51 protein-coding genes and 1 tRNA gene (2 of these 52 running past the window's edge) are annotated in these 57,451 nt (G+C 52.4%); 20 read left to right on the forward strand and 32 right to left on the reverse strand.

The genetic code is table 11. The features are described from left to right. Window positions 1–379: the 3' end of a pyridoxal-phosphate-dependent aminotransferase family protein gene (locus K3T83_RS21635; protein WP_220205014.1), read on the forward strand. 794 nt of this gene lie to the left of the window's left edge; only the last 379 of its 1,173 coding nucleotides appear in the window; its start codon lies off the left edge, out of view; its stop codon occupies window positions 377–379. A 49-nt stretch (window positions 380–428) separates the two neighbouring features. On the opposite strand, the gene K3T83_RS21640 is transcribed toward K3T83_RS21635, so the two are convergent. From K3T83_RS21640 to K3T83_RS21655, 4 genes are all read right to left on the reverse strand, one after another. Beyond that, entirely contained in the window at window positions 429–1,169 is a 741-nt protein-coding gene (locus K3T83_RS21640; protein WP_220205015.1) for a 16S rRNA (uracil(1498)-N(3))-methyltransferase, read from the reverse strand. A 6-nt stretch (window positions 1,170–1,175) separates the two neighbouring features. Continuing rightward, window positions 1,176–2,099: a 50S ribosomal protein L11 methyltransferase gene (gene prmA / locus K3T83_RS21645; protein ID WP_220205016.1), complete on the reverse strand. Its 924-nt coding sequence runs from the start codon at window positions 2,097–2,099 to the stop codon at window positions 1,176–1,178. 305 nt (window positions 2,100–2,404) lie between these two features. Next, window positions 2,405–3,304, reverse strand: a complete 900-nt coding sequence (locus K3T83_RS21650) for a GNAT family N-acetyltransferase (protein WP_220205017.1) — start codon at window positions 3,302–3,304, stop codon at window positions 2,405–2,407. 229 nt (window positions 3,305–3,533) lie between these two features. Then, a complete protein-coding gene (locus tag K3T83_RS21655) occupies window positions 3,534–5,267 on the reverse strand; it encodes an acyl-CoA mutase large subunit family protein (RefSeq protein WP_220205018.1) in 1,734 nt (577 codons plus the stop codon). 505 nt (window positions 5,268–5,772) lie between these two features. Between K3T83_RS21655 and K3T83_RS21660 the strand changes: the two genes are divergently transcribed. Further along, a complete protein-coding gene (locus tag K3T83_RS21660; RefSeq protein WP_220205019.1) occupies window positions 5,773–7,047 on the forward strand; it encodes an MFS transporter in 1,275 nt (424 codons plus the stop codon). Between the two features lie 20 nt (window positions 7,048–7,067). Here the strand turns inward: K3T83_RS21660 and K3T83_RS21665 are convergent, their stop codons facing one another. Further along, window positions 7,068–7,616, reverse strand: coding sequence for a hypothetical protein (locus tag K3T83_RS21665; protein ID WP_220205020.1), 549 nt, complete (start codon window positions 7,614–7,616; stop codon window positions 7,068–7,070). Between the two features lie 79 nt (window positions 7,617–7,695). After that, window positions 7,696–7,779 (reverse strand) — tRNA-Leu (locus K3T83_RS21670). A gap of 209 nt (window positions 7,780–7,988) precedes the next feature. Here K3T83_RS21670 and mnmG point away from each other — a divergent pair. From mnmG to K3T83_RS21685, 3 genes are all read left to right on the forward strand, one after another. Continuing rightward, entirely contained in the window at window positions 7,989–10,037 is a 2,049-nt protein-coding gene (gene mnmG, locus K3T83_RS21675) for a tRNA uridine-5-carboxymethylaminomethyl(34) synthesis enzyme MnmG (RefSeq protein ID WP_220205021.1), read from the forward strand. Between the two features lie 368 nt (window positions 10,038–10,405). Continuing rightward, the gene (locus K3T83_RS21680) at window positions 10,406–11,092 is read left to right on the forward strand and encodes a response regulator transcription factor (protein WP_220205022.1); all 687 of its coding nucleotides are present in this window, start codon (window positions 10,406–10,408) and stop codon (window positions 11,090–11,092) included. A gap of 7 nt (window positions 11,093–11,099) precedes the next feature. Further along, the gene (locus K3T83_RS21685; protein ID WP_220205023.1) at window positions 11,100–12,197 is read left to right on the forward strand and encodes an ATP-binding protein; all 1,098 of its coding nucleotides are present in this window, start codon (window positions 11,100–11,102) and stop codon (window positions 12,195–12,197) included. 50 nt (window positions 12,198–12,247) lie between these two features. On the opposite strand, the gene nfi is transcribed toward K3T83_RS21685, so the two are convergent. From nfi to K3T83_RS21700, 3 genes are all read right to left on the reverse strand, one after another. After that, complete coding sequence (nfi, locus tag K3T83_RS21690; protein ID WP_220205024.1) at window positions 12,248–12,973, reverse strand: deoxyribonuclease V; 726 nt, start codon at window positions 12,971–12,973, stop codon at window positions 12,248–12,250. Window positions 12,974–13,118: 145 nt separating this feature from the next. After that, the gene (locus tag K3T83_RS21695) at window positions 13,119–13,880 is read right to left on the reverse strand and encodes a class I SAM-dependent methyltransferase (protein ID WP_220205025.1); all 762 of its coding nucleotides are present in this window, start codon (window positions 13,878–13,880) and stop codon (window positions 13,119–13,121) included. A 15-nt stretch (window positions 13,881–13,895) separates the two neighbouring features. After that, complete coding sequence (locus tag K3T83_RS21700) at window positions 13,896–14,591, reverse strand: nuclear transport factor 2 family protein (RefSeq protein ID WP_220205026.1); 696 nt, start codon at window positions 14,589–14,591, stop codon at window positions 13,896–13,898. Window positions 14,592–15,045: 454 nt separating this feature from the next. On the opposite strand from K3T83_RS21700, the gene K3T83_RS21705 reads away from it, so the two are divergent. After that, complete coding sequence (locus K3T83_RS21705) at window positions 15,046–16,044, forward strand: MDR/zinc-dependent alcohol dehydrogenase-like family protein (protein WP_220205027.1); 999 nt, start codon at window positions 15,046–15,048, stop codon at window positions 16,042–16,044. Here K3T83_RS21705 and K3T83_RS21710 read toward each other — a convergent pair. Further along, window positions 16,039–16,719, reverse strand: a complete 681-nt coding sequence (locus K3T83_RS21710) for a TetR/AcrR family transcriptional regulator (protein WP_220205028.1) — start codon at window positions 16,717–16,719, stop codon at window positions 16,039–16,041. The two genes, K3T83_RS21705 and K3T83_RS21710, sit on opposite strands and share 6 nt — an antisense overlap. A gap of 138 nt (window positions 16,720–16,857) precedes the next feature. Further along, window positions 16,858–17,334, reverse strand: a complete 477-nt coding sequence (locus tag K3T83_RS21715; protein WP_220205029.1) for a DUF2231 domain-containing protein — start codon at window positions 17,332–17,334, stop codon at window positions 16,858–16,860. Window positions 17,335–17,580: 246 nt separating this feature from the next. On the opposite strand from K3T83_RS21715, the gene K3T83_RS21720 reads away from it, so the two are divergent. From K3T83_RS21720 to K3T83_RS21730, 3 genes are read left to right on the forward strand one after another with little or no spacing between them, the layout of a single operon-like run. Further along, window positions 17,581–18,060, forward strand: coding sequence for a MarR family winged helix-turn-helix transcriptional regulator (locus tag K3T83_RS21720; protein ID WP_220205030.1), 480 nt, complete (start codon window positions 17,581–17,583; stop codon window positions 18,058–18,060). After that, window positions 18,057–19,784 carry an ABC transporter ATP-binding protein gene (locus K3T83_RS21725; protein WP_220205031.1) on the forward strand — a complete coding sequence of 576 codons (1,728 nt, stop codon included), beginning with the start codon at window positions 18,057–18,059 and terminating at the stop codon, window positions 19,782–19,784. Before K3T83_RS21720 ends, K3T83_RS21725 begins: the two co-directional genes overlap by 4 nt. Further along, on the forward strand, window positions 19,781–21,691 hold the full coding sequence (locus tag K3T83_RS21730) for an ABC transporter ATP-binding protein (protein WP_236064953.1): 1,911 nt from the start codon (window positions 19,781–19,783) through the stop codon (window positions 21,689–21,691). The genes K3T83_RS21725 and K3T83_RS21730 overlap by 4 nt, the downstream gene beginning before the upstream one ends. Before the next feature lie 80 nt (window positions 21,692–21,771). On the opposite strand, the gene K3T83_RS21735 is transcribed toward K3T83_RS21730, so the two are convergent. Both K3T83_RS21735 and K3T83_RS21740 read right to left on the reverse strand, forming a co-directional pair. Then, window positions 21,772–22,674, reverse strand: coding sequence for an RpnC/YadD family protein (locus K3T83_RS21735; protein WP_220205032.1), 903 nt, complete (start codon window positions 22,672–22,674; stop codon window positions 21,772–21,774). A 129-nt stretch (window positions 22,675–22,803) separates the two neighbouring features. Further along, window positions 22,804–23,484, reverse strand: a complete 681-nt coding sequence (locus K3T83_RS21740) for a pentapeptide repeat-containing protein (protein ID WP_220205033.1) — start codon at window positions 23,482–23,484, stop codon at window positions 22,804–22,806. Between the two features lie 388 nt (window positions 23,485–23,872). Here K3T83_RS21740 and K3T83_RS21745 point away from each other — a divergent pair, with 388 nt between their 5' ends. Then, window positions 23,873–24,442, forward strand: a complete 570-nt coding sequence (locus K3T83_RS21745; RefSeq protein WP_220205034.1) for a peroxiredoxin family protein — start codon at window positions 23,873–23,875, stop codon at window positions 24,440–24,442. A gap of 157 nt (window positions 24,443–24,599) precedes the next feature. Here K3T83_RS21745 and K3T83_RS21750 read toward each other — a convergent pair whose 3' ends face one another. Beyond that, window positions 24,600–25,544 carry a zinc-binding dehydrogenase gene (locus K3T83_RS21750; protein WP_220205035.1) on the reverse strand — a complete coding sequence of 315 codons (945 nt, stop codon included), beginning with the start codon at window positions 25,542–25,544 and terminating at the stop codon, window positions 24,600–24,602. A 37-nt stretch (window positions 25,545–25,581) separates the two neighbouring features. Then, complete coding sequence (locus K3T83_RS21755; RefSeq protein WP_220205036.1) at window positions 25,582–26,592, reverse strand: Gfo/Idh/MocA family protein; 1,011 nt, start codon at window positions 26,590–26,592, stop codon at window positions 25,582–25,584. Window positions 26,593–26,735: 143 nt separating this feature from the next. On the opposite strand from K3T83_RS21755, the gene K3T83_RS21760 reads away from it, so the two are divergent. Further along, complete coding sequence (locus tag K3T83_RS21760; RefSeq protein WP_220205037.1) at window positions 26,736–27,302, forward strand: TetR family transcriptional regulator; 567 nt, start codon at window positions 26,736–26,738, stop codon at window positions 27,300–27,302. A 157-nt stretch (window positions 27,303–27,459) separates the two neighbouring features. On the opposite strand, the gene K3T83_RS21765 is transcribed toward K3T83_RS21760, so the two are convergent. Both K3T83_RS21765 and gyrA read right to left on the reverse strand, forming a co-directional pair. Further along, window positions 27,460–28,719 carry a DUF6585 family protein gene (locus K3T83_RS21765; protein ID WP_220205038.1) on the reverse strand — a complete coding sequence of 420 codons (1,260 nt, stop codon included), beginning with the start codon at window positions 28,717–28,719 and terminating at the stop codon, window positions 27,460–27,462. 218 nt (window positions 28,720–28,937) lie between these two features. After that, window positions 28,938–31,505, reverse strand: a complete 2,568-nt coding sequence (gene gyrA / locus K3T83_RS21770; RefSeq protein ID WP_220205039.1) for a DNA gyrase subunit A — start codon at window positions 31,503–31,505, stop codon at window positions 28,938–28,940. A gap of 499 nt (window positions 31,506–32,004) precedes the next feature. On the opposite strand from gyrA, the gene K3T83_RS21775 reads away from it, so the two are divergent. Together K3T83_RS21775 and K3T83_RS21780 are read left to right on the forward strand one after the other, a co-directional pair. Continuing rightward, window positions 32,005–32,571: a hypothetical protein gene (locus K3T83_RS21775; RefSeq protein ID WP_220205040.1), complete on the forward strand. Its 567-nt coding sequence runs from the start codon at window positions 32,005–32,007 to the stop codon at window positions 32,569–32,571. Between the two features lie 132 nt (window positions 32,572–32,703). After that, entirely contained in the window at window positions 32,704–34,284 is a 1,581-nt protein-coding gene (locus K3T83_RS21780) for a PH domain-containing protein (protein ID WP_220205041.1), read from the forward strand. A 129-nt stretch (window positions 34,285–34,413) separates the two neighbouring features. Here K3T83_RS21780 and rlmD read toward each other — a convergent pair whose 3' ends face one another. The 6 genes from rlmD to K3T83_RS21810 all read right to left on the reverse strand — a co-directional run bounded on the left by rlmD (window position 34,414) and on the right by K3T83_RS21810 (window position 41,449). Next, a complete protein-coding gene (rlmD, locus tag K3T83_RS21785) occupies window positions 34,414–35,775 on the reverse strand; it encodes a 23S rRNA (uracil(1939)-C(5))-methyltransferase RlmD (RefSeq protein WP_220205042.1) in 1,362 nt (453 codons plus the stop codon). Between the two features lie 194 nt (window positions 35,776–35,969). Then, window positions 35,970–36,938, reverse strand: a complete 969-nt coding sequence (locus tag K3T83_RS21790) for a bactofilin family protein (RefSeq protein WP_220205043.1) — start codon at window positions 36,936–36,938, stop codon at window positions 35,970–35,972. A 55-nt stretch (window positions 36,939–36,993) separates the two neighbouring features. Continuing rightward, on the reverse strand, window positions 36,994–37,554 hold the full coding sequence (locus K3T83_RS21795; protein ID WP_220205044.1) for a zf-HC2 domain-containing protein: 561 nt from the start codon (window positions 37,552–37,554) through the stop codon (window positions 36,994–36,996). Continuing rightward, the gene (locus tag K3T83_RS21800; protein WP_220205045.1) at window positions 37,535–38,290 is read right to left on the reverse strand and encodes an RNA polymerase sigma factor; all 756 of its coding nucleotides are present in this window, start codon (window positions 38,288–38,290) and stop codon (window positions 37,535–37,537) included. Before K3T83_RS21800 ends, K3T83_RS21795 begins: the two co-directional genes overlap by 20 nt. A gap of 472 nt (window positions 38,291–38,762) precedes the next feature. After that, complete coding sequence (locus K3T83_RS21805; protein ID WP_220205046.1) at window positions 38,763–39,563, reverse strand: ferritin-like domain-containing protein; 801 nt, start codon at window positions 39,561–39,563, stop codon at window positions 38,763–38,765. Window positions 39,564–40,267: 704 nt separating this feature from the next. Further along, window positions 40,268–41,449: an acetyl-CoA C-acetyltransferase gene (locus K3T83_RS21810; RefSeq protein WP_220205047.1), complete on the reverse strand. Its 1,182-nt coding sequence runs from the start codon at window positions 41,447–41,449 to the stop codon at window positions 40,268–40,270. 307 nt (window positions 41,450–41,756) lie between these two features. Between K3T83_RS21810 and K3T83_RS21815 the strand changes: the two genes are divergently transcribed. Continuing rightward, window positions 41,757–42,356: a general stress protein gene (locus K3T83_RS21815; RefSeq protein WP_220205048.1), complete on the forward strand. Its 600-nt coding sequence runs from the start codon at window positions 41,757–41,759 to the stop codon at window positions 42,354–42,356. A 62-nt stretch (window positions 42,357–42,418) separates the two neighbouring features. Here K3T83_RS21815 and K3T83_RS21820 read toward each other — a convergent pair whose 3' ends face one another. Both K3T83_RS21820 and K3T83_RS21825 read right to left on the reverse strand, forming a co-directional pair. Next, window positions 42,419–43,294: a carbohydrate ABC transporter permease gene (locus K3T83_RS21820; RefSeq protein WP_220205049.1), complete on the reverse strand. Its 876-nt coding sequence runs from the start codon at window positions 43,292–43,294 to the stop codon at window positions 42,419–42,421. Continuing rightward, on the reverse strand, window positions 43,291–44,190 hold the full coding sequence (locus K3T83_RS21825; RefSeq protein ID WP_220205050.1) for a carbohydrate ABC transporter permease: 900 nt from the start codon (window positions 44,188–44,190) through the stop codon (window positions 43,291–43,293). Before K3T83_RS21825 ends, K3T83_RS21820 begins: the two co-directional genes overlap by 4 nt. Window positions 44,191–44,325: 135 nt before the next feature. Here K3T83_RS21825 and K3T83_RS21830 point away from each other — a divergent pair, with 135 nt between their 5' ends. After that, window positions 44,326–45,753, forward strand: a complete 1,428-nt coding sequence (locus K3T83_RS21830) for a transposase (RefSeq protein WP_220201037.1) — start codon at window positions 44,326–44,328, stop codon at window positions 45,751–45,753. Window positions 45,754–45,827: 74 nt separating this feature from the next. Here the strand turns inward: K3T83_RS21830 and K3T83_RS21835 are convergent, their stop codons facing one another. Next, a complete protein-coding gene (locus tag K3T83_RS21835) occupies window positions 45,828–47,216 on the reverse strand; it encodes an ABC transporter substrate-binding protein (RefSeq protein ID WP_220205051.1) in 1,389 nt (462 codons plus the stop codon). Between the two features lie 57 nt (window positions 47,217–47,273). Further along, complete coding sequence (locus K3T83_RS21840) at window positions 47,274–49,385, reverse strand: ADP-ribosylglycohydrolase family protein (protein WP_220205052.1); 2,112 nt, start codon at window positions 49,383–49,385, stop codon at window positions 47,274–47,276. Between the two features lie 249 nt (window positions 49,386–49,634). Here K3T83_RS21840 and K3T83_RS21845 point away from each other — a divergent pair, with 249 nt between their 5' ends. After that, window positions 49,635–51,140, forward strand: a complete 1,506-nt coding sequence (locus K3T83_RS21845) for a helix-turn-helix domain-containing protein (RefSeq protein WP_220205053.1) — start codon at window positions 49,635–49,637, stop codon at window positions 51,138–51,140. A 12-nt stretch (window positions 51,141–51,152) separates the two neighbouring features. On the opposite strand, the gene K3T83_RS21850 is transcribed toward K3T83_RS21845, so the two are convergent. Together K3T83_RS21850 and K3T83_RS21855 are read right to left on the reverse strand one after the other, a co-directional pair. Beyond that, on the reverse strand, window positions 51,153–51,647 hold the full coding sequence (locus K3T83_RS21850; RefSeq protein ID WP_220205054.1) for a DUF3291 domain-containing protein: 495 nt from the start codon (window positions 51,645–51,647) through the stop codon (window positions 51,153–51,155). A 26-nt stretch (window positions 51,648–51,673) separates the two neighbouring features. Continuing rightward, on the reverse strand, window positions 51,674–52,249 hold the full coding sequence (locus K3T83_RS21855; RefSeq protein ID WP_220205055.1) for a Uma2 family endonuclease: 576 nt from the start codon (window positions 52,247–52,249) through the stop codon (window positions 51,674–51,676). Window positions 52,250–52,454: 205 nt separating this feature from the next. Between K3T83_RS21855 and K3T83_RS21860 the strand changes: the two genes are divergently transcribed. Continuing rightward, a complete protein-coding gene (locus K3T83_RS21860) occupies window positions 52,455–52,763 on the forward strand; it encodes a carboxymuconolactone decarboxylase family protein (protein WP_236065126.1) in 309 nt (102 codons plus the stop codon). Then, window positions 52,753–53,307 (forward strand): PadR family transcriptional regulator, encoded by a 555-nt coding sequence (locus K3T83_RS21865; RefSeq protein ID WP_220205057.1) that lies wholly within the window; start codon window positions 52,753–52,755, stop codon window positions 53,305–53,307. The genes K3T83_RS21860 and K3T83_RS21865 overlap by 11 nt, the downstream gene beginning before the upstream one ends. Window positions 53,308–53,314: 7 nt before the next feature. On the opposite strand, the gene K3T83_RS21870 is transcribed toward K3T83_RS21865, so the two are convergent. The 3 genes from K3T83_RS21870 to K3T83_RS21880 all read right to left on the reverse strand — a co-directional run bounded on the left by K3T83_RS21870 (window position 53,315) and on the right by K3T83_RS21880 (window position 55,734). Beyond that, window positions 53,315–54,829 (reverse strand): MDR family MFS transporter, encoded by a 1,515-nt coding sequence (locus K3T83_RS21870; protein ID WP_220205058.1) that lies wholly within the window; start codon window positions 54,827–54,829, stop codon window positions 53,315–53,317. Between the two features lie 33 nt (window positions 54,830–54,862). Next, on the reverse strand, window positions 54,863–55,009 hold the full coding sequence (locus K3T83_RS21875; RefSeq protein WP_220205059.1) for a hypothetical protein: 147 nt from the start codon (window positions 55,007–55,009) through the stop codon (window positions 54,863–54,865). Between the two features lie 89 nt (window positions 55,010–55,098). Beyond that, window positions 55,099–55,734: a TetR/AcrR family transcriptional regulator gene (locus K3T83_RS21880; protein WP_220205060.1), complete on the reverse strand. Its 636-nt coding sequence runs from the start codon at window positions 55,732–55,734 to the stop codon at window positions 55,099–55,101. A 345-nt stretch (window positions 55,735–56,079) separates the two neighbouring features. Between K3T83_RS21880 and K3T83_RS21885 the strand changes: the two genes are divergently transcribed. Further along, window positions 56,080–56,811 carry an RNA polymerase sigma factor gene (locus K3T83_RS21885; RefSeq protein ID WP_220205061.1) on the forward strand — a complete coding sequence of 244 codons (732 nt, stop codon included), beginning with the start codon at window positions 56,080–56,082 and terminating at the stop codon, window positions 56,809–56,811. Then, window positions 56,808–57,451, forward strand: partial view of a zf-HC2 domain-containing protein gene (locus K3T83_RS21890; RefSeq protein ID WP_220205062.1) — the 5' portion only. 325 nt of this gene lie beyond the right edge of the window; the window shows 644 of its 969 coding nt (coding positions 1–644); the start codon lies at window positions 56,808–56,810; its stop codon lies off the right edge, out of view. The genes K3T83_RS21885 and K3T83_RS21890 overlap by 4 nt, the downstream gene beginning before the upstream one ends.

The following is a 57,451-nucleotide window of genomic DNA, read 5'->3' on the forward strand; positions in this document are numbered from 1 at the left end:
GCAGGAGCGGCATCGCTTGATGGGCGAGATGGCTCGTGCAGGAGCACAGGCGACTGGATTAGAGCTGCTGTGTCAGGATGAGGGCTTTGCCTCGAACACCGTAACGGCAGTCAAAATTCCCCAGGGCGTGGAGGCCTCAACATTCCGCAAAGCAGCACAGAAGAGCTTCGGCGTGGTGCTAGCCGGTGGGCAGGGCAAGATCATGAAGGATATGATCTTCCGCATCGGGCATATGGGCTATGTGACGCCAAACGACGTCCTGGTCGCGCTAGCAGCTGTGGAGAACAGCCTCGCTCTGCTGGGTTATCCCGTACAGGTGGGTAACGCAGTTGCCGCAGCCCAGCGAGTATGGCTGCTCCAGGTCAGCGCCAATAAATAGTTGTTTGTTTCAATCTCTCAGCGTTACAGGAGGCGAGCGCAGGTCTCTTTCAGGCTTCTAGCTCGTACATGACATTGGCGATGGCGGCGATGGCGGCGGTTTCGGCTCGCAGAATGCGCGGTCCCAGGCTCACGCTCTGGACACCGTGCCGTTTTGCCAGCGCGACCTCTTCCGCCATCAAGCCGCCTTCCGGTCCGATAAATAGCACAATAGTTTGCGGCTTCGGAGACTGCTCTTGCAAGGTTGTACGCAAATTGACGCCATGCTCTTCTTCCCAGGGCATCAGTGCCAGCGCATCAGATGGAATATCGTTTAGCGTGTGCATCAGCGGACGAATAGGTGATAAGGTTGGGACACGTGAGCGCCCACACTGCTCGGTGGCCTCTTGCAGAATGCGTTGCCAGCGCTGCAATTTTGATGGTCCAGCATCTTCCAGCCCCGCCATTGAGCGACGACAGAGCGTAGGCACAAAAGCTGTAACGCCCAGCTCTGTTCCCTTCTCCAAAATCAACTCAAAGCGTGCCGATTTCAATAGCCCCTGACACAGAATGATCTGAACCGCCGATTCGCGCTGACCTGCTCTCCTCTCTTGAATGGTCACTTCAACGCCCGCTCGACTGCTTTTCATAACAGAACAGATGATCTCGTCCCCGCTATTGTCGAGCAAGATCAGAGCCTCGCCAATTGCCAGGCGCAGCACATCGCGCACCTGATGAGCCAGCTTATCAGGCAGGGTGAGCGTTTCGCTCGGTTGTAGGGAATGCGATGGTGGTATGAAAAAGCGATGCATCGTCTCTTACGACCGCCGTTTCCGCAAGACCAGCACCATCCAGTCTTCGATCATGCGCTGTTCGACCAGTTCCAATCCCGCCTCTAACAGTGGAGCTTCGGCATCCTGACGGCGTGCTTCGATGATGCCACTGGCGATCAGCAGGCCATCGGGTGCCAGCACTTGCGCGAGTTGAGGGGCGATAGAGCCGATGATATGGGCGATGATATTGGCAAGAACCAGGTCGTACTGACCGGCCATGCGCTGTGCTGTCTCTTCGTCAAGCGTTCCCAGCACAACCTCGATGCGCTCGCTCTGCCCATTGAGAGCCGCGTTTTCCGTCGCACTCTCGACCGCCACGCTGCTATTATCGATGGCATAGACATGCTCTGCCCCCAACTTGGCGGCAGCAAGCGCCAGGATGCCTGAACCGGTGCCTACATCCAGCACATGCATGCCGGGGCGTGTGTGCTGTTCGACTTGTTCCAGACAGAGGCGCGTGGTGGGGTGCAGACCGGTACCAAAGGCCATGCCAGGATCAAGCGTGATGACGACCTCTTCATCTTTGGGCGTATACTCGCGCCACGATGGACGGATGATGATGCGCTTGCCGATCTGGGTGACGTGGAAGTGCTCTTTCCAGGCGTTGGCCCAATCTTCCTCGTTGACCGATTTTGTTTCCAGATTGCCGACAAAGTGAGCGCCGATGCTGGCAAAGTGCCATAGCCCTTCGCTGATCCGCTGACGGGCTTCTTCTTCGGTGCCATCCATCGGCACATAGGCGTGGACCGTGACAGGCTCGCCCTCGCGCACACGATAGGCCTGTCCATCCTCGATCAATTCGATAGGTTCTTCAATGACCACCCCTTCGCTGCTGTAGCGGCTCATCAGTTCGCTAACCGATTCCACCGCATCGGGATGGACCTTTACCGTTAGTTCTAACCAGTGCATTCTCTACGATTCCAATCTATATGAATGATAGATGCATCTGGCAATTGAAGGGAAAATTTGAGGATACAGAGGATCTTGGGTCACACGTAGCGACAAGGGGTGTTTGGGGGTCTTGGTGGGGGCCTTGCGCTTGTCGCCCTCCCCAGGCTGTTTCACCTCTCGTGCTTGTCCAACGACAAGCGCAAGGCCCCCGCATCCTCTCCTCGCCGCCCCTTGTCGCTACGTGTGGTGGGAACCTTCCTCCTCTCCCCTCCTTCTTTCCCAGATGCACCAATGATGAGATTTCACAAAATAACCCGATGTCTTTATGCAAGGGCAATACTGCAATAATCATAGGTTGTTTTGATGTCAAAGCCGCACGAGCGATACAGCTGAAAGGCGCGCTCGTTGGTGACATCTACATCGAGCATAATTGTTTTCTGACTCTGCTCTGCTCGAACCGCGTAAATTGCTTCTTCAAGTATCTGGCGACCGTAGCCGCGACCCTGATAATCGGGGATGACGGCAAAACTGTAGATGCCGATCTCATCATGCATCTCGTTCAGCCTCAGCATGCCAACAGGTTCGTGACAACCAACCTCGTTGTCGCCAAAGATCGCGATATAATAGTGATTCACCGGATCTTGTATTCGTTGTTGGATGACTGGCTCTTCAACCTCTACCAGCGTGCCTTCGGTGGCGGACATAATAGTTGCCAGTGCTGCGATGTCATCGCTGTCGGCTGGACGAAAGGCAAGGCGATCATCGAACCGGTTGCGCGGCTGAAAATTGGTAAGGATCATCTCATGTTCGGAGAAGGCATGGTGAGCACCGACCGACTCAACAAAGGCTTTGCCAGAGGAGGAACGCTGCTCGCAAATCAGCAACAACTCGTGAACGCCATGCCCAGTATATTCTTCCCGGGCTGTCTGCAATAACGTGCGTGCGATGCCCTGACGCCTCTGTGCCGGATGCACCATGCCAGTTAGTTCGCGCTCATCGTTGCCGAAGCCATAGGCCATGAGATATCCGACCAGCTCATCATTTTGGTAATAGAGAAAATCGCTAACCTCAGCGCCAGAGCGGTTTGCAAGCAGATTCCAGTCGAGCCGCATATATAACTCGTCATGACGGTTACAAAGTTCAGTAAGTTGTTGAATGGCGACCAATTCTTCGGTCGTCAGTGTCCGCTTTTTCACCAGATTGTGTTGTCGGGCTTCAGTCATGATGTGGCTCTCTTTGCTGGCACTATGCGTACGTCTTTTGCTCTTTAGTAAAGATGTTGCTATTCTACCATGCGAGAGCAACGCAAAGAAGACTGATTAATGAAATGTTCCTTTCAAAAGCGGGACGGTAGTTCGTAGTCGAGCGATTTATCACGTTGGGGGAGCCGCTTGTGAAGCCGAACCAACGTGATAAATCGCTCGACTACGAACTACCTTATTCTTAGATTGTTTAGAAGACGGCAGGCTCCATGTAGTCGCCGAAGGCAGAGCGGAAGACCTCTGTGATCTCGCCGAGCGTGGCATAGGCTTTGGCCGCCTCGATAATGGCTGGCATAGTATTTTCGGTTCCGTCACACACGCGTTTAAGTTGATCCAATGCTCTTCTCACAGCCGTTTGGTTGCGCTCCTGGCGCACACGCTTGAGCCGTGCCAGATGCACTTTTTCGCCCTCGTAGTCCACATAGAGTGTTGGCACCTTGATGGCTTCGTCCAGCACATAGTCGTTGACACCAACGATCGTACGTTGATGCTGCTCGATCTCTTGCTGATAGCGATAGGCGGATTCGGCGATTTCGCGCTGGAAAAAGCCGTTCTGGATGCAGGCCAGGACGCCGCCCAACGACTCGATACGGTTGATATAGTCTAATGCAGCCTGTTCGGTCTGGTCGGTCAGGTTCTCGATAAAGTAGGAGCCGCCAAGAGGATCGACCGTGTTAGTAGCTCCGCTCTCGCAGGCGATGATCTGTTGTGTGCGCAGGGCGATCAGGGCGGCTTTCTCGGTCGGAAGTGCCAGTGCCTCGTCGAGCGAATTGGTGTGGAGTGATTGTGTACCGCCAAGCACCGCTGACAATGCTTGAATAGTGGTGCGGACGATATTGTTTTCGGGCTGCTGTGCTGTGAGCGAGACACCAGCGGTCTGAGCGTGGCAGCGCATCATCCACGAGCGCGGATCTTGCGCGCCGTAGCGTTCGCGCATCAATCGTGCCCACAGGCGGCGTCCGGCGCGAAACTTGGCGATCTCTTCAAAGAAATCGTTATGGACATCGAAGAAGAAGGAGAGGCGCGGCGCGAACTCGTCGATCTTGAGTCCCCGCTTGAGGGTAGATTCCACATAGGCCAGTCCATCTGCCAGCGTGAAGGCGAGTTCCTGTACAGCGGTGGCTCCGGCTTCGCGAATGTGATAGCCGCTGATGCTGATAGTGTTCCAGCGTGGCATGAAGCGCGTACCAAACTCGATGGTATCGACCACCAGGCGCATCGATGGCTCAGGTGGGAAGAGAAACTCTTTTTGCGCGATATACTCTTTCAAAATATCGTTTTGCAGCGTGCCGCCCAGCTTTGCGCGAGGGAAGCCGCGCTTTTCGGCATTAACGATATACATGGCCCAGATAGCCGAAGCGGGACTATTGATGGTCATAGAGGTAGTGATTTTGTCTAGAGGCAGATCGGCGAAGAGCAGTTCCATATCGGCCAGGGAAGAGATAGCGACGCCGCACTTGCCAAACTCGCCTGCTGCTAGAGGATGATCGGTATCGTAGCCATACAGAGTTGCCATGTCGAAAGCGGTCGAGAGGCCGGTCTGTCCTTGCTTGAGTAGATATTTGAAGCGCGCGTTGGTATCTTCAGCAGTCCCAAAGCCTGCGAACATGCGCATTGTCCAGGGTTTTGCGCGATACATGGTTGGTTGGACGCCGCGCGTATAGGGATAGGTGCCGGGGAAGCCCAGGTCGCGACTATAGTCGAGCGAGGCGTTGTCGAGAGGAGTATAGAGGCGCTCTATGGGAACGCTGGAGGTCGTCATAAGATCTGGGCGCTCGGGAATGCGTTCGCTGGCCTGTTTGAGTGTGGTCGCCTCCCAGGTGTTGCGTTGAAAGGTAAGTTGTTCTAATGTCTCCTGATCGAACAGGGAATGTTGTTGTATTGCAGGCTGCTCTGACGGCGTTGTCGATTGCGGCTCAATCATGGTGTAAGGCTCCTCTATGAGTTACAAGGCGAGTGATCGCGGCAAATTCTGCTATGCTACCGCTTATGCTTATTGTACCATACCCCCTCTCAGGTTCTCTGGAACATAATAGCAGAGTCTATTGACGTTGATCTTTTCGTCGTGTTATCATCACTTTTATGAACAGTAAAGTGTTGCGCCAGATCAAAGAGGACACCACCTCTCACTGGCATACCTACTACAACCCCTATCGGCGACACATCTCACACAATGTGGCCGCATAAGCCTGGCGCTTTTGCTTATGCGGCGAAAGTAGCGCCGACGAATCGACTCTAGCTCACCTTTTGTGCGTGAGCCAGGGCTGATTCCGTGTACTATAACGCGCTACTCTAGCTCTTCCCTTCCCTGTATATAACTTACCGTTGCTCAGCGCTGCTCTTCTCTGCATGGCGACACGTCAGGTACTTTCACCCCTCTTTCCCTTATTGTGTCTATTGCACACTGTCTAAAGGAGTACCTGTATCCCATGAACGAGACCTCTCTCGATATGTCTGTGACGACCGGCCAATTGCAGGCACCTGTCGTACCCTGGCGGCGCTGGCTGTTGGCTTTTGATGCCTATAATGCCACCACCAATCTCGCTTTTACCAGTGCGATCTGGGTCATTTACCTGGCGGCACATGGCTATAGCCCCCTGGCAATCGGGCTGTTTGAGACGCTGTTCCACGTTGCCAAATTTGTTGCTGAGATTCCAACAGGGGTCTTCGCCGATCTATTGGGCAGGCGCAAGAGCCTGATCGTCTATTGTTTGATCTGTATTGTTGAAACTCTGCTTTTGCTTGTGCCGACGCTGCCCCTGCTGATTCTCAGCTTCATGCTGGCTGGTATCGCGTTTGCATTTCGCGGTGGTGCTGATAACGCTCTGTTGTGGACACTGGCTGGCTATGCCGATCCTGAGCGACAGGAGACACGCTATAGCAAGCTGGTCAGTCGCATGTTTTTGATCAGTCTGGTAGGGGAAGTGGTCGGCACATCTTGTGGCGGCTATCTGGGAAGCATCTTGCAAGTTCTGCCGTTTGTCTGTCGTGCCAGTATGATGGCGCTTGCAATCGTGCCTCTGTTGTTTTTGCCCGAACAGAAAGCGGGGCCAACACAGGAGAAACATATAACACGTCCACGTCCTATACAACACCTTTTGCAAGGGGTGCGTGCAGTCTGGAGCAGCCCGGCTTTGTTGGGCCTGTTATTGATCTCAGGGTTGACTGAAGGGTGCTGGCAAACGATCTACTTCTATTATCAGCTCTACCTGCATGGCCTGGGTTTTGCGCTCAGCAGCATCGGCCTGATTGTCGCGGTCAGCATGGGCTGTAATTTCCTGTTTACAGCGCTTGCTCCCTGGATTATGCGCTTGCTGCCTGAACGACGACTGGTGCCGCTCTGCGTGGGGATGCAGGTTGCTGGTTTGCTGCTCATGAGCTTGCCATTCTCGCCGCTACTGAGCGTGTTTGGCTATCTCGTGCCATTTCAGGCGGCGTTGGCAATTCTGGGATCAGCTATGAGTACCTATATCAATGTGCGTAGCCCCGAAGAGCAGCGAGCAACCGTCCTTTCGTTCCAGACGGGCGTGTTCAGCGCTGCTATGATCGTTCTCTTTCCACTGTTCGGTCTGGGCATCTCAAATGTTTCGTATAGTACGGTCTATCTCTGGACGCTGATCACGTTAAGCGTGGGCAGCATTGCGATAGGCGTGCTGGTCTGGAGGCTCAAAAAGACGAGGCGAAGTGGCGCTCAAGCCATGTGAGCGATAGCGCCAGGTTCGATTTATTGAGCGCGCGAGGGAGGAGGCTGCGGAACTGGATAGGATGCAGCGGCGGGAACTTTCGCCAGCTTTCTCCCCAGCAGGCCACCGAGGGCACCCATGCCAGCACCGAGCCCAATCGCAAAGAACAGACCGATTACGGAATTGACGATGATGCCAGCGAAAACGGCTTCGTTACTATACTGATAGCCGAGATTGAAGAGATCAGCTGCCTGTTGGGCGCGCTGGCGGGAGCTATCGAGGGCGAACTGAATAATGATCAGTTGCGCGATCAGGGATAGCACGCCGCCGATAGTAGCCGCGAAATAGCCTGCCATCGAGCCACGATTGACCTGTCCCGTTTGCCGTGAAGCCAGCATGCCAACCACAAAGAAGAGGACAAGCGAGAGGAGAAGGTTGAGAATTCCGGCGATGGTGCTTGCATAATCATGAGTATCGAAATCGTTGATCAGCACTGCAATAATTTGTAAACCGGTAAAGATCCCGGCCCAGATCAGGCCGTAGCGAAGGGCAACTGTTCCGGTATCCTGCTGATGTGTCTGTTGTTGCATCGTATGCTTCTCTCCATTCGGTTAAGGATGTAGTGATTATAGTAGACTGCAGAGGAGAGATCAATTATAGAAGAAGGGATAGGGCGAGAGGGACTCGAACCCTCACGACCTTGCGGTCAAGAGATTTTAAGTCTCTAGTGTCTACCGATTTCACCATCGCCCCAGAGTGACTCTCAAGATACTACCATGTTCTGGTGATTTCGTCAATCACTTTTCTCTATCATTTTTCCTCGTGCGGTTATTACCATCTAAGAAACGAAAAATACTACCTCTTATTCAAATTATTGACGCTGCTTGCAAGATAGGAGATAATAGGTGTCGTGCGGAAGTGAAAAATAGTTCATATAGAGGAATCAACCAGGTAAACGCCCTATGAGTAATGGTGTTAACAGCACAAATCTTTCCCCAGAGCAGGTTGTACGGGGAGTGTATGACGTGATTGTAGTTGGTGCCGGTCACGCCGGTTGTGAGGCCGCTCTTGCTAGCGCCCGCATGGGCCGCAAGACCTTGCTGCTCACGATGAATCTGGACAGTGTTGCGTTAATGCCTTGTAATCCTTCAATGGGCGGACCCGCCAAAGGCCATCTCATCAAAGAAATCGACGCCCTCGGCGGCGAGATCGGACGCAATACCGACCGCACCTTTATTCAGATCCGTTTGTTGAATACCAGCAAAGGACCGGCAGTGCAAGCGTTGCGCGCTCAATGCGATAAGCAAGCCTACCGCCTCGCTATGAAATTTGTGCTGGAGAGCCAGCCCGATCTCGAATTGAAACAGGCCACCATCGCACGCTTGCTCAGTCATACACGTGAAGATGGGCGACATGTCATTACTGGCGTCGTCACCAATAACGGTTGGAGCTACGAGGCGAAATCGGTTATTCTCACGACGGGCACCTTCATCAATGGTCGTCTGGTGGTTGGCGAGAAGACGCAGCCGGGCGGACGTGCCGGAGAAGGCCCAGCACTGGGCATCTCCGATTCGTTGCGTGCGCTGGGTCTGGAGATTCGTCGCTTCAAGACCGGTACACCGCCGCGTGTGGATGCGCGCACCATCGATTTTAGCAAGACCGAGCCACAGCCAGGTAGTCGTGTTCCTCTCTACTTCTCGAAAGATCCCACAGCACGCGAAGATGTACAGTTGCCCGGTGGACGCCCCAGCCCGATTTATCCCACAACAGACGAAGACCTCCACGGCTGGCGACCACAGTTGCCTTGCTATCTGGTTCGCACCACTGATAAGACCCATCAGATTATTCGCGACAACCTACATCGCTCGCCCCTCTATACCGGCCTGATCGAAGGTGTTGGCCCGCGCTACTGTCCCTCGATTGAAGACAAGATCGTGCGCTTCGCCGATAAGGTCTCACACCAGATTTTCCTGGAGCCGGAGGGTTGGCGTACGGGTGAGGTCTATGTGCAGGGCATGAATACCAGCCTGCCGGAAGATGTGCAGTTGGAGATGCTGCGCAGTATTCCTGCTCTGGAGAAGGCTGAGATTATGCGCGTCGGCTATGCGGTCGAGTATGACTATGTGCCTCCTGTACAGTTGTTGCCAACACTGGAAACCAAGCCGGTTGCTGGCCTCTTTCTAGCGGGACAGATCAATGGAACCTCGGGCTATGAGGAGGCGGCAGCTCAGGGCATTATGGCTGGCATCAATGGCGCATTGTATGCACGTGGCGAAGATGGCTTTGTGCTCGGACGCCACGAAGCCTATATCGGCGTGCTGATTGATGATCTGGTCACGCGACCCATGAGCGAACCTTATCGTCTGCATACATCTCGCGCTGAGCACAGATTGTTGCTGCGGCCAGATAGCGCTGATCTCCGCCTGAGCGATGTCGCCTATCGCCTGAGCTTGATCGATGAGCAGCGCTATATGCAGGTTGTAGAAAAACGTGCAGCTATTCAGCAAACGCTTTCTCAGCTCGATTCACTGGTGTTCACTTCCTCGCGATTGGTCGAGACATGCGCGCAAGAGGCCGGGATTGCTCCGTTGGGACAGATGCTTTCAGCGCGCGAACTGTTGCGGCGACCAGAGGTAAGTTACTCGCAGGTAGCACATATGTCGCAGCAAGTATATAGCAAGCGCGAAGAGCAGCGTTCTCGCATAGAAGCTCTGCCAGTTCTCTCTATAGAGGCAGCGGAGGAGATCGAACTACAGGTCAAATATGAGAGCTATGTACGCAAGCAGGAGCAACTGGTCCATCGCACGTTGAAGCTGGAAGAGATGCGTATTCCTGAGGCATTGAATTATCAGGATATCGCGCACCTGCGTACAGAAGCGCGCCAGAAGCTGGCTCGGACGATGCCGCGCACGGTTGGTCAGGCAGCGCGTGTAGAAGGAGTGACACCAGCAGACGTTGCAATTCTCATGATTTACCTGGAGAAGCAGCGGGCCACAAGAGCCTCCTCTTGACATATGTTGCAACAAACGTGTACCATACGCATGTTCGTAGAACTCAAAATGTATCAACCATTGTGCTGTCAGCAGGAGTGCGATTGGCAAGTCGTCTGTCATCATCGTATAAGAGGCTTGAAATGCCCGTTAGCTGCGCTGGCTGTCAGCTGAGCAGAAATGAAGATGGCCATCTGTGCCTCCCCCCTCAGATGGACTGAGTATCTGTTGCAGATACGGTATAGTGGCAGTAATATCGACCAGGGTATCATGCTTGGAGGATAATAATATCTCTATGTGCATCAACGAGAGAAGCCAGTAGTATGAGTACAGAGCGGTTCAGGCACGGATGCACGGTAATTTGAGATAGTTTTGAAGAGGGGAAGAATGTGTACATTCTAGTAGTTGACGATGATCGTTTTGCGAATGCATTGGTTCAGTTTGTGTTGAGCAAGGAAGGGTATGAGGTTGAAACTGCCGATAACCCTCGTGGGGCATGGCAGATGATCCTGAAACGAGAACCCGACCTGCTCATCCTGGATGTGACCATGCCATATCTGAATGGATTTGAGTTTTCGGCCAAGTTGCGAAGCGAAGGCTATGATATACCACTTATTTTTATGACTGCTCAAGATACCATCGAGGCGAAGTTGCAAGGGTTTAATATTGGAGCGGATGATTATATTTGTAAACCATACAATCATCAGGAATTGGTCGCACGCGTGCAGGCTGTCTTACGGCGTATTAAAAAAGATGGCAGTGTGAGTAGCAACCAGAGCATTCGAGGTGGGCAGATCGAACTATTTCCTGCGGAGTTGAAGGTGACGATTGCCGGACGCCCGGCAGTGACGCTCACTCCAACCGAGATGCAAGTATTGCGTGTGTTGATGACCAGTAATGGTCAGGTCGTAAATCGTGATCAGTTGTTGGAAGAGGTCTGGAATGAGAACGAAAATAATAGTAATATTGTGGATGTCTATATCCGTCGTTTGCGCGTGAAACTGGGCGAAGACGCGGATAAGCCACAATATATTATTTCTGTACGAGGTGTAGGCTATAAATTTGTTGGTAAATAGGGGGGTAATGTTGCGGAAGCGTGATTATCTAACAGGACTGCTTACCAGTACGCCCGATGCCATTATTGCCGTAGATGAGCATTTTCATCTTCTCGACCTCAACCCGGCCGCAACCCAGGTGCTGGGAGTGGAGGCCAATGAGGTCATCGGTCGTGAGTGTAGCGAGGTGCTGTGTTGTCAGAATCTCAATCGCATGAAGCTTTGCGGCACATCAAGCTGTCCATTGCAGCGTGTGTTGCAACAGAAAAATCCGCTGCCCAGTGAAGAGCTAATCCTGGGTAGGCAGGAGCAGCATATTCGGGAGGTCTCGGTCAGTGTGACGCCTGTACAGACCTCACATGGTGACTATGCGGTGTTTACGGCCCGCGACCTCTCCGCGCTCAAGGTGGCGAATCAGGTGCGCTCCAATTTTGTGTCGATGGTTTCCCACGAATTACGCACGCCGCTGAATTCAGTGCATGGCTTTATCGATCTGCTCTTACAGGGACATATGGGTGATTTGAATGAAGAGCAGCGCACTTATCTTGGTTATGCACAGGAGGGGGTGCAGCAGCTCATTTCGATTGTGCAGGATATCCTCTTCATGACGCGTTCGGACCTCGGCCAGTTTGAGATCAAACAACAGGAAGTGCCGCTACGCATCCTGGTGCGTCAGGTGGTGAGCGGTATGCAGCCACAGGCCAGCAAAGCCAGCGTGGTGTTGAATGCGGACATCCCCACTGATATACCGTTGCTCTATGTGGATCCTCAGCGCATCAAACAGGTCTTGAATAATCTCATCTCCAATGCGATCAAATATACACCGCCGGGAGGGACCATCACTATCAGTGCCAGCGCGATTAGCGAAGATTGGGTGATGATCTCGGTGATTGATACTGGCTATGGCATTTTGATGGAGGATCGCCCACATATCTTTGAGCGTTTCTATCAGTCCAATCAGCGTGAGCAATCGAGAATGGGCGGATACGGCCTGGGCCTCTCCATTGCACGGCTAATCGTCGAGCAGCATGGCGGAACGATTAGCTTTGAATCTGTGCTGGAAAAAGGAACCACCTTCTACTTTACCGCGCCAGTGTATCACGGTCAGGACAAAGAGATCGTCTAGAGGTGCATAGTGAGTGTATGGCGAGCTATTACCCTGCCATACACTCCTGTTTATTGCCAGAGCGAGGGCTGTTGCTCATGTTCGTCTGGCTCCTCCCAATTGTTGTCTTTCGACAGTTTATCTGCCTGACGTGTTGGCTCTGGCAGACGATAGCCCTTGCTACAGGCGAGGACGTAGCGGATGCTCGTTTCCAGGCTGATGAGATGCCCGACTGAGATAAACATCGGGTTGACCTTCGTACGGGTGCGCACCACCGCGCCGATGACCTCATGTTTATCGACCAGCGGCACCCATGAACCGGCCTCTTCCCCCAGTTCGTCTTTCTTGTAATGCCCGCTGAGAATAGATTTTGCGCAACCAATCGTGGGGATATTCAACCACAGACCGAGGTGAGCGCCGATCCCGATCCGGCGTGGATGGGCGATGCCCTGACCATCTACCATGATCAGATCAGGCTTTTGTCGCAGTTTCTTAAAGGCTCCCAACACGGGCGGAGCTTCGCGAAAAGAGAGGAGGCCAGGCACATAGGGCATTCGAATCGGCTCCTCATAGACATGTTTCTCGACGATCTCCATCTCTGGATAACTCAACAAGACAACGGCGGCGCGTGCCGCTTCGTGCTGCTCGTTGATCGCCATATCGACTCCTGCAACAAATCGTACTTCGCCGAGGCGATCCTCACGAATAATCTGGCTTGCCAGTGTGCGTTGGAGGGCAATAGCCGCTTCAGGTGTCAAGGTCCACTCATGGAGCGGCTGTTCTGGCTGGTTTGTCATATGTTGCTTCCCTTCTGCTTTCTACTTGTACCTGTTGCTTTCTCCCAATATGTCGTAGTTGCGCGATAAATCGCGCCGGTGGCACAATTTACGTATGTGATCCAAGCGCGATTTATCGCGCAACTACGACATACACATTTAATATCTATCTGGCTGCTTCGGCGATGCAAATCATGCGGGGACTTTCCAGGTGATAGGGGCTGAGGTCGTAGTCGCCATATACGTCTTTGACCAGGAAACCGGCCTGCTCTAGCAGGAGTTCCATCTCTGCTCGTTCAAACAGATAGAGGTGAGTGGTGACGACGCTACGCTGCACGGCCCCTCCCTGGCGATATTGCTCATAAAAATGGGTTAGTTCCAGCAGATGGCGTTCGGGTGAGGTCGCGGGAGAGAGGAAATGTGTGAGGTATGTGCCATCTTCGCGCTGCCAGGTGCCTTGATGGAGCATCTGTCCCCCCAGATCCTCTAGATAGCGCGCATCGGTATTGCTGGTATCCACGATAAAGGTGCCGCCTGGACTGAGATGAGCGCGTATGGCGGCCAGCGCGCGCTGTTGTTGTGTGCGAGTGGTGACGTGAGCAAAGGAGCCAAGTGCGATAAAGGCCAGTCGGAACTTCTGGTTCAGTTGCAGCGCACTCATATCCTGCTGAACAAGGGTACACTGAGCCATCAAGCCCTCTTCTTGCAGACGTTGACGGGCAATATCGAGCATGGCAGCTGAGGTATCGACGCCGGTGAGCGTGTAGCCCTCATGGGCCAGTGGCAATAAAACTCGTCCACTTCCACATGCCAGTTCCAGTATTTTGCCGCCACACGCTTCAGCGAAGTTGTGGTAGAGGTCCAGATCTTCGCTGAAATGTGCGTGTTCACGATCATAAAAGGGCGCAATTACGTCGTAATCGTTCATCGGGTTCGATACAATCTAGATGCCATCAGCATTAAGAATTTTCCATTTGTCATCAATCTTTGTCATGGTGAGATGGATAGCATATTGCTTGCCACCTCGCGTCACCGAGACATTCACATGATTCGTGTCTGATCCACTGCTGGTCTCATAATCAGTGAGCGCGCCCAGATCTTTGTCCAACGTTTGTGCGACCACGATATAGACCGTCGATGATGTGATGGGAATTTTTTTGCCGCTTTGCGGATCAGAAAAAGAGGCTCCTGGAGCGAGATATGTATAGGCGGTGGCGTAATCCTTACTCTGCACAGCTTTATAATAATCTTTGACGGTACCGTCAGGGCCGGAATTACTGGCGAAGAGGACCAGGCTGCCACAAATAGCGCAAAAGAGAACAAGAACCCCGGCAATAATGCTCAGCGTAATCCACAGCCCTTTCCTTGATTTCTGTGGCGCAGGCGCGGCATACCCTGGAGGGACGTTTGGCAGAGGAGGCACCCCTCCATAAGGTGGTTGTCCATAGGGAGGTTGTCCATAAGGTGGAGGCTGTGGTGGCTGACCGTAAGCGGGCGGCGGCTGATAGCCCGGAGGCTGTCCATAGGGAGGAGGTGCCGGTTGTCCGTACGGAGGTTGTGGCGCATATTGAGTTGGGGGCACATCACTCGGTTGTTGTGGTGGTTGCCCATATGGTGGTTGATTAGGATCGTTATACATAAAGATAACTCCTGAACCGGTGGTCTCTTTGTCTAAAACCACCTGTGATGAGATGTCATTAACACCTGTTGCCAATAAAACGTTGCATATCAAGCTTTTTGCCACACGACCTATTCCGCACCGCATCTCACACGCGCCACTAGTATATCTTTGTATTGTCTGGATTACAAGAGTATCTGTCTCCCCTTGCATAAAGCTGAGCGTGAAATATGCAGGATGGTAGATGTCGCTGGCCTCAGCCTGTATGAGATCGCATCATCGGACTGATGGACAGGCTATGTGCTGTCAGAGACGCAGTGATCAACGGGTGATACAATGGAAGAGCATATAGAGATACGGCGAGCATCGCCCGAGAGGTACGCGCCGATGATTTTATTGCCAAGCCGTTTGACCTGGATGCGTTATTGGAGAAAATAGAGCAATATATATAGCTCAAGATGAGGAGGGTTGTGTAATGCGTGCGCTGATCAGTCGTGGCAATGGGTTGAGCCTTGAACGCGATTATCCCGAGCCAACGCCTGTGCATGGGGAAGCGTTGATTCGCGTGCTTCAGGCGGGGATCTGCAACACAGATCTGGAAATTATTCGTGGTTATATGAGCTTTCATGGCGTGCTGGGTCATGAGTTTGTTGGCGTTGTCGAGGTGATTTACGGTGCAGAACCAGCGCAACAGTATCGTCATCTGCTCGGCAAGCGCGTGGTGGGCGATATCAATGCCGCCTGTCGCCGCCCGGATTGCTACTATTGTCAGCGCGGCATCTTCTCGCAGTGTCCTCGTCGCACCACGCTGGGTATTGTCAACCGCGACGGCGCATTTGCCGACCATGTGCTGCTACCAGTTGAGAATCTGCATCTGGTGCCGGATAATGTGAGCGACGAGGAGGCGGTTTTTGTCGAGCCGCTGGCTGCCAACTTTGAGATTATGGAACAGGTGCATATTCGCCCGACCGAGTGGGTGGTGGTGCTGGGAGATGGCAAAATGGGCCAATTAGCAGCCCGGGTATTGGCATTGAGCGGTTGCGAGGTCTCGATGGTGGGCAAGCACGAGGAGAAGTTGGCACTTGTTGAGCAGAGGGGCATCTCTACCTATCGGCTTGAGGAGGCGGAACAGATGGTCGAGGAGGGAACGCGGCGAGCTGATATAGTGGTCGAATGTACTGGCTCAGAACAGGGACTGGCGCTGGCCCTGCGCCTGGTGCGGCCCAGAGGGACCGTTGTGCTTAAAAGTACGGTCGCCGATAAAAGTATCCTGCACCTGGCCCCTATCGTTGTCGATGAGATTCGCGTGCAGGGGTCGCGCTGCGGCCCGTTCGAACCAGCACTCCGCGCCCTCAGCCAGAAATTGATCGATGTGCAACCGTTAATCAGCGCTCGCTATCCATTGGATGGGGGGCTGGAAGCATTTGAGCACGCCCAGCAAAGAGGTATCTTGAAGGTGCTGATGCGCTTATGATGAAGTAATCCATTCTTGCAGCATTTGTGCATCAATCAGATGCAGGGTGCCACTTGAGCAGCCCAGCACTCGTTCAAGTGCATCGAGATAGGCGGAGACTGCCCGTTCAATGCGTGGCAAATCTGGCTCAGGGGCCAGAAGCAGCGCAGCGAGGGTATCTGAAAGATCTTGCAGAAGAGACAGCATCACTTCGCCTGCCTCATCGGGATAGGAAGTCGTCAGAGAGCCTTCGTCGATGCCCTGATGGATAACAGGTGTAAGCAGCGGTGTGATCTGTTTGAGCATCATTGCGCGCATCTTCAGGCGCACAATAGCATTATCGTCGTTGTACCAGACGCGCAAGAGTGCAAACTGGAAGGTTTTTTGCGCAAATTTCCAGCGGTTGAGCGTGACCATGATCCGTTGCAATTTTGTCGGGGCAGACAACTCGGGATCATTGGTGATAGAGGTAATGATCCGTTCTACCTCCTCCAGCATATGCTCAATCAGCGCTTCTAGCAACTCCTGTTTAGAATCGAAGTAGTGATAGAAGGCTCCCTTAGACATTTGCAGTTCATTCAGAATATCCTGAATCGTCATCTGCTCATAGCCTTTTGTATAGATGAGTCGCTGGGCTACAGCAAGGATCTCGTTGCGCTTCGCCATGTAGTCTTTTGCTTTAACGATACGTGCCATACTATACTCTCCAGTTTAAACCGACCGCCGGTTTATTTATAAGAAAAGTATAGTCGAAAGGGAAGAAGATGTCAACTGATTGTGAACAGGTGCAACGCTGATAGGTTGCACCTGCTTGAAGAGAGTGTCTCTACCTGCTTAATGTTGTTTGAGGGTGGCTGTGGTGGTGGAGGGCGTACGAATCTCTTCGTGATGGATCTGGCCGCCCAGGAAGCCTACATAAGCGAAGAGGCCCGAGTTTAAGAGCAGCACCACAAGAACCAGCGATAAGAGGACTGGTGGGAGCTTTGGGCGTTTGTTTGTGAGAATTGCTCCCGCAAGCGCGATCAGGCCAGTCACAAACATAAGGATCAGCCCGAAGCGAGCCATAGTTTCGTGAGTATGGATCATGGTCCGTGAGATATCTGGCAAGCCGTGAAGCGACTCTTCTGCGGGATCGCCTGTGAGATAGGCTGGTACAGTGAGCAGGGCAATGCCAACCAGAAACCAGAGCGAGACTTTTTGTAGAGAGACGTTGCGGCTAATCAGAGCCACAATAAACAGGATCGTCACAAAGAGAGAACCCATGATGGGGAAATGGTTGAGCAAGAGGTGTAAGTGCGCACCATTTAGCATTATTTTTTCTTCCTATTCGTTACAAGTTTTCAAGTTTACGAAGGCAAGCCCTCTAGAGAGAACTGTAATAGAGAGGATATCCCACCTTTATTGGAAGAAAATGAGAAACTACAACATTGCATCTCACTCTTGACTTACGAGTCATTTAATTATATAATTAGGTTGCCTAATAAATTAGTTGCCAACCTAATTTATTAGAGATGGATAGGATATTGATTGTTTTCCAGTGGCGCGGTGAGGTGTTAGATGGATTGTCATGATAATCAGACGAGAGCAACTGCGCAAAGGTTGATGGAAGCGTTTAAGCGCTTCAACCGGGTAGCCTGGCACGAGAGATCGTATATGGGCTTTAAACCAAGCGAGATACGTGTTCTTTTCTGTGTAGCCCGGGGGGATATGAAGGTGTCGGAGATTAGCAAGCGTATGCATGTGACATCTCCAACGGTTACGCAGGTGATTAATGGCCTGGAGGCAAACGGGCTAGTTGAGCGTAGTGTTGACCTGACAGATAGACGAGCTGTACGCGTACAGCTGACCCAGAAAGGCGAAGCGGTCAGGCAGAAGGCCGGAGAAGCACTTTTCTCGTCTTTTAGTGGGTTGATTGAGTATCTAGGGGAAGAGCGTAGTAATGAGCTTGCTGAGTTGTTAACAGATGCGTATGTCTACTTTGCTGAGAGGGAGGCGAGTTTGCACCAGTCTCAATGGAGCGGAGATGAAATTCTATGATAAAATTGGCTCGATTTTTACAGCCATATAAGCTTTCTCTGGCGGCTGTCTTATTGCTTGTCTTTTTACAGGCGCTTTCTGATCTCTATCTGCCAACGTTGATGGCAGATATTGTCGATATCGGGGTCGTCAAGGGAGATACGCCTTATATCCTCACAATGGGCGCTTTCATGCTGGTGGTGGCGATTGGTGGCGCTATTTGTGCGATTGGGGCCAGCTATATGTCTTCGAGGGTGGCTACTGGCTTCGGCAAGATTATACGCGCGAAACTCTTCTCTCATGTGGAGCGTTTTTCGTTGCACGAGTTCGATAAATTTGGTAGTGCCTCTTTGATTACCCGTACAACCAACGATACAACGCAGGTGCAACAGGTGTATATCATTATCTTGAGGATGATGATCAGTGCGCCGTTGATGGCTGTGGGTGGCATCATTATGGCTGTATCTAAAGATGCTCAGCTATCGCTGGTACTTGTGGGCGCGTTGCCTATCCTGGCGATTGCCATCTGGATCATCACCGGCAACGGCATACCACTGTTTCAGGTGATGCAGAAAAAGCTCGATAAGATCAATCTCATTCTGGATGAGAACCTGACAGGTATGCGCGTTATTCGCTCTCTCAATCGCATTAATCATGAGCAGCAGCGCTTTCAGGATGCCAACCAGGATTTGACTGATGTCTCGATCAAGGTGAACCGAATCATGGCGGCGATGTGGCCAACGATGATGCTGATCATGAACATATCGTCGATCGCTATCGTCTGGTTTGGCGGTCTCCGTGTTGGCGTGAACGATTTGCAGATCGGCGATCTGATGGCATTCTTGCAATACTCCACGCAGATTATGTTTGCGATGCTGATGGTCTCAATGATGTTTATTATGATCCCGCGCGCCTCAGCATCCGCCACTCGCATTAACGAAGTGCTGGATGTGTTGCCGGCGATGAGCGATGCGGAAGAGGTGAAGCAGGCTGACAAGAGAAGAGGCTACGTCGAGTTCCGCGATGTCACCTTTAGCTATCCTGGCGCGGAACGACCGGCTATAAAACACATTTCCTTCAATGCACGTCCCGGCGAGGTTACGGCCATTATTGGCGGTACCGGTGCCGGTAAATCGACGCTGGTGAATCTCATCCCACGCTTCTATGATATCGATAGCGGGGGCATTCTCGTAGATGGTGTGGATGTGCGTGAGATGACTCAAGAGAGCTTGCGAGCGAAGATTGGTCTGGTACCACAGAAGGCAGTGCTTTTCTCTGGAACGGTGGCGGATAATATCCGGTACGGCAAAGATGATGCTTCGGATGAAGACGTGATCCATGCGGCAGATGTGGCGCAGGCCAGCGAATTTGTGAGTGGAATGGCCGATGGCTTTGATTCGCAGATCGCACAGGGAGGAACGAACGTTTCCGGCGGACAGAAGCAGCGCCTTTCGATTGCCCGCGCGCTCATCAGACGGCCAGAAATCTACATTTTCGATGATAGCTTCTCAGCGCTTGACTTTAAAACCGATGCTAAATTACGGGCGGCACTCAAAGGGGAGATTGCCAATTCCACCGTGTTTATCGTGGCTCAGCGGGTGAGTACGGTGATGGACGCGAATCAAATTATCGTGCTGGATGAGGGCAAGATAGCTGGCATTGGCACACATCGCGAATTGATGCAGTCCAGTAACGTCTATCGTGAAATCGTCTCCTCACAGCTTTCTATGGAGGAAATTGCATGAGTGCCGAACCTGGAGAGAGGAAGAAATTTCAGCGGCAACAGCAGGGTATGGGATTTGGTCCCGGTGGTGGACGAGGTGGTCCGGTCGGTGGATTAGCGATGCCAGTGGAGAAGGCTAAAGATTTTAAGGGGACGCTGAACAGGCTGACCGGCTATCTGCGCCCCTACAAGCTGTCTCTGCTCGCTATCCTGGTAACAGCAATGCTCAGCACGGTCTTTAACATCGTCAGTCCCAAAATCCTGGGATTGGTGACGACGAAACTCTATGAGGGTGTCGTGGCGAAAATTAAGGGAGTGCCGGGAGCAACGTTCGATTTTGGCTACATTGGACGTATCCTGATAATCCTGGCTGTGCTGTATGCCATTAGTTCGCTCTTTTTCTATATTCAACAATATATTATGGCGAGCGTGGCACAGAAAACGGTTTATCGATTGCGTCAGGACGTGTATGAGAAGCTGAATCGTATGCCTTTGAAGTTCTTTGATTCGCGACCACATGGCGAGATCATGAGCCGCGCCGTCAACGACATGGACAATATCAGCACGACCTTGCAACAAAGCTTGACACAATTAATCACATCGGCAACGACGCTGGTTGGCATCGTGGTGATGATGCTGACGATCAGCCCGATCCTGACGCTGATCATCGTGCTCACCTTCCCACTCAGTGTGCTGGTGACGACGGTTGTAGCGAAGCGCTCGCAGGGCCATTTTAAAGATCAGCAGAGGGCGTTGGGTATCCTGAACGGTCACGTCGAAGAGATGTTCACAGGCCACAAGATCGTCAAAGCCTTTGGTCTGGAACAGCGCTCCCTTGCCGAATTCGATACAATCAATGAGAACCTCTATAATGCCGGGTGGAAGGCGCAGTTCATTTCGGGCGTCATTATGCCGCTTATGAACTTTATTGGGAATATTGGATACGTCTTTGTGAGTGTGGTTGGCGGTATTATGATTACAAGGGGTATGATTGTGATTGGTGATGTGCAGGCGTTTATTCAATATTCGCGCCAGTTTACGATGCCGATCACCCAGCTTGCTAATATTGCCAATATTATTCAATCCACGATTGCCTCTGCCGAGCGCGTCTTTGAGTTGCTGGACGAAGAGGAAGAGGTGCCAGAGGCCGAGAACGCCAAGATCATTCAGTTGCCGCGCGGCGAGGTCCAGTTCCATGATGTTAAATTTGGCTATAAAGAGGATGTGCCGCTGATCGAGCATATGAATATCGATGTGAAGTCGGGGCAGACTATCGCCATTGTTGGTCCGACCGGAGCTGGTAAGACAACGCTGGTGAATCTCTTGATGCGCTTCTATGAGTTGAATGGTGGTCAGATCACGATTGATGGTGTGAATATTACTCAGCTCAGACGTGGAGATCTGCGCACGATGTTTGGCATGGTGTTGCAGGATACCTGGCTCTTCCAGGGAACCATTCGCGATAACATCGCCTATGGCCGCGGTGGAGCAACTGAAGAAGAGATCGTTCAGGCGGCGAAAGCTGCTCATGCCGATCACTTCATCAGAACGCTGCCTGATGGCTACGACACGGTGTTGAACGAGGATGCGACAAACATCTCGCAGGGCCAGAAGCAGCTCTTGACCATCGCCCGAACCATTCTGACCGATCCCGCGATTCTGATCCTTGACGAGGCTACTAGCAGCGTCGATACCAGAACCGAGATCCACATCCAGAAGGCGATGAACGAACTGATGCAGGGCCGCACCAGTTTTGTGATCGCGCACCGGCTCTCCACCATTCGCGATGCTGACCTGATTCTGGTGATGAATCATGGTAGTATCATCGAAAAGGGGTCGCACGAAGAACTGCTGGCGAAGGGCGGCTTCTATGCCGACCTGTATAATAGCCAGTTCACCAGTCCCATGCTTGAGCAGGAAGCGATATAGTGAGATAAGTAGAGCGAGAGGCTAGCAAACGTACTGGCCTCTCTTTTTGCATATGGTGAAGGTGTTTATATGTAAGCTGTTCAGTTGGCGTTGGTGTCTGACCAGTTCAGGAGAGCGTGTTGTGCATCCTCTAATGTGAGCGCAGTACCAACCCCTGCAAGTACCCTTTCAAGGATCGTCACATCCTTAATCTTAGCGGTTTGTTTTTGTGCTAGCTTGTTGAGCGTCGGAAAACGAGCCTGAACAATGATCATTAATAGATTACGTTGAGTTTGTAAATGTCTTTGTCGCTCTTCTTCACGTCCTTCTTCAAGGGTATACTGATACGCAGGTGTATCGCGGAAGATGTCTTGAAGCACAATAAACCTCCTCTTAATCCACTCCTGGTTTTCTCTATCTTCTTTGTCGAAAGCCAATGATGCAAACAACCGTGCGAGAGCAAGTAGCTCTTTTGCTATTGTATCATGAGCAGGAAGTAAGCGTTGAATAACCTCCTCGATGACTTCTTGTTTTGCTCCTCCTGCCGCCAGGGGAACGAGAGGTAATAGCCCTCTCAATCCTTTTGCCAGCAACGTTTCATATGGTATTTCGGCGAGCATCACGACGTGATAGTTTAGACGAAGAATCTCTTCGCCATCTGCACTTTTGAGTACGAACGGCGTTTTGGGAACATTCTTACATGGTTTGAGGTAAATGACATATGAGATAACAGGACATTTGTAGTGGCGAAAGGCTATGACAATGTATTCGAGCAAGCGTTGAGCCATAGCAGGATCTGTTGTGCTCTGAAACTCGAAATGAGCGAGAATCTGCTCATCACAAAAGATCGTTTCATGCATGGCGTCGGCCTCTATCTCAAAGCTTTCAAATTTCCCGGACATCTTGCCTGTAAAGAAGCTGCCAGGATGAAGCCAGTCCAAGAAATCTTGAGCGCAGATTGCCATCAAACGCCGCATTCCGTTATCGTACGGTTTGGGTATCAAGAAAACCTCCCCTTGCCACATTAATTTTACCGATCATAGCATATATTGCTTTTAAATAGAGTATTATGTATAGATGTTTTTAGATATTGAATAAATTGTAATGTATGAAATAAAGAAAAAACTCCTATGCTAAACCTTATCCGGGAGAGAGCTTTTAACCACGATACCGAATGCCTGCACCAGCACAAGAGCCTGAGCTGAATCGACAATGGCTCCCTGCAATTCGCGGGGACCAGCGCGCAGGCCGTCGAGCGTGCTGCTACGGAGGTCTGCGCCGATCAGTTTGGCACCGGACATCTCGACGTTTTGCAGGTTGCAGCGTACAAAACTCACGCCTGTAAGATCGGCACCCTGGAAGTCGGCATCGCTCAGATCGCAGTCTTCAAAGCGCACGGCCTTGAATGTGGAAAAGCGAAACTGGGCCAGATTGATTTTGCACTGCTTGAAGAATACATCTTGAAACTTCGCCTCTATCGCCAGAATGCCAGTTATACGGCACTCGCTGGCCTCGACACGATGCAGACCAGCCTCCGGCCAGCGAGCATTTGCCAGATCGCACTCGGTGAGTCGCACGTCGCCGAGTTGCAGGTGCGTAAACGTGGTGCTATTCATGTTGACGCCCTTGCATTGCACCTGTTCAAACGTGAGGTAATCGGCAATCTGGCCCATCAATAAATCCTGTGAAAGTGTGAGCTGGCTATACTGCTCGTGATCGCTGAGCGTTGCAGTTGGTAATCCTCGTGTCATCATTTTCTTAGGGAAGAGTGGCTGCTTGATAGCGGAATTGGAAGGTGGTTGTTTGCTGGTCATGAAACGTATCCTTTGCGAACATATTTTCTTCTATGATAGGTCGCGCCGCCGTTGGTGTCAATGTGCGAGAGAGCCGATACAGGGCTTTCCAGTTCTCCGCTCAAAGGGGTGCAGGGGTCTCCCTGCCGGGGCCTGGGGCGTCCCCAGTTTCCTTCCCTCCTTCGCGCGCCGCCGCAGGCGGCGCGCAAAAGAGAAGAAAAAAGTTTTTTGCGGGGACACCCCGCACCCCGGCAAAGGGCTGCCGCCCTCTGCACTCCCGCTAGATGGGAGAATTGGAAAGCCCTGAGAGCCGATAGCGGAATATGGACGGTGCTGACTCGTGTTGTAGTAGGGGCGGGGAATGCTATTTTGACTGAAATGTTTATGTTTCACGGAAAGGAAAACAGTTATGCGTGCCGATATTGTGCCGGGCGCTCATTTTCCCGATTACGAGCTAACTGATCATACTCGAACGCGCCGCCGCCTGAGCGAATTGCAGGGCATTGATCCCATGATTGTGGTGTTGTCGCGCGGACATTTTTGTCCCAAAGATCACCAGCAACACCTCGAACTGGCGGCCTTCTATCCCAAGATTGCTGTTGCGTATACCCAGATCGTCACCATTGCCACTGACAATATTCTAGAGATCAACGAATTTCGTTCTTCGGTGGGGGCGCAATGGACCTTTCTTTCGGATTCCGGGCGCAAAGTGCAGCAGGATTTAGATATTCAAGAATATACTGATCCGCACCATAATCCGATGATTCCCCATACATTTGTGCTGGAGCCGGGCCTGGTGATCTATAAAATCTACAATGGTTACTGGTTCTGGGGGCGTCCGTCGCCTGAAGAGTTGCGGCAGGATTTGCGTGAGGTAACGCGGAAGATTCGCCCTGATTGGGATCCTGGTGCTCCCGGCTTGCGCGAAAATTGGGAGGGCGATAAAACGCAGCACTATCCCTATAAAGAGCGCCGTTGAGCATAGTTCATCTCCCCTCCTCTAGAAGCGTTTGCCTCAGAGGAAGGGGGATTCGTGAACGGATCAGGTCTGCCCACAACTGAAACATCTCTCACCAGGGGCTTTGCGCTCTGATCTTTCAAGCAACGAAAAACAAACAAGTCTCTTAATGGAACATCTACGCCAGATGCAGAACCGCTTTGCCAGTGAATTGTCGTTGCAGCAAGCGTTGCGCGACCTCCCCAATGTCGTGCCAGGAAGCCTCCACCTCAATTGGAGTCCGCAATTGCTGTTTGGCTACCAGTTGCACGAGCCTGGCGAGATATTCAGATATCCTATGACTCTCTAATTCTGTACCACCATTCAGCCCGTAGAGGGTCGTTCTCCCAGTACGAACGAGATTCATGACATTTATTGTGGCCTCTGCTGCTGCTGACCAGCCTATCGTGACGCAGGTGCTCCCTGGTGCCAGCAGAGAGAGCGCGGTGGCAAGTGTTTTCCCACCAAGCGACTCGATAACCAGGTGGTAAGGGCCATAGGCTTGTGCTGGCGCGAGATCATCCCCCACGATCACCTCATCGGCTCCCGCTTCGCGTACTAACGCTGCGTTTTGAGCCCGACGAGCAGTACCAACGACATAGGCACCACTGAGCTTTGCAAGCTGATGCGCGAAAAGTCCTACCCCACCAGTGGAACCGGTAATCAACACACGCTTGCCCAGGAGAAACCCTCCTTTCTCAAGCGCACAGAGCGCGGTAAATCCAGCGACAGGTAAGCTGGCCGCCTGAGCAAAAGTTACGCTGGCTGGAAGTTCGGTCAGCAGGTCCGTAGGAACTGCCACCTGCTCGGCCCATGAACCTGCACTCACCATGCCAACTACCCGGCTCCCAGCCTTCGGCCCTGTCCCATTCGCAGCCTGTTTGATGACGATTCCGGCCAGATCCCAACCGGGTCGCCAACCCGCCTCGAAGTGCATAGCACCCAGCACCTCTCCGCGATTCAAAGAAATGGCCTCAACCTGAACAAGCGCCTCTGATGGGCTTACCTGGGGTGCTTCGACCTCTTTAATCGCCAATCGACCAGGAACATTTGGGTCAACGACTACTGCACGTATCGAACTCATCTTTTCTTTCCCTTTCTTCTTCAGAAAATTTATTTTGCTATTGGAGTGGGCTGGGACTATCTTCTACACTCATGCGCGGCTGCAACCCGGCCTCGCGATATATCGCGTCGATCACCCGCATATTGGCAATCGCGTCGTTGGCGTTGGTCAGCACTGGTGTCCCCTCGTTGATGGCCTGAGCAAAGGCGCGCAGTTGATACGTATAGCTCGCGTCTCCTGGCACATGTTCTGTCCGATGCCCTCTGGCGGTCTTCACGGTCAGACGGTGGTAGGCTTGCGGTGCGACGTAGTTCAGTACGCTCATGTGACCCTGATCACCGGTGATGCGTGTATTGATGCGCATGAGATCGCTGGAGAATAGCGAGGCTCTGATATGGCCTGTGGTCCCGCTGGGGAAGCGCAGCTCGGCATCCATGCGGCGATCAACGCCCGGCGAAGCTAGCTGCGCCGTTGCCTGCACAACTTCTGGCTCCTCCCCACTCAGGAAACGTAAGAGGTTGATGGGATAGGAACCCGCATCCATCGTGGCTCCGCCTCCTAGAGCGAGGTTATAGCGAATATCGTTATGAGAAAATATGGGAATACAAAGAGATGCTTCAATGCGGCGGAGAGTGCCTAGCTCTCCACTGCTAATGATCTCTTTCATACGAGCTGCGAGTGGGTGGTAACGGTAATGGAAAGCTTCCATCAAGACCAGCCCGCTCTGCTGTCCAGCCTGTGCCATGCGTTCAGCTTCTACGGCGTTTGAGGCAAAGGGCTTTTCACAGAGTACATGTTTACCAGCCTCCAGTGCTCGTATCGTCCAGCGTCCATGCAGGCCATTAGGGAGTGGAATATAGACTGCATCGATGGCGGGATCGTTTAGCAGTTCGTCATAGCTGGCAAAGACGTGGGGAATCTGATGTTTTTTGGCGAATGCCTGGGCACGTGTGATGTCACGTGCAGCGATCGCTGCCGCTGTGACTTCGGCAACCTGCTGAGCTGGCTTAATCAGCGCCGCTGGAACGATTTTCGCAGCGCCGAGAATACCTATGCGCACCATCTCCATATGTGGCTCTCCTGTTTTGCTTGTGTCTTCCAGATGTTTTTTGTTTTCTAAAGGCCGCTGAGTGATGTCAATGACTGACATCACTCAGTATAGTATATAATGGAGGTGATGTCAATGACTGTCATGAAGGGAGAATTGAAAATATGAGCCGATGGGAACCCAATGCCAGGGGCCGACTTGAGCAGGCCGCCCTGGAACTGTACCGGGAACGTGGTTTTGAGCAGACGACGGTCGCGCAGATCGCTGAACGGGCTGGCCTCACCGAGCGCACCTTCTTTCGCTACTTCGCTGACAAGCGCGAGGTCTTATTCTGGGGCCAGGCCAGGTTGCAAGAGTTGATTGTCAATACTATCGCTAGCCAGCCTGATCGAGCTGCCCCAATCACTATGGTTGTTGCCGCATTCGATGCCATGACAGCAACCTTTCCCCAGGAGCGCCGTGAACTCCTGAGGCAGCGACAGGTGGTGATTGCCGCAAACACAGAACTGCAAGAACGCGAGTCACTGAAGTTGGCGCAACTCACTTCCGCCATAGCCGAAGCATTGCGGCAACGCGGGGTCACCGACCCAACCGCAAGTCTGATTGCTGAAACAGGAAGTGCGGTCTCGAAGGTTGCATACGTCCGATGGATCAGTGAAACAGACCAGCGAACGCTGCCACAGCTTCTCCGAGAGTCACTTGACGAACTCAAAGTCGCTCTTGGTTCTTAGAGACGAAAAGACCGAAAAACAATGATTTCCATTGCCCAGAGTCGTTTCCCCTTCATTTGCTGGATGCACCAATCATCTCTTTTCGTAAAAAAGCAACGTTGAAAGTGTTGCATACTAAATCCTCTGAGTTATTGTTTGCCTTGCTCAGAGGATTTGTCTATTCGTGAGATGCAATCCAGGCGATTACACGTTTGTATGCTGCGTCGATTCGTTTGAACGTTTCAGGATCTCCACCTGTATCGGGATGGTATTGCTTGGCCAGTTGGCGATAGCGTTGATGAATTACGTCAAATGAAGCGGTTGTTGGCAGGTTCAGTACTTGCAGTGCCTCAACCACCTCTGCCGGTATTTGGGAGATGCCGTTCTGGTTTCGCAAACGTTCGAGCATCTCTTTTTGCATCTGTCTCATCCACTCCATTTCTTCATCTGACGCATTGCTCTCTTCATCCATCGCATTATGATCTCTAGCAGCGAGAAGGCTGTTCTTAATGTGGGCGGTGAGAGGCAAAAAGACACAGAGATTGAGCATCCTTGCTACCTCGATCTTTTGCCAGGGTGAGGCCGCAACTCCCTCGCGAAGAGTAATGGAATATCCGTTGTAATAGCCTACAGAGGCGAAGCGTTGCCACGAAAGGCTTCGCTGCTCAATTTCTAGCGTGAGTCCCTGTGTTGTTACATTGATCGAGCCGAAGCTGAGCACCTGACCCGCTTCATATGCCGCGATAGCACCTGGTAGTTGGCGCTGTCTGACTTCATGCTCGATGACCTCAGCAAGTTCACTGAGTCTATCTCCTACCAGAGATCGGTTGAGCGGTATCGGCTTCCCTTCTTCGGGGTAGAGGATATAGCTGGAGTGCAGGATATTCTGCGCCCTACAGTATTGCACTGTACGGATCTGCTCCCAGCGGATAGCCCGAACGCGTGTCCACTTGATAATCATAATTCCGTTGGTGCATAAGTAGAACTCGGTGTTCTGTAGAGCAACGAACACGTCTCCAGGAAGCCTGCCGATGACGTTGCTCAGCCACGGGGCGAGTATCAGCAGACAAATCATAATCAGCGGCCAGGGTGGAGTACGAGTAAGAAACAACAATACCAGGGTTGGTATGAGAATAAAAGCAAAGGCTCCAGACGCATCTAGACCACTGGCCCGCTGCGTAGCCGGGACAGAAGGTAGACCATCAGTTGTGAATGCTGTAGGCTCGCTTTTGTAGCATTTAAGGACACTTCCCAATTGATACCCAGCTGCGAGCCGGGCCTCCTCTGTGAGAGGTACTCCTTGCTGGACTGACGGTGCGGGTTGAGGATGAGAAGGCGGTGAGGGCATCTCTATATATGGCAGGGCTGTGTAGGGTGGCCCTTCAAACTCACTAGAGTCTTCCGTAGAAGAAGTCGCGTTGCTGTAATCGTCCGACATATGCATTCCATTTTCAGAAAGTGCTGCGGCAGTATCCAACATCCCGCTGTTTAGATAATCTCAGATGAAGCTGTTGATGATACTTCCTTCATACCGAAAGTACAACCTTATGAAGGATAGAACGAAAAAGAATATCCAGGATCAAAAAGGCGAGAGCGCGTTTTTATCTCTTTTTAGAATAAAAACGCGCTCTCGCCTTCGAACGTTATGAGGCAGTGCTATTCCGTCTCGGTTGGCTGCTCGGCAGCCTCCTCTGCTTCTGCCGCATCGGACTCGACCGCATCGGTGTCTTCGAGCAGCTCCTCGTCGCCGTTCGCCTCGATCTCGTCCTCTTCGCTTTCGTCGTTGGTTGCACGCGGCTTCTTGCCGTTGGTCGTAGCGACGGCAACAACGGTATCGCCTTCGTTCAGGTTCATCAAATGGACGCCCTGAGTGACGCGGCTTGAGGTTTTGACCAGAGCGACATCGGTACGGATCACAACCCCGCTAGCCGAGATGATCATTAGATCGCTGTCGCGCCCGGTAATGACGCGGGCAGCAGCAATATTGCCGCTCTTTTCGGTGACGCGCATTGCCATGACGCCGCCGCCGCCGCGACTGTGACGTGGGTACTCGCTAATTGGCGTGCGTTTGCCATAGCCATATTCCGAAACCACCAGTAGCTCGGCATCTTCGGGGGCCACATTGAGCGAGACCAGGATATCTCCCGCCGTCAGCCGGATACCGCGCACGCCGCCACTCATACGCGAGGCTGAGCGCAGTTCTGACACCGAGAAGCGTGCGGCCCGACCTTGAGCAGTGATCAGTAGCACATCGTCGTCGGCATGGACCAGTTTGGCTCCGACCAGCTCATCATCATCTTCCAGCTTCATAGCGATCAGCCCGTTGCGGCGCACCACCTCGAACTCGTCCATCGGCGTCTTCTTGACCTCGCCCTTTTTAGTAGCAACGATCATAAAGTCGCGGCTGATCCCTTTGGGAACGGAGACGATAGCTGTGACGCGTTCACGCTGTTCAATCGAGATCAGATTGATGAGGTGTTCGCCACGTGCGGTACGGCTCGTGTCGGGCAGCTCATAGACGCGCAATTGGAAGACGCGGCCTCTATCGGTAAAGAACAACAGGCTGTCGTGCGTGTGAGTGACAAGCAAATGGAGAACGGCATCATCCTCACGCGTTACCATGCCGGTTACGCCGCGTCCACCGCGACGTTGAGCGCGATAGGTGCTGGATGGGAGACGTTTGATATACCCCTTCTCAGTCAGCGTCACGACGGCCTCTTCGTTAGGGATGAGGTCTTCATCTTTAAAGTCGCTGGCTTCGTCATCAGCGATTTCGGAGCGCCGGGCATCGCCATACTTTTCTTTTAGCTCTTCCAGATCCTGTTTGATCAGCTTGCGGATCTCGTTGATATCACTCAGCAGCATTCTATAGTAATCGATATGCTGAAGGACATCTTTCAACTCGTCCTCGACCCTCTGCCGCTGTAAGGCGGCCAGACTTGCCAGGCGCATATCAAGGACCGCCCTGGCCTGCTCTTGCGAGAAGCCGAACTGTTGTTGCAGTTCTTCGGAGAGTCCTGCCGTATCGCGTTGTGAGCTGCGGATAGTATTGATAACGGCATCCAGATTATCGAGAGCGATTTTTAAGCCATCCAGAATGTGCTTGCGTGCCTCCGCTTTCGCCAGTTCGTAGCGGGTGCGTCGGGTCAGCACAATTTCGCGGTGATGGATATAATGCACCAGGAATTTCTTGAGCGTCAACGTCTGGGGCTGTCGATCCACAAGGGCCAGCATGTTCGCGTTGAAGGCGCTTTGCATAGCAGTATATTTGTAGAGCGAATTGAGGACGCTTCTAGGGTTGGCATCGCGCTTGAGGTCGATGACCATGCGCATACCCTCGCGATCCGACTCGTCGCGGACTTCCGCAATGCCATCGACTCTGCGATCACGGGCTAGCTCGGCAATCTTTTTGACCAGCTCGGCCTTGTTGACCTGATAAGGTAGTTCAGTGACGATGATGCTGGAGCGCCCCCCTTTGGTCTCCTCGATATTCGTGCGAGCGCGGACCACGACGCGTCCACGTCCGTTCGCATACATATTGCGGATGCCTTCGCGTCCCTGAATAATACCGCCGGTGGGGAAGTCGGGTCCACGAACAATCCGTGCCAGTTCTTCGGTCGTCGCTTCGGGCTGATCGATCAGGTAGATGATGCCATTGCACACTTCGTTAAGATTGTGGGGGGGAATATTCGTCGCCATACCAACGGCAATGCCGGTTGAGCCGTTCAAGAGCAAGTTAGGGAGGCGAGCGGGAAGGACTGTTGGCTCCGTCGTCTGATTATCGTAATTGGGAGCAAAATCAACCGTATCTTTTTCGATGTCGCGCAGGAGTTCATCGGCAATCGCGGCCATTTTTGCTTCCGTATAGCGCATGGCTGCTGGGGGATCGTCGTCCTGCGAACCGAAGTTGCCCTGCCCAAGGATTAACGGATAGCGCATCGACCAGGGCTGAGCCATGCGCACAAGAGTATCATAAACTGCTACATCACCATGCGGATGATAGCTCTTTAACACTTCACCAACGGTACCAGCGCACTTGCGAAACTGCTTTGTGGATTGCAGGCCCATCTGGTCCATAGCATAGAGTACACGACGATGCACTGGTTTCAACCCATCTCGCACATCGGGAAGCGCACGCGCAACGATCACGCTCATCGAATAATCGAGATAGGCACCAGTCATCTGATCTACGATGTCAACTGCTTTTATATTGCCAAGTTCCATAAAAAAACCATCCTCTACCCAGGGTTAGACATAGCCAGAAGGCGATATCAGTTTGAAGTTGCGGTATACATAGCTATTCTGAGGGAGCTTAGAATTTTTGGTCATGTCTACCCTTATAGTATAGCACATTTGGGCCATTGAGACGAGTTTTGGCCCTTTAGTCAGGGTGGTAATGCTACATTCATAGGTTGATTTGTTTTGGCAAATTTGTTGGCAAATTGATAGATTACCCCCCTATGTTTTGGTAGAAAGCTGTGGTATGATTAAAGGAAGAACGGGATTTAAGGGAGAGACTTATCAGTGCTATTGGTGGCCTTGTAGCTCTTCAAGTCATAGGGTTGAAACTGATATAAGAACTCGCGCCCCTTTGTTGGACGCACCCTGGATAATAGAAGCATGGGAGGGTGTGAGGCGTGTTCTTCCTATTGGTTGAATGTGCCCCTGCAACTTGAAGAGTTATGTGTGGTTGTCAATAATGCCGTAAGGGAGTGACGAGCGTATGTCTTTGCCATTTACGGAGCAACAGTGCTTCTTCGTAGCCATTCTTGCCTTTGTTGTGATCGGCTTTCAACGAGGGTGGCGTCGTGAACTGGTCTCGCTGGTTTTTGTGTTACTAGCAGTCTTCTTGATCCGCCCAGATAGTGGCAGAACCTTCGGGCAGTTTCTATCTCGTCTGCCATCAGTGCTGGCGTATCTCCTGGGAGGGACCACCGCTCCACCGAGCGCGACCCCGGAAGCTGTAACCGGCTTTTTAGGCCCCTGGGGTCCATTGCTGGTGTTTCTGCTGATCGTCGGATTGGGATATTATATCGGCAATCGGGCATTTCCGAAGCCGGGAACGCCACAGGAGCGGTTCGTTGGGATCGTCCCCGCCATTATTTCAGGTGCCTTTATTCTGGCGTATCTGAGCAGTATGTTGCCAAGAAGCCAGGGCAATCTTGTAACCGTCGCAGTCCAGGCTCCTGATCCAGCCAATTATGTGCCGGTGATTTTTGCCATTGCGATTGTCTCGCTGGTAGTAGCTCTGGTGGCGGCGCGAGCTAAGAAGCCACCCGCCAAGAAGTAACGTATTAAAAGTAGTATGCCAGAAAGTTTTTTGTGAAGAAATAGCGCGAAAAGTTGTTAGCAAAAAGTCGCTGATGATATTGTAGCCGATCCTGTTGTAATATGCACTTTGCTCACGTGTTGAGGTGATCGAATGGCCGAGAAACCCAAGAATAATGCCGCTTCAGCCGATCCCTGGCGCTCTGGTCGCAGTCGTTTCGGCTTTCAAAATTTTCGTCGTGGACGAGATCGTAAGTGGTATTTTTCTGGACAGCAGCCAGATGAGGTAGTTCGCCTGGTGGTACGTCGCCACTGGTGGTTTCTGGTGCGTCCGGGTTTGCCTTTTATTGCATCGGTTGTAGCCTTTATTGTGGTGGTCTGGCTTTCCACGATCCTGCCGGGCAATCCGACCTTCTGGCTCTTCGTCGATGGTCTGCTCTTTCTGGCGGCGCTGGCAGCCGGGGTATGGTTCGCCTATACCAGTCTGATCGAGTGGTGGGTGGAAACCTATATCATTACAAATAAACGTATTGTAAACTCCAAGGGGCTACTGCAACCGACACGTCAATCAACACCACTGGAGAAGGTGCAACAGGTGGGCCTGGGCGTTGAATCGATGCTTGGCTTTCTGCTTGGCTTTGGCACGATTCATCTGTATCTTGCTGGTGGCGACCTCGTCATGCGCGATGTGCCCAACCCCAGGCGTGTGCGCGATGCCATTCAGGGTCTGACCGACGAGATCAACTCCAAGAAGCCAAAAGATCCCGAACTTCCTACTCCCAAAGATCCTGTCCTGGCCGGCGTTCTAGAGAGCCTGTCGAAGGGCAAACCGGTACCGAAGTTGCCAGACGCCGATGCGGATCTGCCTCCCCCTCGTCAAATGGATGGCTTTCTCGGGCCGCGTAAAACCTTTGGTGGCTTTCTGAAGATTCCCTGCGACGTGCGTTATACCTCTGGCGAATATACCGTCAAATATATTCAGCGCTCCCAATACGTGTTGTGGAGCAAGCTGGCTATCCCGGCGATTTTGCTGCTCGTTGTGTTGCCGGTGGCCCTCTTTACTCCCACTTCAGTTGTGATAGCTGATATGGTGATGCAATACTGGTGGTTGTTCTGGGGCATAGTTGTGCTTGGCCTGCTGGTTACGATGGCGCTGTTCTATCTGAACTACGTTGATGATGTTTATATCCTGACGAATAAACGCATCATCGATATTAATCGTACCTTCACCTTCTTTTACGAGACCCGTATCGAAACCGAGTACAGGAATGTTCGTGATATCAGAGTGAAGGTTCCCAACGTTGTTGAACGCTTCCTGGATATTGGCAACATCTATATCGAGACACCGGGCAACAGCCCTAACCTTACTCTTGAGACTGTGGATCATCCCTTTACGCTTCTCGATGAGATTCAGGGCATCAAGGGAAATAAAGAGAAAGCGGACAAGGTAAAAAAAGAGAACGACGAGAAGAAAGAGCTGCATAAGTGGTTCAGTACGGTCGTGACGGCACTGGAAAGTACCTCGAAGGGCAGAGGTGTGCCAGATCTGCGTGAGCAGGATTTGCTCTCGGCGATGGCGCAGGCGCAGGAGTTGGGGCTGGATATATCGGTGTGGGGTGAGGCCGTGCCAAGCACTAACCTGCCTCCTGGCTACGTTGTGCGTCAAACACCGCCTCCAGGGACCGTCATGGAGAAGGGCAGCAAGATTGAGGTTGTTTTAAGCAAAAATTCTTAATGCTCACACTCCACGTAGCGACAATCCCTTGTGGTTATCGCGGGCAGCACCAATGAAGAAAAGAAGGCCGATGAAGCAATTCGTCCAGAATGCTTCATCGGCCTTTTTGTTGCTATTTGTACCATAGTCCTAACGCATACCGACGCGGGCCAGGAGCGCAACGCACTCAATGTGATATGTTTGTGGGAACATATCGACTGGCTGTGCTGCAACCAGGCGATAGCGGCCACCGGAGCAGAGGGTTGCGATATCGCGAGCGAGCGTGCTGGGATCGCAGGAGACGTAGCAGATGGCGCGTGGCATCAACGTCTGCAAGGCTTGCAGGGCTTTGGGGTGACAGCCAGCGCGTGGAGGATCGACCAGAGCAAGATCGATGCGCTCACGCCGATAATGAAGTTGACTGAGGATACGCTCAAGCGTTCCCTCAAGCGATGTAATGTTGTTCTGATTATTGAGAGCAGCACTGGCGCGAGCATCCATCACAGCGCTCGGCTGCGATTCGATAGCGACGACTCGTGCGGCTCGCGGCGAGAGGAAGGCCGAGAAGAGGCCAACGCCACTATACCCATCCAGCACGACATCGGAGCGTTGTGGCTCCAGCATTGCCATTGCCCGCTCGACAAGCACGGCTGTTTGTACAGGGTTCACCTGGAAGAAGGAGTCAGCGGAGACGCGGAAACGCCGTCCAAGTACAACATCGGTCAAAAATTCCTGTCCCACGAAAACACGTCCATAACGCCCACCTACGCGCTCGATAATCACTCCAACGATGCCAGGAGCGATAGTCATCAATTCCTGTGCCAGTTGTTGAGGATTTTCGATCAAGGAGCCGGGGCGAGCTTGCACCGTCAACAGGGTGGGTACGGCCTTCACGCCGGCGGCCGTATAGCCGTTGCTGGCATTGCTCACAGCGCCGATTGCACCGCGAACCGTAAAGCCCTGGATCATCTCGCCGATGGCATCCCCGAAGTACTGAAACAGCTTGGCACGGACCAGCTGGTAAACCTGATCGAGTGCGGGATGGAGGAGAGCACACTCAGGCAAATCCTGAACATCGTGGCTCTCGGTCAGCTTAAAACCAACTTCATTGCCGGGGCCAACTGTAAACGAGGCGTAGTTGCGATAGTGCCAGGGAGCGATATTAGGTGGCATGCCGATGGTCGGATGAACCAGGGCATCGGGCTGTTTGCCAATGCGCACAAGTAACTGGCGGACAATATGAGCCTTCCAGGTGAGCTGTGCTGGATAGGCGATGTGTTGCCACTGACAACCACTATCGGTGAGCAACGGATAGGCTGGCTCAACACGCTCTGGTGCCGGGCGCAGGATCTCGATCAGATTGGCCCGTGCATGACCTCGGCGTTCCTCAACAATCTCAACACGGACCCGCTCGCCAGGAATCCCTCCAGGAACGAACAGGACACGCCCCTCGTAGCGACCTACGGCATCGCCTCCGTAGGCAAGATCAGTTAATTCAACATCAATGCTCATGTTCACCTCGGCGGTCCACCTACGACATTCCGCGTCGTTGATGTCCGTCACATCTTTCCAGCGTTTCTGCATCAGACAAAACTAAAATACGACGTAGCCCCAATGAGAAACATACACAGCAACAAGGACCGATACATTACACATACGTCTTCTGTCTTCTTGATCGAGAAGACGACCCCAAAGGATGAAAAGAGTTACATTGGAAGCGGTTGTTTAGGCTGGCTATAGAGCCGTGTCCCAAAACGGCTCAAGAAGACGGCACCAAGCCCTAGCAAACCCGCTCCAAGAATAACAAGCCAGCCAATGTAGGGGAGAGACCCTGCCAAAACTAATACTGTCAATCCCACTACTACCTGTAATACACGTGTATTATGCTGCGGGGATACGATCCGCACAATATATTCGCCAATGAGCCAGCCCACAGAAATGGTCCCTAAAGCCCAGGCAGCGATAAGAACGATAGCGATAAGGATTGCTAGCGGGATAGGAATAATGAGCGCAACCAGAACTGCAAGAATGGCCGGGGCAAGCAAAATGCTGAGCATGCCGAGAACGAGGCTCCGGCGCAACTTATTTCGCGCGGTGGTGCGTACGAGCATAACATGTTCTGGTAAGAGCGATGTCAATAGTACACCCAGCGCGACCCATGTGAGCAGCGACCAGAAGTGGAACTCTAAGCTCCCATCGCCCAGAACCAGTTTGCTAACTGTGTGGGTACAGTCGATAACAGAGCCATGCAACTGTGCATCTGAGCCATGTAGCCAGCGGCCTCCACAGAGATGAATATCTCCGTTCACATGAGCGCTATCTTGCAATGTTACGTTGCCAGAATACAGCATCACATTCCCGTCCACGTCTCCTGCGATCACAACATCTCCGCCAAAGGCAACGACATCTCCGATGACATCACCGCGAATAATCACGGTACTGCCAAAAGAGGTCAGGTTGCTACAGATCACCTCCCCACTATTAACTACCACCGTACTCCCAAAAGCAGGTTTATGATACGCGCCAGTGCAAGGATTTGGGCCATCATCGGCCGACAGGGTTGCAGCGGAAGCGGTTGGTACTTTTCCGCTCAACATCATTGCTGCAATGAGCCAGAGGCTCGACAGTATACACAGGTAACACAGGCGCGAAAAGCGGCGAACGACTTTTAACATACTGGCGCTCCTATCATGATGCCCGGGTTGGCCCAATCATCATGACCTTCACCCTTTACGCTTCCTGCGGATGGCGCATGAGGCGAAGCCACATCCCCATCATCACGACCACCGCGAACGCTATCCCGGATAAAAGCCAGTTGTCACGCGTAATCAGCGCTACTCCTGTCTGAAGATATTCGGCGGCGATAACCAGGACATCGATCACCCCGGCGAGGGGAGCCAGTGCCTTGATGACCAGATCGGTCTGGATGATGGCTATTGCCAACAACAACAACGGTATACTGCTCAAGGTGAAGAAAGTAATTGCAGCAAGGGCAGCTCCTGCGCTCTTAAATTGAGCAACGCGCGTTTGCTGCTGCTGACGAATATCCTCAAGCTGCTGTGTAATGCGCTGATGTTGTTGAATTGCCAGCATGATTTTGTCGGTCGAAACGCTTGTTCGCGTGGGAGGAGTCAATGGGCAGAACAGGGTGTCCAGGCGGCTGAGTTGCTGCTGATAGGCGCGGCAGGCCGGGCATTGCGCCAGATGCTCCTGCAATGCCTCTGCTTCTGGTGACTCTGATTCGCCATCACGCTGAGCGTACAGCTTTTGTTTAGCGTCGCGGCAGCGCATTGATCTGCTCCTCCTTGTTCAACGAGTTTTTCTGCATATAACGAGCAAGCAGTTCGCGCGCGCGATGCAGACGAGCTTTGACCAGAGCAGGAGTCAGTTTTAATGCCTGTGCGATCTCCTCATAGGAGAAGTCGTACCAGTAGCGCAGCACGATTACCGCGCGATACTTGCTTGGGAGCATCTGCAAGTATTCCTGGATCTCGTCCTGTTGTTCACCCTGTAACGCGGACTGTTCAGGACCAACCCCCACGTCAGGAAGCCATTCCAGAAAGGGTACGTCTTCCAGCGGTAGAGCCAGAAAGCGCCTGCGCCTCAACTGGTCAATAGCTAAATGCGAAGCAATCGAAAGCAACCAGGTGCTGAATTTGTGGACAGGTTTATACGTGCCAAGCTGTGTGTAGGCCCGTACAAACGTTTCCTGCGTCACATCTTCTGCTTCTGTTGCATTACTGAGCATGCGGTAGGCGAGATTTTGCACTGCATCTTTATATCGCTCGACAAGCACGGCAAAGACATCCTGATCGCCGTTGACGACAAGTTCAACAATTGCTGCATCGCTCATCGACTCCACGACGGCCCCCGTCTTTGTCCAGGTGCTTCGCTGCTGTTCCACTGCCGATGTACCTGCACCCGCTGCTGTTACAAGACTCTGGCTACGACGTGTCTTTTTCCCTGGTTTCGCTAGCGATCCAATTCCCCCCAGCATAGTTCCTGCATTTACTGTTGATTCTAACATGCGTCACCGCTCATTATTTCTTTTATATTTTACCTCATAAGCTACTGTTCAGGGAACCAGTGGTTCGCCTTACGACTCTCTCTTACCATCGTCGCTCGATTTGCCTGAATAGCATTCTCATAAGAAGATTACAAATAGTATCCTTCACGAATATGTACGAGCAGTGACTAAAAAAGTTGTAATCTTTCGTTGAAGTGTAACACGTGAACCAATTCTGTGGCAAGGGGCAAGTACTTCTGTGAGTCGGACAAGAGACCATGTATATGAAAAAATTATCATAATTCTACCTCGTTTGAGCATGGAAAGATGAATGGCTGTCCAGAGAATTATGAATAATTGTACAGAATTGGTAGCGCGAAAAAAGTACGGTGGAGAACAGTTTTCCCGATAACCGTTCTCCACCGTACCATTACGAGAAGGAGCTAATCACGCGACGTAATCACGAGAAGGAGTATGTTTGCCTGAAAGATGACTAATCCCAGTCTTGATCGTCGTCGTTCTCGCCCATCATGCCATCCATATGTGTTGAGGCATTGTGGTAGTGAGAATTGTTCCAGTCATAGCTATTTCCATTGCGTGGTCCGAAGAAGCCGGCCCTTTTCATCACGCCCGGCGCATCACTCACTTTTTTCAGCAGGGCGGTCTCAAATGCGCGGTTGTTAGCCGGATTCATATTGCCGATAGCGCGGCCAATGGCGCGGTGTTCTGCCTCGACTCCACCAATCTGCGCTGCTATCAGAACCAGATCGGGGCGTTTGAGCATGGCGAACTCGCGACCCGCTGCAAGATAGGCCGCGACGAAGAGTGCCTCTAACTGCTGCTGGGTTTTGATAAAGCTGTCAAAGCGACGGAAGGTGTCCTGACCGAGAGGGAAGCTGAACTTTGTGACCAATGGTTTCGCTCCCTGCTTGGCCAGGAATTGGCGGTGAATAGCTTCTTCAACCAGGGCGGCCTGAACATCTTTCTTCGCTGCGTTGTTCAAACCCAAGCGGTTGGCGTTGTCAAGTACCTCAGTATAGAAGATAACGGCGAGGGTCTCGGCGGTGATGGCAACGTTGAGGATCGTCTGGATCGAATCAACGTTGTTGTCATTCATATTCTTATTGTCGTTATCATACGCTCCGTGAGCAGAGGCCGAGCCAGAATTGGATTGAGAAAGTAAAAATGCTCCACCCGCCGCTGTGCCACCGGCAGCCGCCAGACCTACGACACCAACCATTGTACCTTTGAGGACTGAACGACGTGATGAACGAGATTTGTTCTGTAGATTCATGCTATTAAGCACTCCTTTTCTTCAATTCCGCATATGTGCATGCAGCCAGATGTTTATTTATGTCAACAGGATAGCTGGCGCTTGCCTTTTACCACGGTGGCCTGTTGTCTGCCTGTCGAGACCATCTCTCCTTCGGCTGACTTTATCTTCTCATCCAGATATTGCAGCAGTGGGAGGCCAGTAAAGGTCTCATATTTCTTTAAATTATGCTCCGTGCAAAAGATTGCTGCTATACATCCCTGTACATGTGTTTACACGTCGATGGGTGTATGTTTTTACCAGATTTTCCTGAGTATACCGAAAGTCCTGTATTAGGACTCTCCGCCTGAGATTTTCCTCTGTACATCTCTGTACATCGGTTTACACGGCATGGATCAGGTAGATTTACTAACCTTTTGCAAAGCATACCGAAAGTACTTATTGCTGAAAATTTCTTGTGGGGAGAGGTTATGAAACGGGGAGATCACCGGGTTCGTTTGTGAAAACTCGGCAAATAGAGTGGTGAATGTTACCCGAAGATGGCAGGGGCGATGGCTTGTCCTCGCCCACATCGCCTGGAGAGTCGGGCAAGGACAAGCCATCGCCCCTGCCATCTTCTGTCCCACTCCGGAACATTTCCCGGTTGCACCAATTATCGCGGGGGAACTTGTCGTGCAATCTCTCCCCGCGATAAATCGCTCGACTACGACGTGAGGAAAATGAAGCTAAACTTCGACGGAGAGCGCAACGGCTCCCCCACCGCCGAGGCACAGGGTTGCCAGTCCGCGACCACCGCCGCGCCTGCGCAGTTCATGGATCAACGTAATCAATACACGTGAGCCGCTGGAGCCGATGGGGTGCCCCAGAGCAACCGCACCGCCGTTGACGTTGACTCGCGACCAGTCCCAATCGAGTTCTTTGCCGTTGGCGAGCGCTTGAGCTGCGAAGGCTTCGTTTACCTCGATCAGATCGAAGTCGGAGAGTTGCAGTCCTGTGCGCTCTAACAGACGATGGACGGCTCGTGGTGGCGCGGCAAAGATATAGCGTGGCGTAATAGCTGCGGAGGCGTAACCAGTAATGCGTGCCAGCATCGACAGGCCATGAGCATGGGCGAACTCCTGATCGACCACGACTGTAGCCGAGGCTCCATCACTCAGTCCGGGCGCATTGCCAGCTGTGACCGTTCCGCCTTGCTGGAAAACAGGCATTAACTTTGCCAGCGCATCCATCGAGCTATCGCCCCTGATCGGCTCATCGGTCTCGATGCGTACTGTCCCTTTTTTCTGCGGAATGTCGATAGGGATGATTTCATCTTTGAAGCGTCCGGCAGTGGTTGCAGCGGCGGCGCGCTGATGGCTTTGCAGCGAGAAGCGGTCCTGCTCTTCGCGTGTAATGCCATATTTTTCAGCGATAATTTCAGCCTCGTTGCCCATATGGATATTCTCAAAGGCACACCAGAGGCCATCATGTACGACGCTATCAACTAGCTTGCCATCGCCCATACGGTAGCCGGTGCGGGCTTTGGGCAGCAGATAGGGAGCGTTGCTCATGCTCTCCATGCCGCCCGCGACAAAAGCCTGAGCATCGCCAGCGCGAATAGCCTGAGCTGCCAGCATCACAGCTTTGAGGCCGGAGCCGCAGACCTTATTGATCGTCACCGCTGGCAACTCATCAGGGAGGCCCGCGTGTAGCGCGGCCTGACGCGCTGGTGCCTGTCCAATCCCGGCTGAAACGACATTGCCCATAATGACTTCATCTAATGTGGCGGGATCAATGCCGGAACGACGTACCGCTTCTTGTATTGCTATTGCCCCGAGTAGGGGAGCCGTAAAACTGGCGAGGCCACCAAGAAATTTTCCAGTTGGTGTCCGGGCCGCTCCTACGATGACGGGAATATGTTCAGTCATATCGTTACTCCTCTGGCTTCTACGCCTTTGTAGCTAGCAGAAAGCTTGCTCTGGCTATGACGTTTCAACAATCACTGATCTCATTGTATCTTTTGCGGGGAAAAGCGGTCAAATGATTGTGGTGAAGCCGTATTGCAACTATTTGTTGCCGCGAAACGTGAAAAAAGCACGAGGAGAGAGGAATGACGCGCGATGAGTCGCGATTCCCTCTCATAACGATGAATATGATGCGTAGGATATGACCTGGTAAATGATAAAGAAATACGAGTAATGATTATTTGGCGCATGTCAGAAAGGAACATGAGCAATGAGTGTAACACAAGCAACCGTTGTGGGGGTTTTTACTAATCAACTTCTGGCCGAACACGCGTTAAGTGATCTTCACGAGGCTGGTTTTACCGATGAACAGATCGGATTTGCGGTGCGTGCGAAAGAGGCAATAGCCGTCAATATCGCTCCTACCGATAGCAGAGCACATGCCATTGGGGCCACGACCGGAGCTGTCGGTGGTGGTGTCGCGGGTGGTCTTTTAAGCGCAGCAGCAGCCCTCTTGATTCCAGGCATAGGTCCGGCTATTGCGGGCGGGGTGCTGGCGGCGACATTGAGCGGTGCGGTACTGGGTGTCGTTGTTGGCGGCCTTGTGGGCGCGTTGCAAGGTATGGGCGTTTCTGAGGAGGAGGCGCGCTACTACGAGCGCGAACTGGAGACCGGACATATCATCGTGACCGTCGATGCCGGGGAGCATAAACAGGAAGCGCTCGACATTTTGCGCCGTAACAGTGCCTATGATGCCAGCACTGCCCCTGACATAACTGAAGAAGAGACAGTCCATCTAGCAGCCCAGCACAAACATAATGTGTATGACAACGACTATAACCCGAATATCCCCTTTGGGGCAACGCTGTAGCGCGGATTTTTGCTCGCCCCGTGTGATGTAAGACACGGGGCATTGTTTTTGCAAAAAACAGATTATCCTTTCAACCCACCACTTGCCAGGCCAGCGATGAAGCGGCGCTGGAAGAACAAGAACAGAATGATCATTGGCGCGATTGTGATAATTGCCGCCGCGTTGGTGAGACCCCAGTTGCGAGTGAAGGCTTGCTGAAAGGCCAGGAAACTCGTTGAGATCGGCATAAACTTTTCGCGCTGGATGAAGGTCACGGCGAAGAAGAACTCGTTCCATGATGCGAGAGCCGTTGTGAGCGCGACGGTCAGCAGGCCCGGCCACGAGAGCGGCAGGATGATATGGATCAGCACTTGCAGCTTGTTCGCGCCATCAATATATGCGGCCTCGTCGAACTCTCGCGAGATCGAGAGCATATAGGAGCGCAGGAGCAGCGTGGCGAACGGCGAAAGAGTGGCCAGGTAAATGATGATCAGGCCCGGCAAGCTGTCGATCAGGTTGAGGCTGTTCCAGAGAAAGTAGAGCGGGACCAAAAAGAGTTGCGCTGGCAGCGAGCTACCAGCGAAGAGGTAGAGAATTACCACCGCGCCGCCAGGAAGGTTCAGGCGTGTCATCGCATACGAAGCCATGCCAGCAAGGATGCAGACTCCCACAACCGTAGAGAGGCTGATGATAATGCTGTTGGGCATCGTGGTTGAAAAGTTCCCTTGTTCCCACGCCTCGACATAGTTGCTCAAGAGAGGATGCATGGGGATGCCGAGCGGGTTGACGCCACGTTCGGCATCCGATTTGAGCGAGTTCATGAGCAACAGCAACAGTGGCCCCAGCGAAAAGATAACGAGCAGCGACAGGATAATATAATAGGGCAGCTCTTTAATGCTGCCGTTCGACTCCTTTCTGGAGGCCGTTCCATGCGTGTGTTTCGTCGCTATGATACTCAAATGTCCCACCCCTTTCGTCGTAAGTAAAAGTATCCTCCAACAACGATGGCCGATATAAACGTCATACTCAAGCCCATAGCTGCCGCATAACCGGCGTCGTTGCGTGAGAAGGCGTTTTTATAAAGCAGAGTTGAAACGACCTCGGTAGCGCCACCGGGTCCACCCTGAGTAATGATGAAGATGTAATCGAAGACGACGAGAGACCAGATCAGGATCATCAGCACCATAAAGACGAGCGTTGGCCGTATGCCTGGTAACGTCACATTATAGAATTGTTGCCAGCGATTGGCTCCATCGATGCGCGCAGCCTCGTAAAGCGTGGTATCAACTGCCTGCATTGCAGCCAGGAAAAGCACGACGAGAAAGCCCCAGAAATGCCAGTTATCGACGAAGGCGACTGCGCCAAGCGCATAGCGTTGATCGCCAAAAAAGTAGATATCTTTGAGAAAGGGGATGCCGATCTTTGCCAGCGCTCCACCAAGGCCGCGATCTGGATTCAAAAGATCCTGCCAGATTGAGGCATTGACCACACTGGCGACCATATATGGGATGAAGTAGACGACGCGGAAAAACATCTGGAAGCGGGTGATTTGTGAGAGCAGGAAAGCTCCCAGCAGCCCCATTGCAATTGGGACCGTCAGAAAGATCACCGTCCAGATGATATTGTGCAGCAATGCCTGCTGAAATTCGCTATCGCCTACCATGCGCTGATAGTTTTGCAAACCGATAAACTTTGCCGCGCCGAGTCCGTCCCAATCGGTCAGCGAATAGTAGACGCTGGCTATTGATGGACCCAGGATCACCAGTAGGTTGATAGCTACCAGCGGGAGCATAAATAGCCAGGCGATGAAACCTGCTCGTAAGCGGGTATACGTCCTTTTTTTCACAGGTGGCATGAGTCATCCCTGATTTTTCTGGACACTGATATGTAGCCAGGAGAGAAAAAAAGAGGCTAGGCAAAACGGATCTCCTCGTTTAGACTGTTGAGTATGAAAGCAATCAACACCTGAACGAGGAGATCCGTTGTCATTATGGCAGAACTGTCTGAAACCTTCAAACACCTGGAACGAGATCCGCAGGGAGGATCACAACATCTGCTTCATTTGCTCGAAACGTTTTTGTTCCCCTTGCTTACAGCGTTGGATGAGATCCTGGATAAACGGCTTGTGCGTACCTTGTTGCAGTGCCTGGTGGCGATCATTAGCTTGCGCAATCACCCGCAAGCCCTCTGGTTGAGCGAACTGGGTTCCTCTCTGGACGGCTATGCTGGATATGCCTCCAGTGCGACAGCAGGCACGAAACGGGTTGGGAAACTGCTGCGGTCAGTGAAATGGACAGTGGATGTCATTGACCACTATCTCCTGGAAAAAGCTGATGAAGAAGTACAGAACCTCAAAGTACAAAGAAAACGGATTCTCTGCATTTGGGATGGAAGTGTCTTGGAAAAAGCCGAGAGTGAAAAACTCGAAGGATTGTGTCCCGTTCTTTCGAGTAAAGCAAAACGACGAAGCCGCACGAAACGGGGCTTGGTCTTCAACTGGCCTGCTGTGCGCCCGGTGCGGGTCATGGGCATGCAATGGACCGCAGCGCTGATTGTGGGAATGCAAGGACTTCCCCATCTAGCGCTGAGTCGTTGGTGGACGACCAAAGGCGTCTTTGCGACCAAGTTACGGGACGCCGAGGAAGAGGCATTACGTGTCTGTGTCAGGAAATGGGGGCCGTTGCTCGTCCATGTGTTTGATCGTGGGTATGCTTCAGGATATTGGCTTCACGTCCTTTCGCAATATCGTGTTCGTTTTGTGATCCGCTGGATCAAAAAGCATGTGTTCCTCACTCTGGCTGGAGAAGAAAAGAAGCTCTGGCAAATTGGGCAAGGCAAGAGATATCGAGCGCATAAAGAGATCTGGGATACGACCACCGGAGAAAAGATGTCTTGCGACCTCTGGTGGAGTGCAGTTCGCCATCCTCAGTCAGGGCAACCGCTGTTTCTGGTCAAAGCTCGCGTGAAGAAAGGCGTGATGTATCTTATTACGAATGAAACCGTTCACACAGAAACACAAGCCTGGGAGGTCTTTTTCACCTATCGACGACGCTGGCAAATTGAACAGAGTTTTCGCTATGCCAAATGCGAATTGGCGTTGGAATGTCCGCGTTTGTGGTCGTTGGAAGCTCGTCTCAAACTGCTGGGAATGGTTATGCTCGTCTATGCTTTCTTGCTTTCTTTGCTCGATTCCTCCTATCAAGATCTAGTAGCCGCGCTTTTGCGCTTCAGATGCCACCGCACTGGAAAGCGGTGCTTGAACAGTCAAGCACCGCTCTATCGGCTCCGATGGGCGCTCAGTCGTCTCTGGAACGATTATCGCCCTCATCTGAGTTGTTTCATTCCCCCTTCTGATGATCCTCTCGTTGTCGCTTCCCTCATTCGAGATCTCGAAAGGTTTCAGAAAAATTGGGGATGACTCATATGTGTCTGCTGTTAATGAAAGATCGTTTGGCAGTGTTTGCTTCGCCATGACAAAAAATCCTTGCCTCTTTACTTACTGCGTGTGATAACTGGTGGCACCGTGCCTGCGGACAGTTCGCCCTGGAAAATTTTGTCGAGTTCAGCACAATATTGAGCGGGCGTGATGTTTTTAGTAAGCACCTTATCCATTCCGGTATAGATGTACTCGTCCGACTTGGGAGGCCAGAACGTCCAGGTGGTGTAGCCGAAGTTGCCCTGATCAGTGGCGGCTCCAAGCTGTAAATAGAGGCGCTTGATGCGTGGATCAACTTTGGCCGGGAAATCTTTGTCCTCAAGTTTGACCGGAAGGGCTTGCAGATCGGCCTCGGTAACTTCGCGCCCAACACGCTCAGGCGTGGAGAGAAGCCAGTCGAGATAGAGGGCGGCGGCGTCTTTTGATTTGCTGTGAGCATTGATCGAATAGGTGCCACCCGTTGCGAGGGTATAGAGTTCTTTCGGCACATTGTCGTGCAGTGGTGGAACAGGGAACCAGTCCCAATCGTTGTTATTGCCGTTCTCCGGGCCGAAGTTTTCTTTCCACGTTGCGAAGGCCCAGCTTCCCTCCATATCCATGCCAGCCTTGCCAGTGGCGATGGTTGAGGCGATAACCGTAGAGCCATTGGTAAAGTATTTTTGCACACCGCCGCCAAACCAGCCCTTCTGAAAATACTGGTTCATTAGATCGATAGCTTCCACAAAGACAGGATCAGTCCAGTGGATTTTGCCGCTCAGGGCTTGATAGACGGCATCGGGGCCGGCGTAGTGATTAAGAAAGACGGTGACGAACCATTCGGTGGACGGTCGCCAATCGGCGTTGCCAGCGGTGAAGGGGATGATGCCCTGGCCCTGCATCTCTGTACAGAGTGCCTCAAGCTCTGAGCGGTTGGTGGGAATTTTGTAGCCCTTGCTCTCAAAAAGCGTTTTGTTGTAGTGGATGATCATCGTCTCATATGAATTGGGGATGGAATAGAGCTTGCCATTGACCTTTCCAGAGTCGTATGCCCAGCCAAGCAGCTTATCCTGCCATTTATACTTCTCGGCATAGGGAGTGAGATCTGTGAAGAGGTTCGATTTGACGTATTGCATGGCCGTTGCTACGCCCGATGTGAACACGAGATCAGGACCGCGCCCGGCAGAAACTGCGGTCTGGATGAGCCGATCACCGGAAGAATTTGGTTTGAACTCGATGGTGGCTGTAACGTCCTTATGCGAGTCGTTGAAGTCGTTGCCCTCGCTTTTCTGGATATACTTGCGCTGCTCGGCGCTATCGACAGGAATCCAGATCAAGACTTCTCCGGCAACATCGCCATTGGTGGCGCTCTGGCCGCAGGCCGCGAGCAGAGAACCTGTTAGACCAGCTCCCAGCGCCAGTTTACCACTCTGGCTGATGAAGCGCCGTCGCGAAATTGGATGATACATACATAACTCCTTAGTTGTGTGAAAATCAATGTATTATCGACGTTATTATCAGTCATGCTAGAGCGCTTGAAGCGTGACAGCATCAGTGCTGACGCGTCCTTCTTCACAGAGCAGGGCAATGGCACCGCCTGTGAGCGGTTGTTGCTTATCCTCAAAATCGAAGAGCAGTTGTTGATCTACCCAGGCTTGCAAGCGTGTTCCTTCTACTTGCAAGCTGAATGTATAAGGGCGTCCCAGTTCCCAGGATAGCGTTGCTTCGGCCAATACCCGCTCGCCATCCAGCACTTTGAGCAGCCTGGCCTGCCCATCATTTGAGAGCGTCAATGCATAATAGCGTTGCATCCCTTGCACGCGTGCAGCCACGCCTATTGCGCGTGCCAGATGTGGTGTGAGCGTGCTGCTAACGCGATAATCGTCCCATTCGCGCGTTCCCTGGATGAGCAGGCCGCGCCCGTGATTCTGAATGAGTCTGAAGGGTTCGGGCCAGCGATCACCAAACGAGTCAACGCCCGGCACCCAGGCACGCCGCCACGCCGTTCCCGTTGTCTCGGGGCGCGTCAATACCATGTTTGGCACGCTATCCCACGTAAGATAGTCCAGATAGAGGCAGCCATCAGCTTGCTCCGCGTTAACAATCTCAATGCCAACCTCTGCAATGGGCGCACTATTGGTTGCGGGGATGCGCCATTTGAACTCGTGCTCGTTGCCTGGAGCGAGGGTGATCTCCGGTCCATCGATGCTAAAGAGCGCATCGTCGTCACCATAATAGCGAATAAAGAGCCGGCAGGTGACAGGTGCAGCATTGTTTTCGTCGCTAGAGATGGCGGCGCGTAGTACCTGATCGGGATAGAGCGTTGGCGAGGCCAGCAGCATATAGTGGTCAAACGCGAGCGCTTCCGGCGGCGAAAACGTCGGCGTGGCAGCATGAACGCTCTGAGCTTGCGCTGGATAATGGATGGCGAGACTGCGCCTGCCCTGGCTGCTATGTCCTTCGACGTTCTCTAACGATGCAGCGGGCTGATCTACCTGGAAACCCTGGACGGAGCCGGGCAACTCAAAATGGAAGCGCGCGCCGTTCTTGGGGGTCACAGGAGCTTCTCCAGCCAGAGCACGGCCAATATTAACGATATGATAGGTTTCGGCGGCGGCATCGGTAATGGCGCGTCCACCATCAGCGGTTGAGAGATAGAGGCGATCCGCGACGGGGCCGCGCCAATCGGGTCCGCCAGTCAGACCACTCAGCCCGTTTTTGATACCCAGCAGACAGCCGAGATTGCCAGAATTGCAGTCGGTATCCCAGCCGGCGGTGTTGACGATCATCAGCGAACGGTGGAAATCGTCGTTGCCATAGAGGAGGGCCATGATGATCAGGGCGTGATTGGGGACCATATGGCAGTTGCCGCCATATTTCTCGTAGCCATATTTTTCAACGATCCGTTCACGCGTCTTGTGCCAATCGGTTTCGGCAGCATGCCACTCGCGAATATCCTGGATCAGGTGGTAAATAACAGAGTCTTTGGGAATAAAGGATGTACCGATGTCAAGTAGTCGGTTAATATCGTGCTCGACAAAAGCCTGAGCCTCCATTGCCGCGAGAACCTGCGCTCCATAAATAGCTTCCCCATCGTGGCTGACGCTGGCGGCGCGGCGAGCAAGGTCGGCGGCGCGTGCAGGATCAGCAGGCGAGACCATGCCCCAACCGTCGATAAAGATCTGAGAGCCGATCTGTTCGGCAACTACTTTGCCATTGAGCGCAATTGAGCCGCTTTGCGGGGCTGGAATGCCCTGTTTGAGACGAAGATAGGCCGTATGTTCGGTGGAATTGCCGAGACCGCCCCACCATAAAATAGTGCGCTCTTCAACGATATAATTGAGCCAGGTCTGGCCGATCTGAGCAGGGGTAAGATCGGTTGTGTTGCCATAATCTGGCAGAGCGCGTAAAAAAGTGAATGTGCCAGAGATATCGTCATCGGTCACGATCAGCGGCTTGCTGAGTCGATCATGCACATAATATGTAATCTCGCCCAACCTGGCCATGATCTTCTCATAGGACCAGCCCTCAAAAGGGCGACCAAGATAGACTCCAATAAGCTTGCCCAGCACTCCGGCGTACACACGTTCCGCATATTCCTCTGCCGAATATCCGGCATAACGAGTAGAAATCTGCATGTGAAATACTCCTCAGTGACATCTCTCGTCTGGACGGGATGATGTCTCTGTCTGCCTCCGAGTTTTGCACCTGTGATTGAAATTGATTGGATTGATGTAATAAGCATACTGGAGAGTATGCCTGTAAAAATGACATATTTTAAAAAAGATATGTCTTATTTTAAGGTGAATTGAAAATATGTCATTTCGTAGTGTAGTATGAGAGCAGAACAAAATCATCTCGTTTGCGCGAGACAATGTGGAGCAAGAATGGCCATAGCTTATAGGGAAGAGAACCTGCTACATCGTCAGGGCGTGCAGATCACGGTTTCGCAGCCGCAACCAACAGGGAGCGGGGCATTCAGCCCGCTGGTCCTCATCAATGAAACAGCGCATCGGCTCGATGGGAAGCCGCTGTCTGCCTTTCATCCAAGCAAGACGTTTGATACCTATATTGAGGGGAATTTCTCTGATAGGCCCGACTGGTACGCGATAGAATTTCCTGAACCGACGACATTCAATTGTATTGAGATGACGATGGGGATACCCTATATCGATGGCGGCTGGTGGACGAGCCTGAACGTTGAAGTGTGTGCCGTACGGGGTGGCGATTGGCAACCGGTGGAAGCGTTACAATTGATGCCAACCTATAATTTTATGGATATCTTTCATGGGCGGCGTCCCTTTGAGACCTTCCTGCTGACGTTTCATACGGTGACGGCGCAGGCCGTGCGTTTGATTGGTCAGCCTGGTGGTTCGGCACGCTTTACATCGCTGGGGCGTCTGGCGGTCTATTTGCGCAACCTGTCGCGCTGGAATATTGCTCAGATCCCGCCGCCACCGATCCCGCTACTCTTTCAATTGATCTCGCCCAACGCTATCTGGGATATGTCGTTCCATTTTATGCGCGTGGTAGATTTTCCCTTGAAGGTTCAACTGATAGAATGCTATACGGACGCCGAACACTTTGAGCGCTATAAACATATGGTCAGGCGCTTTCATGGCGATGGAGAGATGTTGCGTTTGCTGGTAGGTCGGACGATGGGCTGGAATAACGCCAATCTTCAGGGCTTCGGAGAATGGAATCTGCTCGACGTGCCAGATCAGGAGCGCTATGCAACCCTGCGCGAACCATATGTCTATCTGAGCTGGCATAACACGCTGGCACGAGCGATTGCGCCGATTATTGTTGATGGGCAGAATCTTGGCGAGGTAGTCACAACTCCTGTCTTGCTCAAGGGGCGGCTCGATAGGAAGCGTCACAAACGCTATGCTCAGGAATACGGTATTCCCTGGCCTGAGTATGAGGCGGCAATGAAGCGCACGCCGCAGATGACGCTGGAGCAGATGGAGGGAATGGCGGGGTTAATCGGCATTATCACCAGTACGATGACCAATCTGGCGCGCGGACCAAAGCAGGCGGGCAGTGCGATCAACCCGCATATTGCGCGGCGCAAAGAGATAGTGCGCATGGCATCAGAGTTTATGGAGCGCCACCTGGAGTCGCCCATCAGCATAGCCGATGTCGCGCAACACGTGGCGCTCAGTCCTCCCTATTTCAGCATCCTTTTCACCGAAGAGACGGGGCATAATCCCAGCGATATGCTGATCAACCTGCGCGTTGAGCGGGCCAAAGAGTATCTTGCGAACACCACCATGTCGGTGCAGGAGGTGTGTCGCTCGCTGGGCTACGATGCCAGCTATCTGATGCGCCTCTTCAAGCAGCGTACCGGCTATACAATGGGTCAGTACGCACGACAGATGCGCGAACGATAGCGGTGAATAATGCTATGCTGGGCACTCATCAAGAATTTTGGGTAGCGACTCGTCCTGGGCGTCGGGAGCCGGAAAGGGCTTTTTGAAGGAGAAAGCATACTCGCTTTCGCCATGTGTGCGCAGATATTCCAGCCGTTCTTTCGCTTCTTCAACGGTGGGAATATGTCCTTCTGGAATCCACCATAGCACCATAAAGGGACCATCGAAGCGCTCAAACCATTTGCGGCGCTGCTTCATCACATGGCGATGTTCGCTCTCCATTGCATAGACATATTGGGAAAGATCTTCCAACGAGGTCCAGACCGACATATTGACGAGTATCATCTCATCGTCGTATGCCTGAATATCTGTGGCATTGCCTTCACCGGTCTGGAGTCGCCAGATAAAGCCCTTGCTGTTGTCTGCGAGGGCATTGACTTCATCTAGTTTTTCCACAAATCCAGCCATCTGTGGATCGCTCAACGGTGCCAGCATACGGCCAATATTGATCTGCGCGAGATGCGACATGCTCTATCCTTTCGCTAAAAACAATCTTACTCAACAGTATCAAGATACACTTTACGATAGATATCGCGCAAGTACAACGTCGCATCAATGCTGCTCATCTCAATACAATCATGATCATCCTCAAAAATGCTCTTTAACCATTGAGCAACGCCCACCCTATGATAATGCTCGACATAGCGGCGGCGGGAATCGATCAGCAAAATTTCCTGCATAGCGGGATAGCGCTGATATGCCTCTAGCTTTTCCGTTCTATCCACCTTCTCCGTCGATTGCGAAAGCACTTCCACGACCACCGTTGGCGACTCTAAAACATCCGGGCGAGTCCAATCGCGAGGGTCGCAGGAGACGGTGGCGTCGGGGAGATAGCATCTCTGCTCGTTCAATTTGACTTTCACATCGGAATTGTAGACGTTGCATTCACTGTCATGCAGCGCTATGTTGAGGAGTGTTACGATATTAGCCCCTATCTGAGCATGAGCCGGACTACCTCCCGACATCATGCGAATAGAGCCATCGATGTACTCGTATTTATGGTCAGGGAACAGTTCAACAAGCTTCCAGTATTCTTTGAGAGTATAGCTTTGCTCGTGGGAATGCTGCATTGGTGCGCCTCTCTCTTCAACTTCAATATCATCTTATGTAACAAAATGATCTTATCTAACACTTTTATTCTATCATGAGCATATCATATCTGAGAGAGGGAAGCAAGAACGGGTATTATCTTGACAGGTATCTATATAATAATTTATTATTCTGTTATAGAATATTCGGTTACATAGTAATAATGAGGAGAAAAAGACAGTGGCGATGAGCGCAGGATTTTATACAGTGATGCGTGAGGCTCCTGAAACGCTGCAAGCCTGGTTGCAGGCGGATAAGGTGATGCAGGAGCATTCCGCGCTGGATGCGAAGACGGCTGAACTGGCTTATCTGGCGGTGCTGGCTGCGCTAGGTTTGGAGAAAGGCATAGTTTTTCATGCAGCCGAAGCAAAGAAAATGGGGGCTTCACGTGCGGAGGTGTTGAGTGCTGTTCTGGTTGGTCTGCCTGCTGCTGGTATGCGGGTGATGGAGTGTGCGGCAGAGGTTGTCCGTCCCTTTGATGAAGATGAGCAATAAAAAAGCTGAGGGTGCTCGTTTGCCGCTCCTCCTGTTGTCGCTGTTGGAGGAGCGGCCAATGCATGGCTACGAACTCAATCAGCAAATCAAGGCCCGCTCGATCAGCGCATGGGCGGCGGTCGGACTCTCATCGATCTATCAGACGTTGGAGAAGCTGGTTGCTGAAGAGTCGCTATCGGCACATGACGAGCCGAATCCGGGGCAGGGGTCGTCGTACCGCACCATTTATACGTTGACCGATGCCGGTCGCGAGCGTCTATACCAGATGGCGAGAACCGCTCTGGCATCCATCGAGCATCAGCGCTTCGATTATGATGTCGGGGTTGGTGTTGCGCTGACTCATTTATCAACCGTAGAGGTGTTGCCTGCGCTGGAAAGGCGACGCGAGGCGATGCGTCAGCAATTGGAGCGAGCCAGCGCTGCCTGCCAGTGGGCCGAGAACATGCTGGGAGCATGGGCTGTTCTGGACCACCAGCGGCGTGCACTGACAATGGAGCTTGAATGGCTCGATGGCCTTATCGAGCGTCTGCGCCATTTAAACTGACCGTTTTCTAGGCATGTTGTTGCACTGCCTGTTCAGACAACTCTCCCTGTTGTTGTGGTGTTGCTTTCTGAACCCGGATGAAGCAGACGGCGATAAAGGCCAGGACGAAGGCCACCAGCGAGAGCCAGAAGGCATCCTGTACGGCCAGAGTGAGACCTTGCTGATGCACCTGCAAGAGCGCCCCATGCGTCCCGGATTTGAGTTGTTGAGCGAGATTGCTGATATGGACGGCAGCGCGGCTCTGGACAAGGGTTGCTAGCACCGCAATGCCCAGCGAGGTGAAGACAAAGCGTATCACCGTGTTGAGCGACGAAGCCTGAGTATATTGTTGTCGTTCAACGGTGGAGAGTGCCGAGACCGTCAAGGGCTGGAGCAGGCAGCCGAGGCCCAGTCCGCGCACAGCGAAGACCAGCAGCAGCCAGGGATAGGAGGTTGTCAGCGTCGCTGCGGCCAGTTGCCAGGTAGAGAGACCCATCAGCAGCAGACCCGGAAAGAGGACGACACGTGGTTCAAAGCGGTCCACCATCCGTCCGCCAACAATTGCAGCCAGTACCGAGGCCAGAGCGAGTGGGAGCGTAAACAGGCCAGATTGGAAGGCATTGAGACCGCGTAGATCCTGCATATAAATGGGCGCGAGAATCAGACTGCCGAAGAAGCCAAAGGTAATCAGCGCATTGGCGATATTGCTGCTCAGGAACGGGCCATTGGCGAAGAGGCGCAGATCGACGAGTGGTTGTTTGCCACGATTAGCTATGCGTAACTCAACCACAACAAACAAGGCCAGCGAGCAGAGACCACCAATCAGCGTCACCAGCACCAGTGAGTTGTTCCAGCCGGAGGTTGTAGCGCTCGAAAGGGCATAGAGGATAGCTGCAAGGCCGATGGCTGCGAGAAGAAAGCCAGGCAGGTCGAACTGCATACGCTCTTCGGAGCGGCGTTCGCGCAACAATAGCAGCGCCATCACGATTGCGATTATCCCAATGGGAACATTAATGTAGAAGATCAGGGGCCATTCAGCATAGGTCACGATATAGCCTCCGAATGTGGGACCGATTGCGGGGGCCATCAGTGCGGAAATACTCACGATGCCGGTCGCCAGACCGCGCTGATGGGGAGGAAATTCGTAGAACAGCAAAGTGATTGCCAGTGGAAACAGAGTAGCACCTCCAATTGCCTGCACTACGCGAAAAACGATGAGGGTTGGCAGATTCCAGGCGAGACCACAGAGCGCGGACCCCAATGTAAAAAAGGCGAGCGCAATCACATAAAAGCGCTTTGTTCCCAGGCGATTGGCGAAAAAGGCCGTTGTTGGCGTGATGACGCCCTGAGCGAGCGTATAGGCTGTGATAACCCATTGCAGATTGTTGAGATCAGTTGCAAACGCGCTTTGCAAGCGAGGCAAGGCGTTATTAATCACTGTCTGGTCAAGAATACTCATAAACGAGCCGAAAATCACAACCAGCACAACAATCCATTTGTACGGTAGACGGCTGCTCTTGCTGTCAGCGGTGAGAAGTTGCATTATCCACTCTCCTGTATACGGGATCTCTCTCCTTTATCGTAATTGCTCGATAATTGGTGCATCCGGCACGTTGAGGGGGAAGCGCCACCCGAAGATGGCAGGGGCGATGGCTTGTCCTCGCCCGGCTTCACACGCCGTGATGGTAGCACCAGGGCGAGGACAAGCCATCGCCCCTGCCATCTTCGGTCCTCCCCTAAGATTGCGCGATTACGATAGAGGGCTTCGCTCTAAATTAGTTAGTAATAGCTAACTAAAAAAGTGAAAAAATTTTAGTCTTCATCGACTCGCAAGCCGCGCAGCCAGATGCGATTCATCTCTTGTTGTGCCTGTGCAAACTCGCCTGAGAGGTTGAGCATCAAACTATATTGATGGGAGAGAATCATACTCATATACCCCCATGTAGCGGCGTCAATGCTGATGGTAGGGTCCAGATAACCTTCCTGCGAGGCACGTTCGACAAGCTGGCGAATAAATTCATAGGTGCGACGGTTGTGTTTACTGATACAACGGGCGATATCGGGATCGCTCGCTTCGATAACGGCCTGGAACAGCACACGCTGGGTCTCGGGATCGGCTTTGAGCGTGTATTTATAATCGTCAATGATGTGTTCGAGTGCATCGAGAATGTTTTTCTCAGCCCTCTGCGAGATGCATTCTCGCATCATACCGAAGAATTGTGTGCCAAACTCGCTGAGGACAGCCAGAAAGAGACCCTTTTTGCTGCCGAAATGTTTATAGAGCATCGGTTCTGTCACTTCGCTCTCACGGGCCAGCTCGCTTGTACTCGCCTCGGCATATGTGGAGCGCGCAAAGACACGTTTGGCACTGTGCAACATCAGCGTGCGCCGCTCTTCTCCTCGCAAGCGTGACCGTTTCGCAGGCTGGTCCTGCCTCTCTTTCGCCATCTCCTGTATGTATCTCTTTCTGCCTAAATAATTGTTAGTAACCACTAACTTTAATGAGTATACAGTGCGAGGTGCTAGATGTCAAGGGCGTGCGCAGTGCAAATGCCGCTAAATGGAATGAGAGGGGTATGAGATGATAGTACTAACCAGCCTTTGTCATTTTAGATGAGTTGGGGATGGTAATTGTAAACATAGAGAGTAGGTTGGAGAGAGGGGCCGCAGTAGTTATGGGGTACAGACATAGTACTTGCGTGCATAAGCTGTATGCGGAGAGGTGAGAAGAAAAAAGATTACTGTAAATGTTGTCAACCTCTCACGTGAGAGTATACAGATGAGAAATTTACAATGTTGGAGGCACCCGTTGGCATGTTTCATTTACTCACCATTCCTGCTATACTACAAACACATCCGACCCGGCCTGTAGGAGATTTTCCTGGGGGCATCGATTTCTATGAGGAAGTGGCAGCCAGCATGCCTGTGAAGAAACCGGCGCGTGGGGCTAATGCACAGTCGGATGAGGCCACACTGATTGGCCTCTACGAACAATTCCGACGCCCCATCCACTCATATACCTATCGTTTACTAGGCAATATGGAAGATGCCGATGACGTGACGCAGGAGGTTTTTGTACGAGCCTGCACCTCCTGGGATGCGCTCTATGAGCGCGGTCAGCTTTCGGCCTGGCTTTATCGTATTGCTACAAACCTTTGCGTCGATCAGCTACGACGCAGGAAACGTATTTCCTGGTGGCCTCTGGCTTTTCGCTCGCGTTCCGATGATGGATCGGACGACAACCTGCTTGAGGATGCAACTGCTTTGCTTGCAGACAGTGGAGGTATCCCCGAAGTTGCCGAGCGCGAACTGATCAATGCTACCCTGAGCCGTATGCCCAGTGAGTATGCCGTCGTGCTGGCCTTAAATGCCGCACAGGGTATACCCTATCAGGAGGTGGCAGATATCGTTGGGATCTCGCCCAACGCTGCTGCTACGCGTATTTCTCGTGCTAAGAAAATGTTTGCCGAACACTATCAACGTCTGACGAAGGACGGCGTGGGTACGCGAGGGAAAACGAAATGAAAAGCATGGATTTACCGCCCCTGCCTTCGGTTGATGCATCTGGGCCAGACGTTTGTAATTCTGTCAGCCTGTACCTGGCCGTCTGGGATGATCTTTCTGATGAGCAGAAACAGCGCGTCTCCGCTCATATTGCATCGTGTCCAGACTGCACGGCGGAGCAGCGACTTTTTGAAAGAACTACGCGACAGATGGCTGGATTAGCAGCGTCCAGTCCATCGCCCCGCGTCGATCAGGCCGTGCTCGCTGCTATCTCGGCTCGTAGTCGAGGCGTTGCGGCACCCGTGACGCGTTTCTCGTCGCGTCGCGCTCGTCGCTCGCCAAGACGCCTGATCACCGAAGTCGTCGCGCTGGCCGCCGTCTTTATGCTGGCCTTGCTCGGGGCATCACAACTATTAACGCAGTGGGTGCAACCACAATTTGCTCTACCACAGAACCTCTCCTGGAATGGCTATGTCCTCTATCACACTCAAACGGAGGTCAGCGCGAAGGGAGAAAAAATGCTGGTGACGAGCTATTATGATCTTGGCTCTGGCAGTATGAATGTAGAAACAAAAATGGATGATAAGCTCGATGTTGTGGCGGTAACTGATAGTAAAAAAGTTCTGGGAATGGATATGATGAATCATGTGGCGGAGTGGGA

The sequence above is a fragment of the Reticulibacter mediterranei genome, from assembly GCF_016587455.1.

What these genes read in the sequence shown, in the direction of transcription:
- K3T83_RS21640 (WP_220205015.1), bottom strand. Translation starts at nt 1,169, where the DNA reads ATGCATCGCTTTTTCATACCACCATCGCATTCCCTACAACCGAGCGAA.
- prmA (WP_220205016.1), bottom strand. Translation starts at nt 2,099, where the DNA reads ATGCACTGGTTAGAACTAACGGTAAAGGTCCATCCCGATGCGGTGGAA.
- K3T83_RS21650 (WP_220205017.1), bottom strand. Translation starts at nt 3,304, where the DNA reads ATGACTGAAGCCCGACAACACAATCTGGTGAAAAAGCGGACACTGACG.
- K3T83_RS21655 (WP_220205018.1), bottom strand. Translation starts at nt 5,267, where the DNA reads ATGATTGAGCCGCAATCGACAACGCCGTCAGAGCAGCCTGCAATACAA.
- K3T83_RS21660 (WP_220205019.1), top strand. Translation starts at nt 5,773, where the DNA reads ATGAACGAGACCTCTCTCGATATGTCTGTGACGACCGGCCAATTGCAG.
- K3T83_RS21665 (WP_220205020.1), bottom strand. Translation starts at nt 7,616, where the DNA reads ATGCAACAACAGACACATCAGCAGGATACCGGAACAGTTGCCCTTCGC.
- mnmG (WP_220205021.1), top strand. Translation starts at nt 7,989, where the DNA reads ATGAGTAATGGTGTTAACAGCACAAATCTTTCCCCAGAGCAGGTTGTA.
- K3T83_RS21685 (WP_220205023.1), top strand. Translation starts at nt 11,100, where the DNA reads ATGTTGCGGAAGCGTGATTATCTAACAGGACTGCTTACCAGTACGCCC.
- nfi (WP_220205024.1), bottom strand. Translation starts at nt 12,973, where the DNA reads ATGACAAACCAGCCAGAACAGCCGCTCCATGAGTGGACCTTGACACCT.
- K3T83_RS21695 (WP_220205025.1), bottom strand. Translation starts at nt 13,880, where the DNA reads ATGAACGATTACGACGTAATTGCGCCCTTTTATGATCGTGAACACGCA.
- K3T83_RS21700 (WP_220205026.1), bottom strand. Translation starts at nt 14,591, where the DNA reads ATGTATAACGATCCTAATCAACCACCATATGGGCAACCACCACAACAA.
- K3T83_RS21705 (WP_220205027.1), top strand. Translation starts at nt 15,046, where the DNA reads ATGCGTGCGCTGATCAGTCGTGGCAATGGGTTGAGCCTTGAACGCGAT.
- K3T83_RS21710 (WP_220205028.1), bottom strand. Translation starts at nt 16,719, where the DNA reads ATGGCACGTATCGTTAAAGCAAAAGACTACATGGCGAAGCGCAACGAG.
- K3T83_RS21715 (WP_220205029.1), bottom strand. Translation starts at nt 17,334, where the DNA reads ATGCTAAATGGTGCGCACTTACACCTCTTGCTCAACCATTTCCCCATC.
- K3T83_RS21720 (WP_220205030.1), top strand. Translation starts at nt 17,581, where the DNA reads ATGGATTGTCATGATAATCAGACGAGAGCAACTGCGCAAAGGTTGATG.
- K3T83_RS21725 (WP_220205031.1), top strand. Translation starts at nt 18,057, where the DNA reads ATGATAAAATTGGCTCGATTTTTACAGCCATATAAGCTTTCTCTGGCG.
- K3T83_RS21730 (WP_236064953.1), top strand. Translation starts at nt 19,781, where the DNA reads ATGAGTGCCGAACCTGGAGAGAGGAAGAAATTTCAGCGGCAACAGCAG.
- K3T83_RS21740 (WP_220205033.1), bottom strand. Translation starts at nt 23,484, where the DNA reads ATGACCAGCAAACAACCACCTTCCAATTCCGCTATCAAGCAGCCACTC.
- K3T83_RS21745 (WP_220205034.1), top strand. Translation starts at nt 23,873, where the DNA reads ATGCGTGCCGATATTGTGCCGGGCGCTCATTTTCCCGATTACGAGCTA.
- K3T83_RS21750 (WP_220205035.1), bottom strand. Translation starts at nt 25,544, where the DNA reads ATGAGTTCGATACGTGCAGTAGTCGTTGACCCAAATGTTCCTGGTCGA.
- K3T83_RS21755 (WP_220205036.1), bottom strand. Translation starts at nt 26,592, where the DNA reads ATGGAGATGGTGCGCATAGGTATTCTCGGCGCTGCGAAAATCGTTCCA.
- K3T83_RS21760 (WP_220205037.1), top strand. Translation starts at nt 26,736, where the DNA reads ATGAGCCGATGGGAACCCAATGCCAGGGGCCGACTTGAGCAGGCCGCC.
- K3T83_RS21765 (WP_220205038.1), bottom strand. Translation starts at nt 28,719, where the DNA reads ATGTCGGACGATTACAGCAACGCGACTTCTTCTACGGAAGACTCTAGT.
- gyrA (WP_220205039.1), bottom strand. Translation starts at nt 31,505, where the DNA reads ATGGAACTTGGCAATATAAAAGCAGTTGACATCGTAGATCAGATGACT.
- K3T83_RS21775 (WP_220205040.1), top strand. Translation starts at nt 32,005, where the DNA reads ATGTCTTTGCCATTTACGGAGCAACAGTGCTTCTTCGTAGCCATTCTT.
- K3T83_RS21780 (WP_220205041.1), top strand. Translation starts at nt 32,704, where the DNA reads ATGGCCGAGAAACCCAAGAATAATGCCGCTTCAGCCGATCCCTGGCGC.
- rlmD (WP_220205042.1), bottom strand. Translation starts at nt 35,775, where the DNA reads ATGAGCATTGATGTTGAATTAACTGATCTTGCCTACGGAGGCGATGCC.
- K3T83_RS21790 (WP_220205043.1), bottom strand. Translation starts at nt 36,938, where the DNA reads ATGTTAAAAGTCGTTCGCCGCTTTTCGCGCCTGTGTTACCTGTGTATA.
- K3T83_RS21795 (WP_220205044.1), bottom strand. Translation starts at nt 37,554, where the DNA reads ATGCGCTGCCGCGACGCTAAACAAAAGCTGTACGCTCAGCGTGATGGC.
- K3T83_RS21800 (WP_220205045.1), bottom strand. Translation starts at nt 38,290, where the DNA reads ATGTTAGAATCAACAGTAAATGCAGGAACTATGCTGGGGGGAATTGGA.
- K3T83_RS21805 (WP_220205046.1), bottom strand. Translation starts at nt 39,563, where the DNA reads ATGAATCTACAGAACAAATCTCGTTCATCACGTCGTTCAGTCCTCAAA.
- K3T83_RS21810 (WP_220205047.1), bottom strand. Translation starts at nt 41,449, where the DNA reads ATGACTGAACATATTCCCGTCATCGTAGGAGCGGCCCGGACACCAACT.
- K3T83_RS21815 (WP_220205048.1), top strand. Translation starts at nt 41,757, where the DNA reads ATGAGTGTAACACAAGCAACCGTTGTGGGGGTTTTTACTAATCAACTT.
- K3T83_RS21825 (WP_220205050.1), bottom strand. Translation starts at nt 44,190, where the DNA reads ATGCCACCTGTGAAAAAAAGGACGTATACCCGCTTACGAGCAGGTTTC.
- K3T83_RS21830 (WP_220201037.1), top strand. Translation starts at nt 44,326, where the DNA reads ATGGCAGAACTGTCTGAAACCTTCAAACACCTGGAACGAGATCCGCAG.
- K3T83_RS21835 (WP_220205051.1), bottom strand. Translation starts at nt 47,216, where the DNA reads ATGTATCATCCAATTTCGCGACGGCGCTTCATCAGCCAGAGTGGTAAA.
- K3T83_RS21840 (WP_220205052.1), bottom strand. Translation starts at nt 49,385, where the DNA reads ATGCAGATTTCTACTCGTTATGCCGGATATTCGGCAGAGGAATATGCG.
- K3T83_RS21845 (WP_220205053.1), top strand. Translation starts at nt 49,635, where the DNA reads ATGGCCATAGCTTATAGGGAAGAGAACCTGCTACATCGTCAGGGCGTG.
- K3T83_RS21850 (WP_220205054.1), bottom strand. Translation starts at nt 51,647, where the DNA reads ATGTCGCATCTCGCGCAGATCAATATTGGCCGTATGCTGGCACCGTTG.
- K3T83_RS21855 (WP_220205055.1), bottom strand. Translation starts at nt 52,249, where the DNA reads ATGCAGCATTCCCACGAGCAAAGCTATACTCTCAAAGAATACTGGAAG.
- K3T83_RS21860 (WP_236065126.1), top strand. Translation starts at nt 52,455, where the DNA reads ATGAGCGCAGGATTTTATACAGTGATGCGTGAGGCTCCTGAAACGCTG.
- K3T83_RS21865 (WP_220205057.1), top strand. Translation starts at nt 52,753, where the DNA reads ATGAGCAATAAAAAAGCTGAGGGTGCTCGTTTGCCGCTCCTCCTGTTG.
- K3T83_RS21870 (WP_220205058.1), bottom strand. Translation starts at nt 54,829, where the DNA reads ATGCAACTTCTCACCGCTGACAGCAAGAGCAGCCGTCTACCGTACAAA.
- K3T83_RS21875 (WP_220205059.1), bottom strand. Translation starts at nt 55,009, where the DNA reads ATGGCAGGGGCGATGGCTTGTCCTCGCCCTGGTGCTACCATCACGGCG.
- K3T83_RS21880 (WP_220205060.1), bottom strand. Translation starts at nt 55,734, where the DNA reads ATGGCGAAAGAGAGGCAGGACCAGCCTGCGAAACGGTCACGCTTGCGA.
- K3T83_RS21885 (WP_220205061.1), top strand. Translation starts at nt 56,080, where the DNA reads ATGTTGGAGGCACCCGTTGGCATGTTTCATTTACTCACCATTCCTGCT.